33 protein-coding genes are annotated in these 46612 nt (G+C 71.2%); 18 read left to right on the top strand and 15 right to left on the bottom strand.

Annotated elements, in window-relative coordinates; genetic code table 11:
* The 7 genes from PPSIR1_RS30165 to PPSIR1_RS30135 all read left to right on the top strand — a co-directional run.
* A partial coding sequence (locus PPSIR1_RS30165) for a COG3014 family protein (protein ID WP_006975012.1) occupies positions 1–664 on the top strand: 664 nt, incomplete at its 5' end.
* 65 nt (positions 665–729) lie between these two features.
* Positions 730–1359 carry a hypothetical protein gene (locus PPSIR1_RS30160; RefSeq protein ID WP_006975011.1) on the top strand — a complete coding sequence of 210 codons (630 nt, stop codon included), beginning with the start codon at positions 730–732 and terminating at the stop codon, positions 1357–1359.
* A gap of 201 nt (positions 1360–1560) precedes the next feature.
* Positions 1561–3228: a DUF1592 domain-containing protein gene (locus tag PPSIR1_RS30155; protein WP_086001834.1), complete on the top strand. Its 1668-nt coding sequence runs from the start codon at positions 1561–1563 to the stop codon at positions 3226–3228.
* Positions 3229–3253: 25 nt separating this feature from the next.
* Entirely contained in the window at positions 3254–4789 is a 1536-nt protein-coding gene (locus tag PPSIR1_RS30150; protein ID WP_006975009.1) for a DUF1552 domain-containing protein, read from the top strand.
* Positions 4786–5955 carry a WD40/YVTN/BNR-like repeat-containing protein gene (locus PPSIR1_RS30145; RefSeq protein ID WP_006975008.1) on the top strand — a complete coding sequence of 390 codons (1170 nt, stop codon included), beginning with the start codon at positions 4786–4788 and terminating at the stop codon, positions 5953–5955. Before PPSIR1_RS30150 ends, PPSIR1_RS30145 begins: the two co-directional genes overlap by 4 nt.
* A 68-nt stretch (positions 5956–6023) precedes the next feature.
* The gene (locus PPSIR1_RS30140; protein ID WP_006975007.1) at positions 6024–9239 is read left to right on the top strand and encodes a PD-(D/E)XK nuclease family protein; all 3216 of its coding nucleotides are present in this window, start codon (positions 6024–6026) and stop codon (positions 9237–9239) included.
* Positions 9236–13246, top strand: a complete 4011-nt coding sequence (locus PPSIR1_RS30135) for a UvrD-helicase domain-containing protein (RefSeq protein WP_006975006.1) — start codon at positions 9236–9238, stop codon at positions 13244–13246. The genes PPSIR1_RS30140 and PPSIR1_RS30135 overlap by 4 nt, the downstream gene beginning before the upstream one ends.
* 886 nt (positions 13247–14132) lie before the next feature.
* Here PPSIR1_RS30135 and PPSIR1_RS30130 read toward each other — a convergent pair.
* The 4 genes from PPSIR1_RS30130 to PPSIR1_RS30115 form a co-directional block, all read right to left on the bottom strand.
* Positions 14133–15701 carry a tetratricopeptide repeat protein gene (locus PPSIR1_RS30130; RefSeq protein WP_006975005.1) on the bottom strand — a complete coding sequence of 523 codons (1569 nt, stop codon included), beginning with the start codon at positions 15699–15701 and terminating at the stop codon, positions 14133–14135.
* 201 nt (positions 15702–15902) lie between these two features.
* Positions 15903–17015, bottom strand: coding sequence for a lysylphosphatidylglycerol synthase transmembrane domain-containing protein (locus tag PPSIR1_RS30125; RefSeq protein WP_006975004.1), 1113 nt, complete (start codon positions 17013–17015; stop codon positions 15903–15905).
* A complete protein-coding gene (locus tag PPSIR1_RS30120) occupies positions 17012–17701 on the bottom strand; it encodes an alpha/beta hydrolase (protein WP_045117053.1) in 690 nt (229 codons plus the stop codon). Before PPSIR1_RS30120 ends, PPSIR1_RS30125 begins: the two co-directional genes overlap by 4 nt.
* 144 nt (positions 17702–17845) lie before the next feature.
* Positions 17846–19735 carry a DUF2254 family protein gene (locus PPSIR1_RS30115; RefSeq protein WP_198154647.1) on the bottom strand — a complete coding sequence of 630 codons (1890 nt, stop codon included), beginning with the start codon at positions 19733–19735 and terminating at the stop codon, positions 17846–17848.
* A gap of 49 nt (positions 19736–19784) precedes the next feature.
* Between PPSIR1_RS30115 and PPSIR1_RS30110 the strand changes: the two genes are divergently transcribed.
* The gene (locus tag PPSIR1_RS30110; protein WP_006975001.1) at positions 19785–20585 is read left to right on the top strand and encodes a type III pantothenate kinase; all 801 of its coding nucleotides are present in this window, start codon (positions 19785–19787) and stop codon (positions 20583–20585) included.
* 4 nt (positions 20586–20589) lie between these two features.
* Here the strand turns inward: PPSIR1_RS30110 and PPSIR1_RS30105 are convergent, their stop codons facing one another.
* Positions 20590–22185: a UDP-N-acetylmuramoyl-L-alanyl-D-glutamate--2,6-diaminopimelate ligase gene (locus PPSIR1_RS30105; protein ID WP_045117042.1), complete on the bottom strand. Its 1596-nt coding sequence runs from the start codon at positions 22183–22185 to the stop codon at positions 20590–20592.
* A 288-nt stretch (positions 22186–22473) separates the two neighbouring features.
* Between PPSIR1_RS30105 and PPSIR1_RS30100 the strand changes: the two genes are divergently transcribed.
* Positions 22474–23004, top strand: coding sequence for a hypothetical protein (locus PPSIR1_RS30100; RefSeq protein WP_006974999.1), 531 nt, complete (start codon positions 22474–22476; stop codon positions 23002–23004).
* Between the two features lie 279 nt (positions 23005–23283).
* On the opposite strand, the gene PPSIR1_RS30095 is transcribed toward PPSIR1_RS30100, so the two are convergent.
* Together PPSIR1_RS30095 and PPSIR1_RS30090 are read right to left on the bottom strand one after the other, a co-directional pair.
* Positions 23284–24366: an NAD-dependent epimerase/dehydratase family protein gene (locus PPSIR1_RS30095; protein ID WP_006974998.1), complete on the bottom strand. Its 1083-nt coding sequence runs from the start codon at positions 24364–24366 to the stop codon at positions 23284–23286.
* Between the two features lie 32 nt (positions 24367–24398).
* Positions 24399–26687, bottom strand: coding sequence for a GumC family protein (locus PPSIR1_RS30090; RefSeq protein WP_086001830.1), 2289 nt, complete (start codon positions 26685–26687; stop codon positions 24399–24401).
* Positions 26688–26910: 223 nt separating this feature from the next.
* Here PPSIR1_RS30090 and PPSIR1_RS30085 point away from each other — a divergent pair, with 223 nt between their 5' ends.
* Positions 26911–27321, top strand: coding sequence for a hypothetical protein (locus tag PPSIR1_RS30085; RefSeq protein ID WP_157596120.1), 411 nt, complete (start codon positions 26911–26913; stop codon positions 27319–27321).
* 82 nt (positions 27322–27403) lie between these two features.
* Here PPSIR1_RS30085 and PPSIR1_RS30080 read toward each other — a convergent pair whose 3' ends face one another.
* The 6 genes from PPSIR1_RS30080 to PPSIR1_RS30055 form a co-directional block, all read right to left on the bottom strand.
* Positions 27404–28150, bottom strand: coding sequence for an SDR family oxidoreductase (locus tag PPSIR1_RS30080; protein WP_006974995.1), 747 nt, complete (start codon positions 28148–28150; stop codon positions 27404–27406).
* Between the two features lie 95 nt (positions 28151–28245).
* On the bottom strand, positions 28246–28833 hold the full coding sequence (locus PPSIR1_RS30075; RefSeq protein WP_006974994.1) for a TetR/AcrR family transcriptional regulator: 588 nt from the start codon (positions 28831–28833) through the stop codon (positions 28246–28248).
* 87 nt (positions 28834–28920) lie between these two features.
* Positions 28921–29883: a CAP domain-containing protein gene (locus PPSIR1_RS50370; protein WP_232296568.1), complete on the bottom strand. Its 963-nt coding sequence runs from the start codon at positions 29881–29883 to the stop codon at positions 28921–28923.
* 235 nt (positions 29884–30118) lie between these two features.
* A complete protein-coding gene (gene queG / locus PPSIR1_RS30065) occupies positions 30119–31210 on the bottom strand; it encodes a tRNA epoxyqueuosine(34) reductase QueG (protein WP_006974992.1) in 1092 nt (363 codons plus the stop codon).
* 4 nt (positions 31211–31214) lie between these two features.
* Positions 31215–32357, bottom strand: coding sequence for an FHA domain-containing protein (locus PPSIR1_RS44260; RefSeq protein WP_006974991.1), 1143 nt, complete (start codon positions 32355–32357; stop codon positions 31215–31217).
* Positions 32358–32581: 224 nt separating this feature from the next.
* On the bottom strand, positions 32582–33520 hold the full coding sequence (locus PPSIR1_RS30055) for a divergent polysaccharide deacetylase family protein (protein WP_006974990.1): 939 nt from the start codon (positions 33518–33520) through the stop codon (positions 32582–32584).
* A gap of 83 nt (positions 33521–33603) precedes the next feature.
* On the opposite strand from PPSIR1_RS30055, the gene PPSIR1_RS30050 reads away from it, so the two are divergent.
* The 6 genes from PPSIR1_RS30050 (at position 33604) to PPSIR1_RS30025 (ending at position 42730) form a co-directional block, all read left to right on the top strand.
* Entirely contained in the window at positions 33604–35094 is a 1491-nt protein-coding gene (locus tag PPSIR1_RS30050; protein WP_157596119.1) for a S41 family peptidase, read from the top strand.
* Between the two features lie 120 nt (positions 35095–35214).
* Complete coding sequence (locus PPSIR1_RS44255) at positions 35215–36762, top strand: hypothetical protein (RefSeq protein ID WP_006974988.1); 1548 nt, start codon at positions 35215–35217, stop codon at positions 36760–36762.
* Entirely contained in the window at positions 36753–39473 is a 2721-nt protein-coding gene (locus tag PPSIR1_RS30040; RefSeq protein ID WP_006974987.1) for a hypothetical protein, read from the top strand. Before PPSIR1_RS44255 ends, PPSIR1_RS30040 begins: the two co-directional genes overlap by 10 nt.
* The gene (locus tag PPSIR1_RS30035; protein ID WP_045117041.1) at positions 39470–40891 is read left to right on the top strand and encodes a hypothetical protein; all 1422 of its coding nucleotides are present in this window, start codon (positions 39470–39472) and stop codon (positions 40889–40891) included. The genes PPSIR1_RS30040 and PPSIR1_RS30035 overlap by 4 nt, the downstream gene beginning before the upstream one ends.
* A gap of 22 nt (positions 40892–40913) precedes the next feature.
* A complete protein-coding gene (locus PPSIR1_RS30030) occupies positions 40914–42347 on the top strand; it encodes an aminopeptidase P family protein (RefSeq protein ID WP_006974985.1) in 1434 nt (477 codons plus the stop codon).
* The gene (locus PPSIR1_RS30025; protein ID WP_006974984.1) at positions 42344–42730 is read left to right on the top strand and encodes a hypothetical protein; all 387 of its coding nucleotides are present in this window, start codon (positions 42344–42346) and stop codon (positions 42728–42730) included. Before PPSIR1_RS30030 ends, PPSIR1_RS30025 begins: the two co-directional genes overlap by 4 nt.
* Positions 42731–42734: 4 nt before the next feature.
* On the opposite strand, the gene PPSIR1_RS30020 is transcribed toward PPSIR1_RS30025, so the two are convergent.
* Both PPSIR1_RS30020 and PPSIR1_RS44250 read right to left on the bottom strand, forming a co-directional pair.
* Positions 42735–43325: a hypothetical protein gene (locus PPSIR1_RS30020; protein WP_006974983.1), complete on the bottom strand. Its 591-nt coding sequence runs from the start codon at positions 43323–43325 to the stop codon at positions 42735–42737.
* 103 nt (positions 43326–43428) lie between these two features.
* Positions 43429–44139, bottom strand: coding sequence for a hypothetical protein (locus PPSIR1_RS44250; protein WP_198154646.1), 711 nt, complete (start codon positions 44137–44139; stop codon positions 43429–43431).
* A gap of 269 nt (positions 44140–44408) precedes the next feature.
* Here PPSIR1_RS44250 and PPSIR1_RS30010 point away from each other — a divergent pair, with 269 nt between their 5' ends.
* Entirely contained in the window at positions 44409–45722 is a 1314-nt protein-coding gene (locus PPSIR1_RS30010; protein WP_006974981.1) for a M23 family metallopeptidase, read from the top strand.
* A gap of 43 nt (positions 45723–45765) precedes the next feature.
* Positions 45766–46503 (top strand): class I SAM-dependent methyltransferase, encoded by a 738-nt coding sequence (locus PPSIR1_RS30005; protein WP_006974980.1) that lies wholly within the window; start codon positions 45766–45768, stop codon positions 46501–46503.
* Positions 46504–46612 lie beyond the last annotated feature (109 nt).

Genomic DNA, 46612 nt, shown 5'->3' with positions numbered 1-46612 from the left:
CGGCTCGACCGAGCCCAGCGCAGAAGGGGACGCCGCGCCTGCACCCGCCGAGCCCCTCGCCGAGCTCCTCGTGATCGTGAAGACCGGGCGGGTCCCCTACAAGATCCCCCAGCGCATCCCGATCGGCGCCGCCGTCGGCCTGGCCCACACCTACGTCACCGGCGACACCAGCGTGCTCGAGCACGGCGCCTTCAAGGTCGTCACCTACCCCGACCTCGAGCCCGCCGGCAACCTGTTCACCGAGGCCGGCTGGTCCGTGGACGGGGTCCCGGTCCAGATGGACCTGGTCAGCGACATGGGCTCGGAGATCGTGCGCGAGTTCGAGGAGATCAAGCCGCGGATCATCGGCTCGGCGATCACCCGCATGATCGTCCGGGCCGCCGCCGCCGAGGGTGCCCGCGCCGCCGGCAACGAAGCCAACAGCGCCGTCGGGTTGATCGGCGCCCTGGCCATCGAGGGCACCATGGTCGCCCTCGACAAGCCCGACACGCGCTCGTGGACCACCCTCCCCGATCGCGTGTTCATCGGGCGCGCGGCCGTCCCCGCTGGCGAGCACGAGCTCGAGATCACCGTGTTCGGTGAGCACGGGGCCGAGCACCGCCGGGTGACCGTGAATGTCGGTCAGGGGGGCTACGTCGTGCTCGACGTCACCACCTTGCGCTGAGCTTTCGGGGCCATCTTGGCCCATGTTTAATCTGGTTTAATCTGCTGAAATCGCTGGAGACCGCCATGACGCGCCACTTTGGATCCTCGCCCCTCGCCCGCCCCCTCCTCGCCCTCGCACCCCTCGCGCTGGGCGGCGCGCTGAGCCTGGGCCTCATGGTCGCGGCGCCCGGCGAGGCCCAGGCCGCCGTCCGCGGCGGCCCCAACGGCATCGAGTTCGAAGGCGCGCAAGATCGCCGGGGCGTCTACCTGGGCCCCGGCGTCTACTTTGGCTCCTCGTTCATGAAGGACACCATCGTCCCCGACGTGGGCCTGAGCTTCAGCTTCGGCGGCGGCGTGTCCAAGCGCTTCCTGCTCGGCGTCAACCTCCACGGCGCCAAGTACCTGGGCCGCCAAGAGGGCGCGAGCTCGTGGGTGTTCGGCGGCGACTTCGAGGCCCAGGCCTTCGCCTGGCGCGGCCTGTACATCCGGACCGGGCTCGGCGGCCAGGGCCTGCCGGCGGGTGATCCCAACAACACCCTGACCGTGGGCGTGGGCGGCAACGTGGGGGTCGGCTACGAGTTTTGGCTCAACGCCACCGCCGCCGCCTCCGTCGGCATCACCTACGACGGCCGCTACGTCACCGGCGCCGAAGAGCTCGTGCCCGACCGCGCCCGCCACAGCGGCATGGTCGGCATGCGCTTCACCTTCTACTAGCTCAGCCGACCAGCTCAGCACTCCTTGCGTAGCGCTACTCGTTGCGTAGTCGCGCCTTGGCGATCCAAAGACGGGAAGACAACGCGGTTGGCAGTTCGGCACGGGCTGACCACCGAGCTACCGTCAAAATATGTTTGCAGTGTAGTTGGGGCGACGAAGTCTCCATTTGGCACAGTCCATCGCGACCCCTAGAGTTCGTGCATGGATTTTCGCTGGTTGAAGACACGGTCGTGGATCGGTCTCGCCTGCTTCGCGCTGGCCTGTCCGTCCTCCGAGGGTGAGGACGAGCAGGGCGACGAGGCGGGCGAAGAGGCCGAGGAGGGCTCGAGCGAGGGCGAGGACGGCGGCGAAGAGGGCGGCGAGATGACCGAGCCCGGGGCCAAGCTGCCCGCCCGGCGGCTGAGCCACTTCGAGTATCAAAACACCCTCCGCGACCTCTTCCCGCACATCGAGGTCCCGCAGTTCGAGCTCCCGGCTGACCCGAGCTCGGACGGCTTCGACAACGACGGCGAGGCCCTCGTGCCCTCGACCTTGCTGATCGAGCGCTACGACGAGAACGCCCGGGCCCTCGCCGAGCTGGCGACCGAAGACCTGGCCGCGCTCATGGGCTGCGAGCCCATGGACGGAGAGAGCTGCGCCCAGAGCTTCGTCGACAGCTTCGGGCGCCGGGCCTTCCGCCGCCCGCTGACGGAGGACGAGCGCGTCGACTACATGGCCTTCTTCCACGAGGCCCCCGGCGACTCGGACATGCGCGCGGGCGCGGAGCTGACCCTGGCCTACTTCCTCCAGAGCCCGCAGTTCCTCTACCGCCTCGAGCTCCCCGGCGAGGACGAGGCGCTGCCCGAGCCCGGCGAGTTCGCCCCCGTGGGCGGCTACGAGCTGGCCTCGCGCCTGTCCTACTTCCTGTGGAGCTCGATGCCCGACGAGGAGCTGCTGACGGCCGCGGGCAACGGCGAGCTCTCGACCCCGGCGCAGCTCGAGGACCAGGCCCGGCGCATGCTCGACGATCCCAAGGCCCGCGACGCCTTCTTGCACTTCCACGAGCAGTGGTTCGACCTCGAGCGCGTCGACCAGGTCTCGAAGCTGCCCGAGCACAACTTCGACGACGCCACCCGAGCCGCCACCAAGGAAGAAGCGCGGCGCTTCGTCGAGCACGTGATCTTCGACGAGCAGGGCACGCTGACGGACCTGCTGACCTCCAACCGGACCTTCGTCAACGACCGCCTCGCCGAGATCTACGGCATCGCCCAGCCCGAGCCCGACACCTGGGTCGAGGTCGAGCTCGACCCCAGCCAGCGCGCGGGCTTCATGACCCAGACCGCCTTCTTGGCGGGCCACGGTCACCCCCTCAACCCCTCGCCGGTGCTGCGCGGCGTCTACACCCTCAAGGACGTGCTGTGCTGGCCGCTCGGCGCCCCGCCGCCCGTCGCCGAGGCGATGATGATCCCCGAGGCGCCGGAGGGGCAGACCAACCGCGAGGCCTACGAGGCCCTGACCGCGGCCCCGGAGTGCCAGGCCTGCCACAACATCATCAACCCGATCGGCTTCTCCTTCGAGCACTACGACACCCTCGGGCGCTGGCGCGACGAGGACAACGGCAACCCCATCGACGCCTCGGGCGAGTTCCAGGAGGCCCAGTTCAACGGCGCCCCCGAGATGATGAGCCAGCTCGCCGAGCGCGACGACGTGCACCGCTGCGTGGCCCGCAAGTGGCTGCGCTTCGCCTACGGCGGCGGCCGAGTGTTCGAGACCGAAGAGATCCTGGCCGAGACCGAGGCCGCGTTCGCGGCCGTCGACTACTCCATCACCGAGCTGATGGTCGCCATCGTCACCCACCCCCGCTTCGCCGAGTACGCGGCGCCCAACTGAGCCCGAGCCAAGAACGGAGTCGACCATGACCAAAAAAGCTTCCCCTCGGATCAAGCTCTCCCGCTCGCGCCGCGCCGCGCGTGCCCGCGCCCAGCACGTCCAGACCATGCGCCGCCGCCAGTTCCTCAAGGCGGCCGGCGTCGGCGGAGCCTCGCTGTTCCTGCCCAGCCTCGGCCAGCGCAGCCTCGCCGGCCCCGGCGACGGCCCGCCCTGCCGCCTGGTGGTGTTCTTCCACGAGCACGGCGTCTACTACGACAACTGGAAGATGCGCCTGCCCAACTCGCCGGAGTCGGACCAGGTCGACTTCGAGTTCGACCTCGGCAACCTCGGCGCCGAAGAATTCAGCCCGATCCTCGCCCCGCTCCACGCCCACCGCGACGACATGGTCGTGCTCGACGGCCTCGCCTACCTGACGGCGATGATCGACCCCTACGGGGACGGCCACGCCAAGGGCTGGATGACGGCGATGACCGGCAACATCGCCCGCGAGACCTACGACGACGTCAAGAGCCACGCGCTCACGCCCTCCTTCGATCAGATCATCAAGGAGATCGTCCGCGCCCAGGACTCGCAGCTGACGGACCTGGCCTCCCTCGAGTACGGGATCCGGCCGTGGGACGGGACCTTCCACCACATGAACTACGGCCTCGACCCCAACGGGGACGCGGTCAAGGTGCCCCACGTGGTCGACCCGGCCGCCGCCTTTGCGACCCTGTTCCCGGACACCGAGGGCGACCCCGTGGCTGCGGCGCGGACGACCGTGCTCGACCGCGCCGCCGAGCAGTACGAGCAGCTCATGCCCCAGCTGTCCTCCGAGGACCGGGCCAAGCTCGAGCTGCACCGCGACCTGGTCCGCGACCTCGAAGAGCGGGTCACCGCGCTCCAGAACCTCGAGTGCAACGAGCCCATCCTCGAGCCCTGGGACGGCGGCTGGGAGTGGACGCCGGAGATGTACAACTACCGGCTACCGGCCATGCTCGACCTGGCCGCGGCGGCGATCTCGTGCCGGGTCAGCCGGGTGGTCAGCTTCCAGACCGACGTCCCGCCCATCGAGCTGCTCGGCGGGACCGGGGACTACCACCACGACTACGCCCACCAGTCGGCCCCCGGCTCGGACCAGGACAAGGTCGACGTGGTCACGGCCCAGGGGGCCGCGCACGCCGAGCAGGTCGCGATGATGGTCGAGCGCCTCAAGGCGATCCCCGAAGAGGGCGGCACGGTGTTCGACAACACGATCGTGCTGTGGATCAGCGAGCTGGCCACGGGCGGCCACACCCACGACCAGGCGCCGGTGGTGATGCTCGCCGGGCAGAACACGCCCTTCGCCCGCGGTCGCTACCTCCGCTTCGCCCAGACCACCCCGCGCCCGGCCCCCCTCGACGGCGGCTGGTACCCCGAGGGCCTCGTCGGCCAGGCCTACAACCCGATGCTCGTGTCGATCATCCAGGCCATGGGCGGCGAGCAAAACTACTGCGGCCGCAAGAGCGTGACCGGCGTGTTCCCGGGCGGCGGCACCGTCGAGATCGGGCTGACGGGCACCATGGAGAGGCTCTACGGATGAGGAGGCCGAGCAGGGCGCTGCCCTTCGCGCTCGGCCTGAGCCTGACCCTCAGCCTGAACCTGAGCGCCTGCGGCGGCGGGGACGAGGACGGCGGGGACGAGGGCGACGGAGCCGAGGACGGCGACACCATCGGCCACGAGTCCGACACCGGTGACGACGAGTCCGGGGAGTCCGACAGCTCCGACGACGCGGACGACACCGGCGAGTCGACGACCGGCGAGCCCGACCCTGGCCCCGCGGGGATCTTCGTCGCCGTCGGCGACGGCGGCCGACGGGCGAGCTCCAACGACGCCCTCGAGTGGGCGGAGATCGTCGGCTCGGGGGTGTTCGACACCCAGGCCGAGATGGGCGAGGAGGACATCCTCCGCGCCGTCGCGGCGGGCGACGGAGCCGTGGTCGCCGTCGGAGGCGGCGGCGTCGACTGGACCGGCAACGCGATGGTCATGCGCAGCACCGACGGCGTGAACTGGGACGAGGACCTCGTCGCCGGCCAAGAGGGCGTCGACGGGCGCAAGCTCTACGCCGTGGGTTACGCCGACGGCAGCTTCGTGGCCGGCGGCGCCCAGGCCCACCTGATCGCCAGCAGCGACGGGGGCCAGACCTGGTCCTCGGCCTACGGCGAGCACCACAGCTACACCCCCGTCCACGGCGTCGCCGGGCACGGGCAGATCTTCGTCGCCGTGGGCGAGCACCGCGACGAGTACGACTCGCCCCGGGTCGCCTACGTGCACCGCAGCGACGACGGCGGGGCCAGCTTCGGCGCGCCCAGCTACTTCGGCGAAGACGGCGACTTCCTGCGCTCGGTGGCGTCCAACGGCGAGACCTTCGTCGCCGTGGGGCCTCGGGTCTGCCTGCGCAGCGCCGACGGCATCGACTGGCAAGACTGCGGGCTCTCGGCCCTGGAAGAGTTTGGCGCGGTCAGCTTCACCAACGACCGCTTCGTGGTCACCTACGAAGACGGGCTGAGCACCAGCAGCGACGGCGAGAGCTGGTCGCCCCACGTCGAGTCCCCGACCGGGGTCCCGGCGGCGATGGTCTACGGCAACGGGGTCTACGCGGGCCTGCGCTACTACGACCGCGGGACCTCCGAGGCCCTGAGCGAGTGGAGCTACGTGACCCACGGCAGCTTCCCGCTGCGCTCCCTGGCCTTCCTCCCCCTCGAGTAGATCTTCCCCTCGAGGTGGCAGACCCGCGGGCTTTCGGACCCGCGGGCTTTCGTTATGCTCGGCCGGGCATGCTCGGCCCCGAGGAGCTGACCGGTCGCCTCGCGACCGTGATCCGCGCGCACAGCCCCCGGCCCGTGCTCGTGCTCGTGCCCCACGGGGGCGCCGCGCGGTGGTTGCAGAGCCTGCTCGTCGAGGCCCTCGGCGTCGTCGTGGGCGCGCGCATCCTCGACCTCGACGCGCTGCTCCGCGAGTCCCACCGCGCCCTCGCGGGGGACGAGCTGCCGACCCTCGACGCCCTCGCCGAGGTCCGCCGGGCGCTGCTCGCCGATCCCGAGCGGCGCTACGCGGCGATCGCCGACCAGCCCAGCTACCAGCGCGAGGTGCTGCGGACCTTCGTGGCGATCGAGCGCAGCCTCGCCGCCGGGGCCGGGCTGCCGGCCAAACCCGAGGCCGGGCCCGACACGGGACCCGAGGCTGGGGGAGCCTGGGACCGCGCCCTGCTCGACGCCTTCGAGCGCTTTCGGGAGGCCGTCGCCAGCGAGGACGCCGAGTGGCGCGGCCGAGACCTGGGCCGCCTGCTCGCCGGGCACCCCCGCGTGCCGACCCTCCGCCCCGGCCGCAACGCCGCCAAGATCGCCATCGGCTTCGCCCCGCCGACGACCCCGCGGTGGCAAGAGGTCCTGCTCCGGACCCTCGGCTTCGAGCGCTGGACCCTGCCGACGCCCACGCACACCGCCGCCGATCGCCGTCGACCCCTGACGCTCCGGCTGGGCTGCGCCGGACCGGAGGCCGAGATCGCCGCGGTCGCCCGCTGGCTCCGGCGTGAGCCGAGAGCGGCCATCGTGCTCGCCCCGGCGGAGGCCATCCCCCGCTGGGTCGTGCGTCTGCGCCACCGCGACGTACCCGTGCGCGCCCACGTCGACCTGCCCGCGGCCCAAACCGCCGCCGCCCAGGCCGTGCGCGCGCTGCTTCGGATCCTCGGAGGCGGGGAACACCAGCGCGAGGACGCGGCGGTGGCCCGCGCGGACCTCGAGCGGGTGCTGTTTGGCCGCGCGCTCCACGTGTTCGGGCCCGTCGCCGAGGATCTGGGCATCGAATTCCCCGCGGACGTCCGCCCGGGCGACTTGCACCAGGCGTGGGCGAACCAGCGCGCGTCCGCGGTGCGCCTGAGCACCCTCGCCGCGCGCCTCGAGGCCCGCGCGTCGGCGTCCGAGGCCCGCGCGAGCACGGAGGAACGCGGTCAACGCTTCGGCTGGACCGCTGAAGAGCTCGAAACCCGCCGCGCGCGCGAGCGAGACGCCCACCGCCTGCTCGCTGGGGCGATCCACACGCTCGAGAGCCTCGCCGAGCTCGGCCGCACGGGTGATCTGAGCCCCGATCGAAGGGATCTGGCCGCCGGGCTGCGCCAATTGCTGATCGATTGGGGCGCGGGCAAGCGCGCGGCGGTGCTGGGCACCGACGGACCCGAGCTCGCGGCCGTGCGCGTGCTGCTCGACTACCTCTCCCGAGCCCGCGGTAGCTTCGCGCGGCTCAGCGCGGGCCTCGATCACGCCCTGAGCTTCGCCCGCGTGGGTCACTGGGAGCACGATCGGGCCGTCGACGGCCCGCCAGCGGTGTGGATCCTCGACTACGCGACCGCGTCGGCCCTGCGCCCGCTCCCGATCGGGGTCGAGGCCGTGGTGCTCACCGGCCTCGACGCCCACCCGCGCCCGCCGATCGCCCGCGGGCCCGCCTCCGAGGGGCTGCGCGAGAGCCTGGGCCTGACCCTGGACACCCAGCGCTTCCTGTCGCAGCTGCGCCACCTCGACGCCCTGGCCGAGACGCCGCGGACGGTGCTGGCGAGCTGGCGGTGGCGCGCGGGCTCGGGGGCTCGGCGTCCGCCCGGGGCGTGGATCGCCGGGCGCCAGCACGAGGGGTCGCCGGAGCGGCAGGTCGGCGTGGACGCGATCGCGCTGCCCCCTGAAGTGGAGGCCGGCGCGAAGCTGGCGCCCAGCGCGCCGATCGAACGCGCCCTGCTCGACTGGAGCGACGAGCCCGGCCTGGCCGAGCGCGTGCGCGCGACCGTCAGCCACGAAGCCCGCGCGCTCGGCCCGCACACCGGCGAGCTCGGCGTGGCCGTGCCCCCGACCCGGCCCTACTCGGCCAGCGCCCTCCAGCGCTTCGCCGAGCTGCCCTACCGCTACTTCATCGAGCGCGTCCTCGGCTTGCGCGAACCGGCCACCGGCGACGGGACCTCGGCCCTGCTCGCCCGGGAGCAAGGCGCCGTGCTCCACCGCGCCCTCGAGTCGGCCTTCGCCCCGCGCCTCGCCGCCGGCGACGTGAACGGGAACCCCTGGCTCAACCTCGCCGTCGCCGGTCCCGAGCTGCTCCAGGCCACCCTCGACGCCCTCGAAGAGGGCTACCGACGCCGGGCCGAGCACGGCCAGGCCGAGGCGATCTGGACCGGCGAGTACCAGCGCTGGGCCGTGGAGCTCGAGGCCTGGTGGCGCGCCTGGTACCAGCGGCTGTGCGCGGCCATGGGCACGGCCAAGCCCCTGCGCGGCAAGCCCGAAGCGATCGAGACCGTCCCCGGCATGGTGCTGTGCGGCGTCGAGTGGTCCCCCGGCGACGACGGCTCGGACGCGGACGCCCTCGCGCCCTTCGAGCTCGAGCTCGGCGAGGCCCGCCTGCCCCTGATCGCGGCCGTCGATCGCATCGAGGCCAACCCGCTGGTCCAGGAGCTGACGATCTGCGACTACAAGACCGGGCGGCCCCAGTGGCCCGCGTCGATCCTCGCGGAGCTGCGCGCGGGGACCCACCTGCAGCTGCCGCTCTACGGCCTGGCCGTCGACCAGGTCGCCCGCGCGACCCCACAGCGCCTGGGCCTGAGCGCCCCCGCGCCCGTGGGCTCGCTGCGCCTCGAGTACCTCCAGCGTCCGCCCCGACAGCCCTGGCAAGACCCCAACAAAGAGGTGCTCCCGGTGACCCGGGGCTTTCGCCTGCGCGCGCCCCTGGGCGTCGACGAGGACGGCCACACCCGCACCGTGGCCGAGGCCGCCGCGCGCTTCGCCCTCGCGTTCGCGCGCGCCATCGAGACCGGGCACTTCCCCCTCGTGTCGCGGATTCCAGCGCGGCGTTGGGGCGGCTCGCGCAGCGATCGCGTCGCCGAGCTCGCCCGCGTCGTCCCCGAAAAGCACGGGCGCGAGGACGGCCTGCCCCCGCCCTTGCGGCCCTTCGCCCACGCCGCCGAAACAGACGCCGAGCTGGCCGAGCCCCGGCCGCGCGACAGCGAGGTGGTCCGGTGAGCTTGGACCCGATCTACGATCCTGGGCGCTCCGTGGTCCTGGTCGCCGCCGCGGGTACGGGCAAGACCTGGCGCCTCGTCCGTCGCTACCTGCGGATCGTCTCGCGCTTCGCCGACCCCGAGGAGATCGTCGCGGTGACCTTCACCCGCGCCGCCGCGGCCGAGATGCGCGCCCGCGTATTCGCGGCGCTGACCCAGACCCGCGCGCCCTCGCCCGAGGACGACCCGGTGCTCGCCGAGCTCATCGAGGGCTGCTCCCTCGGCGAGCGCCTGGGCCTGACCGAGCGCGTCGCCGCGGCCCCGATTGGCACCCTGCACTCCCTGTGCGCCCGCCTGCTCGCCGAGTTCCCCGAGCTCAGCGGCGTGCCCCCGGACGCCCGCCCGCTCGAGCCCGCCGAGCAAGAGCTCGAGCTCGACGCCTTCGTGCGCGGGTGGATCGACGCGGCCATCGACGAGCTGCGCCACCCCGCCCACGAGCGCTGCGCCGAGCTCCTCGCCAGCCACCCCGTCGCCTTCGTGCGCAGCGAGCTGCGGGCCATGCTCGGCGATCCCCACGGCGCCAACGTGCTCGGCGACGCCGCCGACTCGGCCCCGCTCACGGGCCCGGCGACCCTCGGCGAGCGCTGGCCCGACCCCGCCGCCGTCCAGGCCGCGCGGCTGCGCTTCGTGGCCACCCAGTGGCTCGACTACCTGCGCGAGATGCATGGCCCGGTCGCCGTGCTGTTCCAGGCCTGCGCCACCCTCGAGCGCCCCAACGAGCGCCAGCGCGAGCTCCAGGCCAAGCTCGTCGCGGTCAGCCGCCACTTTGGCCTGCGCTTCGAGCAGCTCGACGCCGCGCGCTTGGTCCGGGTCGCCGAGGAGGTCCGCGCGCTGACCTCGACGCGGGCGTCCAAGAAGCTCGGCCCGCAGATCGGCGCGCTCTTGCAGCAGCTGCGCAACATCCACAACGTGGTCTCGAGCCGGCGCGAGCGGCCGATCTTGCCGGACCCCAAGCGGACCCTCGAGGCGGATCAGGCCGGTCACGCCGAGCACCTGAGCCGGTGGCTCGAGCTCGCGGACTTCGCCCAGCGCGACTGGGTCGCGAGCCTGCGTCGGCGCGGGGTGCTGCGCTACGACGACCTCGAGCGCTTCGCCGCCGACCTGCTCGCCGATCCCCGCGCCCAAGACCAGCTGCGCGGGCGCTACCGCCACCTGCTCGTCGACGAGTACCAGGACGTCAGCCCGATCCAAGCGCGCATCCTCGAGGCCCTCGTCGAGCTGTGCGGCCGCGCCGACGCGCCGGTGCGGGTCTTCTACGTCGGCGACCCCAAGCAGTCGATCTACCGCTTCCGCGGGGCCGACCCCGAGGTCTTCCAGCGCGCCGAGCGGACCGTCGACGACGGCCAGGCCGTGGTCCGGCTGGCCGAGAACCGACGCAGCTCGCCGAGCCTCGGCCGCTTCTTCGCCGAGCTCTTCCCGCCCCTGTTCGCCGGCGCCCTGCCCTGGGCCAACACCGCCGAGTTCGGTCGGCCCTTCGAGCTGGCCCGGCTGCGCGACGTCGAGGACCACGCGCGGGTGCCCTGGGACCAGGACGTGACGACCGTGCGCGCGGCCGATCGTCTCCCGGGCCTGGCCGTCGACTCGCTGCTGCGCATGCGACCCAGCGGGGAGCTCCCCGAGGACGCCGACCCGCTGACCCGGGAGACCGAGCGGGTCGCCGCCCACGTCTACGGCCTGCTGTGCGGGGCGACCCTCGGCGACGACAGCAGCGACGACCCGCCGACGATCCGCGCCCGCGACGTGGCCATCCTCGTGCCGCGCTGGCAGCTCGCCGAGCGCTACCGCGAAGCCCTCGACGCCCGGGGCATCCGCGCGGACCTGGCCGGCGGCCGCGGCCTGCTCGCCCTCCCCGAGGTCCGCGACCTCATCAACCTCGTGCGCTGCTTCGCCGACGAGCGCGACGCCCTCGCGGCCGTCGCCGTGCTCCGCGGGCCCTGCTTTGGCCTGTCCGACCTCGGCCTCTACGTGCTCGGTCGCTGGCCGGGCCTCGACCGTCGGGTCCAAGAGGCCGACCCCGACCTGCCCGAGTTCGCCGAGCTCGACGAGCTGTGGGAGCGCTGGGACGACGACGAAGACGACGGCGAGAGCTGGCCCCGGACGCCGCCCCGCCCCTACCGGCAGGTCCTCCGCCACGGCCGGCTGTTCCCCGAGCGCGCCCTCGCGGCCCTCGCCGAGGCCGGCGTGCTCGAGCCCGAGCGACGCGCCGCCCTCCAGGCCCAGCTCGAGCGCGACGCGGCTTCTCTCGAGGGCGGGCGCGATCGTTTCTGGGCCCTCGCTCGCCACGCGGGCGCCCGCAGCACCGCCGAGCTGCTCGCCGACCTGATCACCGCGTTTTGCCTCGAGGCCCACTGGCTCGCCAGCCCCCGCGGGCGCCGGGCCGTCGCCAACGCGTGGCGCTTCGTCGAGCACGTGCGCACCCTCGAGCCCGACGGACCGGACCTCCAGCGCCTCGTCAGCTGGCTCGACGCCGGGGCCCAGCCCGCCCCCGAGGGGCTGATCTCCCCCCACGCCGACGCCGTGACGATCACGACCTGGCACGGCTCCAAGGGCAAGGAGTGGCCCGTGGTCGTCGTCGCCGGCTTGGGCGAGTTCCGGCCCAGCCCGACCCGCGCGAGCTGGAGCGCCGAGCCCGTCCCGACCCTCGGCAGCCAGACCAAGCTCGCCGTGCCGCGGATCCGCCCGCCTCACCAGGGCTTCTCCGCCCGCTTCGACAGCCTCCACCCGGTCTGCGCCAACCTGACCACCCCGCTCGAGGCCGCCGAGGCCAAGCGCCTGCTCTACGTCGCCATGACCCGCGCCCGGGACCGCCTCGTGCTCTCGGGCGAGGCCGACCCGCGCACCCACGTCCACGTGGGCGATCGAGCGTGGCTGAGCCTCGAGCGCGGGACCTCCATGGATCCCCTCGTCGGCGAGCCCAAGCCCGCCTACCTGTGCCGCCGCCCCCTCGAGCTGCTCGTCGCGGGCCTCGACATCCCTGCACCGCACGCCGGACTCGGCGCGGTCGGGAGCGACACGCTCTTGCGCCCGCGGGCGGCCGCGTGGAGCCTCAGCTTTTTGCGGGTGATCGAGGACGCCGACCTGCGCGCGGGGCTCGAGCGCAGCCTGCCCGCCCCGCCGCCCGTACCCGAGCCCGCTGTCCCTCCGCCCCCTCCCAAGGCCCGCAAGCGCGGCCGCAAGCGCAAGGTCGACAAGCGCCAGCTCGGCCTGTTCGCCAGCATGGGCCTCGACCCCGAGCCGCCGCCGCCGCCCAAGCCTCGGCGCGGGCGCGTCGACGTCATGCGCTGGCGCGCGGGCCCTTCCCTCGCCAGCTGGCGACCCAGCGCGGGCCGCTCCCCCTGGCCGGTGAGCGAGCTCGACTGGGACATGCCCCTGCCCGCCCGGCGCCCGATCGTGCTCGAGGCCGACCCCGACCCCGACCCTGACACGAGCGAAGACCCGCGCGAGCTCGGTGAGCTGTTCCACGCGGCCATGGAGCGCTGGGACTTCCAGGGGGATCCACCGAACGCCGCCGCCCTCGGCGAGCTGGTCGGCGTCCACTTTGGCGCGCGCTCCCCAAAGCGCCGGACCCAGCTCGCGCGCTGGCTCGAGCGCACCCTCGCGCTGCTCCTCGATACGCCGCTGCATGCGGAGCTGTGCGCCGCGCGGGAGCGGGGCGAGCTCTTCCACGAGCTCGACGTCGACGCGCTGATCCCCAGCTTTGACGCGGAGCGGGCCGACAACCGCGTCCGGGGGCGCATCGACTTGCTGTGGCGGGACGACGAGGGGGCGTGGTGCCTGCTGGACTACAAGGTGACCAGCAAGGTGCGGTCGCGGGCGGAGATGGAGGAGCTGCAGTGGGAGTATGGGCCGCAGCTGTTGCTGTATCGGCGGGCGCTGCAGGGGTGGGTGCTCCGGGGGGAGAAGGTTCGGCTGGGGAGGTTTGGGTTGTGGTTGGCGCCGGCGGGGAAGGTGATGTGGTTGGAGGAGTGAGGTGCTGGTTGATGGGGTGCTGAAATCTGCTTTTGGGCTTCGACGGTGCAGTCGGACTGCGATGCGCTCGTGGCTCCGGCGGTGCAGTAGGACCGCGGTGCTCTCCAGGCTCCGACGGTGCTCCGCGGCCTATTCGGCGGGCTCCTCCCCACTCCTGCGCTCGAGCCGAGCCACGCTTGGCTGCTCTTCCAGGGCTGTACGCGGCTCGGTGCTCGTCGCAGGGACCCCTCCCGCCGAGCGGCCTGCTGTATATGCGCCAAAAAGATGCCGGGCTAACCCAGAAGCGGTCCGAGACGGCCGGTTGCATCCCCACCAACCTCCGCAACCAGAAAACGTCCCAGCAACCATGGTCTTCATCCCCGCCAAAACATTTCTTCTCGCCGCCCCGTGACCGGAGCCGCAGCGAGCGAAGCGAGCGTGAGGTGGATGAATCGCGCGCAGCGAAGCGAGCACGATTCATCGTCGGGGCGGACGCTGTCGAGGGCCTCCCGATAGAACCTCATGGGGAAAACCAGCCTGTTCTCAAATCCGGGAAGCCTGCAGCAGTGCTTGGACAACCCCACCGCATGCAGCACGGGTTCAACAAACCCCGCCGCATGCAGCACGGGTTCAACCAACCCAGGAAGCACGCCACAGTACTCACCAACCCAACAAGCACCCCGCAGTCCTCACCAACCCAACAAGCACCCCGCTGAGCTCACCAACCCAACAAGCACCCCGCAGTCCTCACCAACCCAACAAGCACCCCGCTGAGCTCACCACCCAACAAGCACCCCGCAGTCCTCACCAACCCCCGAAGCGTGAAGCAGCGCCCAAAATTACTTTGGCGGAGACGAAGACCGCAGCCTTCACCCCCGCCAAAGAAGCGCCTATATCAAACGCAGGACTACTTGGGCGCCTCGACCCACACCTTGCCCTGGTTCGGCATGTACGTGACCTTGAGCTGCTTCATCAGCGGCAGGTTCACGTACCCCCCGAGCTCGAAGCCCGCCGAAGCGCGGACACCCGCGAGCCCAGGCTCGCCCGGCTCGTCGAGGTAGACGAGCCCGCCCACGCCAGACACGGACGCGTCGCCAAAGTTGACGGTGTCGACGAAGACCATCTTGCGGCCGCCCTCGACGTCCTCGGGGTTCTCGATGTCCCGGGGGAGGTGGTCGCTCTTGAGGTAGGCCTTGGAGGTCGTGCTGACGGCGCTGGGGTGGATGCCGCCGAGCCAGGCCCAGATGTCGTGCTCGGAGCCGTCGATGCGGACCGGCGTGATCGGCACGTGGATGTACCACTGGTCGAGGAAGAGCAGCGGCAGCTCGGCGGCGCCGGCCGGGGCGGCCTCGGGGGCGGCCTTGGTCAGGGTCAGCGACGAGGCCGGGAAGTCGGCGACGACGGAGCCGAGGCGGTGGAGGACCTGGTGGCCGAGGACGATGCCGGGCTTGTCGGGCAAGTTGGCGCCGGCGAAGGCGTTGAGGTCATCGACGACCGCGGGCACGTTCTTGATCTTCATGCCCTTGAACTCGACCTCGGGCACGAGCACGACGTCGTACTCGCCGAGGTTGAACAGCTTGACCTTGCCCAGGCTCTCGAGGCCGAGGCTGGCGACGAGCTCGGCGTCGACGTGGGACTCGATCTGCAGCTCGGAGAGCATGGCCGTGGACGGCTCGCCGCCGACGACGGCGAAGGAGAACTTGAGCCCGGTCCACTGGTGGATGTCGAGGTCCGAGGTGCCGGTGTCGCCCTCGATGGCGATGAGCTCGCCCTTGCCCTGGAAGGCGCGGAGGTAGTCGGCGTAGCCGCGGATCGCCTCGGCCGCGACCCCGTCGGCGGCGCTGCTGAGGAACACCTCGTCGGCCACGGCCGGGCCGGCGTCGACGTCGACGGCGAGGTAGTGGGCCCACAGCTGGCCGATGCGCGAGTCGAGGCCGACGGGCGCCTTGCAGACCTTGGCCTGGGTGTCGCACCAGCCGGCCACGTCCTCGCAGTCCTCGAGGGCCTCGCAGGGCTTGGCCTGGAAGTCGTCGTTCTCGGCCGCGATGGCGGGGGCGAGGATGTCGAGGGACTCCTGCAGCGCACCGGCGGCGCGCAGGTTGCGGGCCAGGGCCACGGTGGCGCCGTAGCTCTTGGGGTTGAGCTCGACGGCCTTGCGCAGGGCCTCGGTGGACGCGGCGTAGTCCCCCGCGCGCCACTTGGCGGCGCCGATGACCAGGTAGGCGTCGGAGTTCTCGGGGTTGGCCTCGAGGGCCTCCTCGCCCCGCTCGAGCGCGGACATGTAGCGACCGCTGCGCAGGTCCTCGTTGGCGAGGGTGATCAGCTCGTTGACCTTGGCCGCGGCGGCGGCCTTGCGCTGCTCGTCCTCGATCTGCTCTTTGGTCTTGCCCGCCGGCACCTTGGTGCCGTCCTCGGTCTTGGCGCAGCCGACCATCAGGGCGGGCGAGGTCAGCAACAGCCCGAGGCCCAGACCCACGGTCAGGGACGAGGAGCTGCGGGGGGAAAAGACGCTACGGACGCTACGCATTCGTTCTCCGGGGCCGCTGGTGCGGCGGCGAGGAGGATACCCGCCAGCCGCTCGGGTCGGCAAACGGCAATGCGAGACCTTGCTTACGCACCGCGGACTCGCGGCGACGCCGCTGCCCTTCGGGGGCCGATCTCGGCGTGAGCCGGGCGACTACGCGCTCTCGGCCCGATCCCCCGAGCCTGTTTCAGGGCCCGAAGCGCCGTCCCGCCGGGCCCGGGCGAGCATCAGGGCCCCGGGCAGGGCGAGGACGCAGGCGCCGAACAGCTGCAGCAGGTACATGAAGGCCGCGAAGGTCGAGGCGGCGTCGACCTGGGCCGCGGTGGTCATCAGGCCCATGGCCACGGCCATGCCGACCTGAAAACTGCCGGCCTGGGCCGGGCCCCCGGGGACCTGGATGCTCAGGCCGACGATCGCAACCACCGCGGCGGCCTCGGCCATGCCCAGGTCCAGGCCGCAGGCGAGCAGCACCAGCCACAGCTGAAAGACGGTCAGGCCCCAGTAGATCACCGACCAGGCCAAAAAGGGCGCGCCGCGGCGCCAGTCGAAGAGCACGGAGATCGTCGACGCGACCCGCCCGGCCGCGGCCGCCGCTCGCTCCCCGAGGCGCCCGGGCACCGTGCGACGGATCAGCCCCTCGAGCCAGTCGGGCCGTGCGGCACCTCCCAAGAGCACGCCCAGGCCCAGCAGGAAGGTCAGCGCCATGATCCGCCCGCTCCCGCGGATGCCCGCCATGACGTCCGGCTCGGCGCCGATCAAGTCGGCGAACGCGAGGCCCACGAACAGCATGCCGACCACGACCAAGCCGTCGATGACCCGCTCGACGGCGATGGCCGAGAGCGACTCGGTGAAGCCCACGCCCGGCTCGTTGGCGCGGGTGATCAGCAGGGGGCGGGTCAGCTCGCCGAGGCGAAAGGGCAGCAAGATCACCGCCGGGAAGCTGACCAGGCCGCTCCCGTGCAGCACCCGCCAATCGAGGCGCCGCTGGGCCCCGCCGCTGTGCTCGCGGACCACGGGATCGAGGGCAAAGCGCAGCCGCGCCGCGCGAAAGGCCGCGTAGGGCAGCTGCACGAAGCAAGCCGCGAACAGCAGCCAGGGCCGGGGCAAGACCACCTGCCTGGGCCACAGGTCGATCATGCCAAAGCGCGAGACCAACACCAGCAACACGACGGCGGCGACCAGCGAGCCGAGCCACAGCGCGACGCGGCGGCCGAGGCTGAGCTCGCGGCGCTTGGGCTCGGGCGGCGCCTGAGAGCCCTCGCTCACCCGAGCACCCCGTGGAGCCAGCGGGCGATCACCCCGAGCTCCTCGGGACACACCGCGTGCTCCATGGCGTAGTCGTGCCAGGCGATGGGCCGGGCCGGGTCGAGGGCCGCGACCTGGTCGTGGGCGGCCTTGCCCAGCCACACCGGGACCACCGGGTCGTTGCGGCCGTGGCAAAACAGCATCGAGGTCTGGGCGTTGGCCTCGCTGCGATCGCTGGCCACGCTCTCGCCCATGAGCAGGTAGGCGCTGAGCACCGCGACGCCGGCGAGGCGCTCTGGGTGACGCAGGCCGACGTGCAGGGCCATGGCCCCGCCCTGGGAAAAACCAACCAGCGCGATCTTCTCGCTGGGGATCCCGCGAGCGCGCTCGGCCTGGATCAGCGCCTCGATCTGCGCCTGCGAGCGGCGGATGTCGTCCTCGGACTCGCGCACCCCCGTGAAGTCGAGCTTGAGGATGTCGTACCAGGCCCGCATGACGTAGCCGCCGTTGATGGTCACCGGCCGGACCTGGGCGTGGGGCAGGACGAAGCGGACCTTGGGCAGGCCGAGCATGGGCGGGATGGGCTCGAAGTCGTGGCCGTCCGCGCCCAGACCGTGCAGCCAAATCACGCTCGCGCGAGCGCCGGCCGCGGCGTCCTCGGGCCCGATCTCGATGCGCTCGAGCAGCTCGGTCTCGGTCTGGGACATGGCCACCTGTCTACCTCATTTTTCCCGAGGAGGTCTTCACCCCGCCAAACGACGCCCCCCGCCCGGCGACCCCACGCCGACTCGACGGTACGAACGCCATTGCCCACCGGCCCCCCGAGTCCGAGCTGCCCGTGGGGGGCAAAGTCAGACCCCGTCGGAGCTGCCTCGCGCCATGCCGGGAGGCTCCACGCCGCCGCGACGAGCGACGGCTGCGGCCTCGCGGCTGAGCTCCGGGAACCAGGAGAAGAAGATCGGCAGCTGCCCCTTTTGCTCCTCGCTGAGGTAGTCGAAGTTCGAGCCGCGGTCGTTGACCTCCCAAAACTCCCGGTCGCGCAGGGCCGCGAGCTCGGCCCAGATCTTGCGCATGCGCGTGGCGGGCTCGCGGTGCATGTCCCGCTGAATTTGCCGCGCGAGGTTCTCGGCGCCGTGCAGCATGTAGGTGGTCGCCAGCTTGACCTGGGCCTTGCGCACGCCCTTGAGGGTGTGGTCCGAGCTCTCGGTGTTGTCGTCGATGCGCAAGAAGGTGGCCAGCAGGTCGTCGTGGAACTGCGTCCCGGTGTGGAAGGCCTTGGCGCACAGCGCCCCGACGTCGTGGGCGATGACCTCGGTGATGAAGGTCATGCCCCGGCCAAAGGCGATGCCCGAGTAGTAGCGCATGCGCCGGGCGATCTCGACGCCGCGCTTTTCGAGCTCGCTGAGGTCGCCCGCGGGCTTGCCCGCCGAGACCGTCAGCGTCGAGGTCATGCTCATCGGCTGGTCCAGGATCAGGTCGGCGGGGTCCGTGTCGATGTGCTCGATGACGAACTCGCCCAGCTGCCGATACTGGTGGAGGATGTTGTAGCAAGTGCGGACGTCGTTGGCGTTGATGGTCGCCCGCAGGTAGGTGTTGAAGAACTTGATCGCCAGGTCCAGCGCCGGCAGGTCGCCGTGGCGCGCCGCGGCCTCACCCAGGCGCCGGGTGTTGATCGCGATCAAGTAGCAGAGGTCCCGCATGCGCTCGAGGCCCTCGCCGTAGAGCATCTGGTACTGGCGGAGGATCTTCCACTCGAGCCAGGTGCCGCGCCCGCGCAGGTCGTTGATGGCCTCGTCGGACAGGCTGACGAAGTCCGGGCTCTGGCGGTTCCAGTCGGGGATCGAGTGCCAGCTCTGGATCATCCCGGCCTTGGTGCCGCCGTAGTAGATGGCGAAGTTGCACAGCGCGTTCGTCGCGCTCGACGCGATGTTCTTGTCCTTTTGCTGGACCGCGTTGAGGCCGATGTTGGCGAGGTGCTCGACGGCCTGGGTGGCCTCGCGCTGGCGCTGCTGGATGCTCCACACCCGGCCGCGGTAGGGCGTCGACGCGACCAGGCCGTCGGTGGTGATCCGCGAGATGATCGAGTCCGGCTCCAGGAAGTTGAACACGAACACGAAGTAGGGGAACAGCAGCAGCAAGCTCGCCGTCAGCGCGAGCATGGACAGGACCACGCCGATCTGCGGCAGGTAGCCCAGCTCCCCGTTCTCGCCGACCGCCCCGTCGACGGAGAAGTTCACCCACAGCACGTAGACCGTGCAGACGATGAAAAAGCCCAGGGTCAGGCGGTTGGCCCGGGCGCGCATGAACAGCGAGGTCACGATCGGCGTGAACCGGGTCGCGGCCAGCTGCACGATGATGCTCGAGACCGTCAGCGCCAGGCCCAAGACCGCGGCCATCACCTCGCCGAGGCTGCCGAGGGTGTTGCGCGCCTGCTCGGCGTCCTGGTGGAGCAGGCTCTCCAGCAGGGTCTCGCGGTTGTCCGTCTCCAAGAAGATGGAGTCGAGGCCAAAGGAGAACACCAGGCAGACCAAGACGATGCCGCCGACGAAGGCGAAGGGCAGCAGCCAGTTCGTCAGCTTGACGGTGATGTTGTCCTGGTGCGTGCCCGTCGAGGACGCGGCGACGACGCGGGCGACCGAGCGGGTCGCGTCCGAGCGGGTCGCGCCCGAGCCCGTCTTGGGCACGCGCACGGGGGCCCGAGCCCCGCTGGGCTCCCGCGTCGGTTGTTCACCCTCGGTCACGGCCCTGGACGGTAGCAGATGCTGCGGCCCAGCGGGTATCGTCCCGCCCATGCTCCTGGCCATCGACGTCGGCAACTCCAACACCTCGATCGGCGTGTTCGAGGGGGAGCAGCTGCGCTGCGAACTGCGCCTGGGCACGCGGCGGGCGTGGACTCGCGACGAGTTTGCGATCACCCTCGAGCGGGCCCTCGCGCTGCGCGGCTACGGCTTCGCCGCGATCGCCGACGCCGTGCTCGCGTGCGTCGTGCCGCCCGTTCAGGGTCCGATCATCGCGGCGCTGGAGCGCTACGTCGGTGTGAACAGTTTGGTCGTCGGACCAGGCCTCGACATCGGCATGCCCGTGCTCTACGAGCCGCCCAAGGACGTCGGGGCCGATCGCCTGGTCGCGGCGATCGCCGCCCACCAACGCTATGCTCGCGGTCGGGGTGAGGGCGGGGAGAACACCGCGATCATCGTGGTCGACTTTGGCACCGCGACGACCTTTGACGTCGTGTCTCCCACCCCGGAGTACCTCGGCGGCGTGATCGCCCCGGGCGTGGGCATCAGCGCCGACGCCCTGTTCCAGCGCGCGGCCAAGCTGCCCCGGGTCGACGTCGCCAAGCCGGGCGGCGTGGTCGGGCGCAACACCGTCGACGCGATCCAGTCCGGCCTCTTCTACGGCTACGTCGGCCTGGTCGAGGGCATGCTCCACCGCATCCGCGCCGAGCTGCAGTGGCCGGCCCACGCCGTCGCCACGGGCGGACTCGCCCGCAAGGTCGCCCACGAGACCGAGGCCGTCGACCACGTCGACGACAACCTCATGCTCGAGGGCCTGCGGATGATCCACGAGCGCAACGCCAACAGCACCTGACCGGTCAGGCGTCCGCCCGCGCGCGCAGTGCTGCGAGGGCGTGCTCGCGGTCGTCGAAGTGGATCTTGGTCTCGCCGATCACCTGGTAGTCCTCGTGGCCCTTGCCGGCGATGAGCACGACGTCCTCGGCCGCGGCCTCGGCGATGGCCGACGCGATCGCCCGGGCCCGATCGACCTCGCGGACCAGCTCGGCCCCGCCCGCGTCCGGCCCGAGCGCGCCCGCGATCATCTGGTCGACGATGCTCGCCGGGTCCTCCGTGCGCGGGTTGTCCGAGGTCGCCCAAAAGCGCTGGGCCCCGCGGCTGGCGACCTCGCCCATGAGCGGGCGCTTGCTCGGGTCGCGGTCGCCCCCGCAGCCGAGCACGACGACGGTCCGCCCGCCCCGAGCCCGGCGCGCGTGCTCGAGGGCCTCGAGCGAGCGCGCGACCGCGTCCGGGGTGTGGGCGTAGTCGACGTAGACCGCCGGGCCCGCGACGCCCGGGAGCGCGACGGCCTCGAGCCGACCGGGCGCGCCGGTGGCCGCGCGCAGAGCGTCCGCGATCGTGTCCAGACCAAAGTCCAGGCCCAGGGCCAGCGCGACCGTGACCATCAAGTTGTCGAGGTTGAAGGCGCCGACCAGCGGCGAGCGCAGGTCCAGCGCGCCCGCGGGCGTGGCCACGCGCACCGCCGTCCCCTCCCCCGGCTGAAGCGGCAGCTGGGCCTCGACCCGCAGCTGCGCCTTCGCCCCTGCCCCCGCCGCGCTCCGGGCCGTTCGCCAGCGCCGCTCGACCCCCGCGGCCTCGGCCGCGGCCAGGAAGGCCTCGCTCGCCCGACCCTGCTCGAGGGGCGCGACCGCGAGGCCGTCGACGTGCAGGTGTCGCCGGGCCAGCTCGCACTTGGCCTCGAGGTAGGCGGCCATGTCCGGGTGAAAGTCGAGGTGATCCTGAGAGAAGCTGGTCAGCGCGACGGCGCGGTAGCGCAGGGGCTTCGCCCGGCCCTGCGCCAGCGCGTGCGAGGACACCTCCATCACGCCGCAGCGCGCCCCTCGATCGTGGGCCTCGGCGAGCAAGGCCTGGAGCTCGACGGGGAAGGGCGTGGTGAAGCCGGCATGGACCTCGCGGTCGACGAGCCAGTTCCCCGTCGTGCCCAGGCGCAGGTGCGGCCGGCCGCCCCGGGGATGCGACGCGATCGCGCCGAGCAGGTGCGCCGTCGTGGTCTTGCCGTTGGTCCCGGTGATGCCCGCGAGGCTCAGGGCCTCCCCGGGCCAGCCGTGCCACGCCGCCGCCAGCACCGGCAGGTGCTCCCCGAGCCCGCGCAAAACCAGGCGCGGCGTGTGAGCGAGGTCCGGATCGGCCTCGACCGCCGCCGAGAAGTGAGCCTCGTCGACCACCAAGAGCCCCGCTCCGGCCGCTCTTGCCTGGGGCAAAAAACGATGCCCGTCGTGAGTCGCCCCCGGGATCGCCACGAAGGCGTCGCCCCCGTCGACGCGTCGAGAATCGTCGATCAATCGAGGCAAGGCCTGGCTCGGCGCGGCGTCGCGCAGGTGCGCCCGCGCCCCTTCGGGCAGCCTGGCGCCGAGGTCGGCGAGGAGATCAGCGAGAGTCGGAGGTCGGCGCGGCACGATGCTGGGGGGGACGCTAACACCCGCCAGGAGCTTCCCGAAGCCCTCCAGGCCAAGCGGCCAGGGCGACCTCGCCAGGCTTTTTGGACCGCAGCGTGGGGAAGCCGCTTCCGGTTCGAGGTCCGTTTCGGGACCCCGGCCGACGTCGTCGATTCACGATGCCTGACTGATTCATCGTCCAATGGTTTTTTCGTCTGGGTCGATCTCGGGACCGCTGCTGGCCGGCTCCGGGGCGCGACCGACCGTTGACGAGTTCCGGGGACATGTCGCAACAATCACCACAGTCCCATGTTTTCCAAGCTCCGCCCCCTGATCCTCGCCGCCCCCCTCTTCGCGCTCGCCGGCTGCTCGATCCAGCCCGGCGACTACATCGTGTTCCGCGTCGCCTTCGACGCGCCGGAGAACCAGTCCGACTGCCTCAACGGCAACGACCCCAACCCCAACACCGTCGATGACTCCACGGACCTGACCACCGCCTCGTCCATCGCCATCTTCGCCTTCGACGACGACTACTTCCTCGAGTACGGCGAGGGCCTGTCCCTCCAGGGTGTGCGCGACGGCAGCGACTACAGCTTCGACGGCACCACCGTCGACGTCGAGGTCCTCAACCCCGACGACGACACCTACACGACGAACACCGTCGACATCGAGGTCGACCTGATCATCAACGGCAAGAACATCAACGGCATCGCGACCACGCGGACGACCAACACCTGCACCGGCGCCAGCTGCCCGGAGGACTACGACACGACGTGCACGTCGACGCAGCGCTTCCGCGGCTCCGAGATCAAGGACGCCGACCTCGAGCGGCCCGTGTAGCCTGCTTTGCCCCCCGCAGCCGCCTGGGGCCGGGGTCGCTCCGTCGCTCCGCTCCTCCTCTGCTTTGCCCCCGCCGGGGCCGAGGACCGGGGTCGCTCCGTCGCTCCGCTCCTCCTCTTTGGCTGTAAGGCAATGAGGTTCGTGCCCCCTCAGACCGCATTCGGTCGCCCCCTGAAGGGGGCGCTATCTGGCGGGGATGAGGGGGCATCCCCTTTGGTTTGGCGGGGATGAGGGGATGAAGACCGCTGTTGGCCTTTTGTTCCGTTCCCTCGACTCTTTCTAACCCGCCAGGAATTCCATCGTCGCGCGCAGCGACGTGTCCAGCGGCATCGCCGGCTCGTAGCCGAGCAGCTCCCGGGCCCGGCTGACGTCCGCGCGGCTGTGCCGGATGTCGCCGGCTCGGAAGTCCTCGTGGCGCGGCTGCATGGCCCGGCAGTCCACGCCGCGGTCGGCCATGCCGTCGCGCAGCAGCTCGAACAGCTCGAGCAGCGTGAGCCGCCCGCCGAGGCCCACGTTGAACACCCCCTCGCTCGGGTCCCCCGGCATGGCGCGCGCGTCTGCGTCGGCGCGCTCGTGCCAGGTCGAGGCCAGCAGGTTGGCCTGGACGACGTCCTCGACGGGGCAAAAGTCCCGGGTCGTGAGCCCGTCTCCGAAGATCACGGGCTGCTCCCCGCGGGCGAGGGTGTCGATCCACTTGGGGATGACGGCCGCGTAGGCGCCGTTGGGGTCCTGGCGCGGGCCGACGATGTTGAAGTAGCGCAGGCCGACGACGGACATGCCGTGGGTGGTCGACCAGGTCTGGCCGAGGACCTCGGCGATGCGCTTTTGGCCGGCGTAGGGCGAGAGCGGGCGGCCGATGATGGCCTCGCTCTGGGCCCCGGTCTCGGGGGCGCCGGGGCAGTCGCCGTAGACGGCGGAGGAGGTGGCATGGACCACGCTCTTGGCCCCGCACGCGCGGGCGGCCTCGAGCAGGTTGAACATGCCGTCGACGTTGACCGAGTGCGCGGTCTCGGGCTCGGCGAGGGTGCGCGGGACGGAGGCGACGGCGGCGTGGTGGAGCACGTGCTCGACGCCGTCGAAGCGGGCGCAGGCCTGGCGCAGGGCCTCGGGATCGCGGACGTCGAGCTCGCGAAACTCGAAGTGGGCCTCGACCTCGCACGCCCCGCGGCCGACGGCTCCGCGCACGAGGGCGTCGAGGTTGTCGCGCTTGCCGGTGTCGAAGTTGTCGACGCCGACGACCCGCTGCCCGAGGGCGAGGAGGTGCTCGGCGAGGTGCGAGCCGATGAAGCCGGCGACCCCGGTGATCAGCCAGGTGCGGGGGCGCTCGCGCAGGCTCTGGTGCACGGACTCGATGGTGGACATGGTCAGCCTTCTCTCAGCGAAGCCTGGGGCAGCTAGGAGGCTTCGGGCGCCTCGTCGTGGGCGCGGTAGGTGTAGTACTCGGAGCCGTAGCGGCGGCCCTCCTCCCGGGCGTCGAGCTCGTTGAGGACCACGCCGAGGAGGTTGGTGTCGCCCTGGCGCAGGATCGTCAGCGCGCGCTGGATGTCGGTGCGCGTGGTCGCGCGGCAGCGGGCGACGAGCACGACGCCGTCGACCTGGGGCGCGAGGATGAGCGGGTCGGTGACCGGGAGGGCGGGCGGCGAGTCGATGATCACGACGTCGAAGCGCTCGCGCAGCTGGGCCATGACCCGGCGGCAGGCGGGGGACTCGAGCAGCTCGGCGGGGCTCTCGGGCAGGGCGCCGCAGGTCAGCACGGTCAGCCGCTCGGGCGCGCCCTCGAGCTCGGTCTGCAGGGCCTCGCCGAGCTCGTGGCGACCGGCGAGCACGGTCGCGAGGCCGTAGTCCTCCTTGCCGACGGCCTGGGGGAAGACCTGGTGCAGCCGGGGGCGGCGCATGTCGGCGTCGACCAGGCACACCTTCTTGTTGGCCTGGCAGTAGCTCAGCGCCATGTTCATCGCCGTCGAGCTCTTGCCCTCCGAGGACGCCGGCGAGGTCACCAGCAGGGCGATGGACGAGCCCTGCCCCGAGATCATGAAGGCCAGCGAGGTCCGGATGCTGCGGCAGCGCTCGGCCATGAGCGACTGCGGATAGAGGTGGGTGTAGAGGTCGCGGCGGCGTCGCTGGGCGCGGACGTTGCCCACGCCCAGGGCCGGGTCCGCGGGCAAGCCCGGGAGCTGGCCGAGGGTCGGGAGGCCGAAGCCCGAGAGCGCGCGCTCGAGGTCGATGGTGCTGCGGATCCGGTGGTCGCGCAGGTCGATGACCACGGCCGCGACGCTGCCCAGGGCCAGGCCGGCGAACACGGCGACGGCGAGCAGCACGAGCTTGCGCGGGCGGACCGGGACGACCGGGCGCGTGGCCTCGTCGAGGATCTCGACCGGCGGGACCTCGACGCGGTTGCTGACCTCGATCTCGTCGGTCCGGCTGCGCAGCTTGGCGTAGGTGTCGGCGGCGTTGGTCGCCTCGCGCTCGAGGGTGCGGAAGGCCGGCTCGAGGCGGCCGAGCTCGAGGGCCTTCTCGCGCTCGCGCTCGAGCGCGGCCTCGAGCTTGGTCTCGGTCTCCTTGGCGGCCTTGTAGCGGGCCTCGAGGGTGCGGACCAAGCCCAGGGACTCGTCCTCGATGCGCGTCTCGATGGTGTCGAGGCGCAGCTTGGACTTCTTCCACCGCGGGTGCCGCTCGCCGTAGCGCACGTCGATGTCGTTGAACGCGGTCTCGGCGTCGAGGCGCTCGGCGAGCATGCGGTCGAAGATGATCCGCTCGCCGGTGCTCAGCAGCGAGGCCCCGGCCAGGCTGCCCTCGGACTGGAGCTTCTTGCCCTGCTTGTAGGTCGCCTCGATGGCGATGCGGTCGGCCTGGGCGGCCTTGGCCGCCGAGGACAGCGTGGAGATGTTCTGGGCGATGAGGTTCTGGCGATCCTCGAGGGAGATCGAGGTGATCTTGTTCTCCCGCTTGAAGCGCTCGAGGGCCTTCTCGGCGTCCTCGAGGGTGGTGTTCGCCGTGACCAGCTCGCTCTCGAGGTCCGACTTGGCCCTGGTCCCCGTGTCCGAGCGCTGGCGCGTGATGTGCTCGAGGTAAGCGTGGACCACCGCGTTGGCGATGTCCTCGGCGAGCTCGGGGTCGGGGTACTCGGCCGAGATCGCCATGACCCGGGAGGCGCGGACCTTCTCGACCTGGACCATGCCCTGCAAGCGCGCGACCGGGTCGGTCTGCTCCTCGGCCTGGGCCCGCTGCTCGGCGTCGCGGATCGCGTCCGTGCCCAGGAAGGTCGGGTCGTCGGCCAGGCCCAGCTCGGCCAGGGCCGCCTTGGCGACCTTGCGGCTGAGGATGATCTCGCGCTGGGTCTCGAAGTACTGCTGGTAGCCGAGGCGGTCGTTGCCCTCTTCCTCGTTGACGCCCACGACCTTGTCGAGGACCTGCGGGCCGCCAGGGTTGACCACCAAGGTCGCGGTCGCGCGCCAGTAGGGGCGCAGCAGGGACACCGCGAGGATGCCGATGGCGACGGCGAGCATGGTCGTGACCACGACCACCAGCCAGCGCCGGCCGAGGATCGCCAGCAGGCGCAAGAGCGCGTCGAGGGCATCGGTCGCCCCCGCCTCCCCCGAATCGCCCCCGACCGCTCCCCCAGTCGAGTAGCCCGGCGTGTGCCGGCGAGCGCCCATACCGGGCTCGGGGGGAGGCTGATGCATCGTCGATGGAGCTTAGGAGGGCTCGGTGTTCATGTCCAAAGCTCGGCCAATCCTTCGCCTTGGATGATTCCGGGGCCCGATCGACTGCTCACCGGGGCAGTGACGCCGCCTCGTTCACGTGTGACCTGGCTCGCAGTCTTGGCGGTGGTCAACCGCAAAACAGGGATTTGACGCAGACAGACCGACATTCCCGTACAATCGGCACTGGCAGCCAACTATGGAGGTGCGCGAACTCGACGATCGGACGCTCATCGAGCACGAAAACGGGTACGCCGAGATCCGCGAGTTGGCCCCAGGGGTGTTCGTGACCCGCTACTACGGCGCCGCGCCGGTCCAGCTGGTCGCCCCCATCGCCGCCCGCTTCGACCAGCGCATCGTCGAGGGCTACCGCATCAGCATGTCGATCGACGCCACGGATCTGGCCTTCTTCGAGGCCGAGTTCCGCCGCCAGTGGACCGAGTGGATGGGCCGCAACAAGGCCCACCTCGACGACGTGCACCTGCTGTTCAGCTCGCGCCTGGTCATGATGGGTGCTGCGCTGGTCAACGCGACCATCGGGCCCAAGATCAAGAGCTTCGCGGAGCGCTCGGAGTTCGACGCCGCGATCACGGCGGCCGTCCTCGACCGGGCCTGAGCCGGGCGAGAACGGCCGCTCAACTCCGGAGCCCCGGGCTGTCGGCCACGCGCCCCCAGTCCCGAGACCCCGGCGGGGCAGGCTAGAGCTCGGTCATGCCGCCGTCGACGACGTACTCCGAGCCGGTCACGAAGCTCGCGTCCTCCGACAGCAGGAAGGCCGCCACGGCGGCGACCTCGTCCGAGGTGCCGAAGCGCGCCAGGGGCACCTGACTCAGGATCTGCTGGGCGAAGCCGTCGATCATCTCCTGGGACATGCCCGTGCGGTTGAAAAAGCCGGTCCCGATCGGGCCCGGGCTCACCGCGTTGACGCGGATCTGCCGGGGCGCGAACTCCCGGGCGAGCACGCGGGTCAGGGTCCGCAGCGCCCCCTTGGTCGACGCGTAGATCGACGCCCCGCCCATGCCCACGGTCCGGGCCACCGAGGTGTTGAACACGATCGCGCCGCCATCTTGGAGCTTGGGCGCGAGGGCCTTGGCTTGGAGCAGCGGCCCGCGGACGTTGACGTCGTACTGCGCCGCGAACTCCTCGGCCGTCACGTCGGACAGGGGCTGGAAGCGCCCAAAGCCCGCGTTGAGGAAGGCCGCGTCGACGCGGCCGCCCAGGTGCTCGTCGACGGCCCTGGCCAGCGCGTCCACGCTGCCCGCGTCGCCCGCGTCGTTGGCGATGGCGACCACGCCCTCGAGGGCGTGGGCGGCCGCGATGCGCGCTTCGTTGGTGCCCGTCACCAGCACGGAGCCGCCCTCTTTGACGACGCGCTGGGCCGTCGCCAGCCCGATGCCGCTCGTTCCGCCCGTGATGACGACCTTTTTGCCTTCGAATCGATTCATGGTTCTCGTCTCCGCTCGCCCTTACGGGCATTCTTGAGTGATCGTTTCCAAATGCTTCGTGCTGAGACGCACGCGAGGGCGCTCGCCCCCGTGAGCTAGTTGGGGATCCGCAGCCGCCCGAGGAAGTCGTCCACGGCGAGCCTGGCCGTGTCGACGTCCAAGCGCTGCTTTTTGCCCTCGACCTGGATCCCGTTGATCAACAGGCGCAGCTGGAGGGCGAGAGAGTCTGGACTTCCAGGGGTGAACTCCCCGGCGGCCTGGCCCCGCTCGATCAGGCCCCGGAGCAGGCGCTGCATTCGGCCGTCGTGGTGGCCCAGGGCCGTGCGGACCGCGTCGTCGTGGGGGGCGAGCTCGACCGCGCAGTTGACCGCGAAGCAGCCCGCGCGCGAGCAGCCCTGGGTCGAGTCGATGATCCCGTAGAGCAGGCGCTGGAGCACCTCGCCCGGGCCGCTGGCGCCCACGAGGTGCATGGTGATGCCCTCGTAGCCCTCCTCGAGGTAGCGGGTCAGGGCGCGCAGGAACAGGCTGCGCTTGTCGCCGAAGGCCTTGTAGATGCTGCCCGCCTTGATGCCCATGGCGCGCTCGAGGTCGGCGACCGAGGTCGACTCGTAGCCTCGGTCCCAAAAGACGGTCAGCGCTCGGTCGAGCACCTCGTCTTCGTCGAAGCTGCGTGGCCTGCCCACGAGCTCACCCTAGGCCCGGGGCTCCGCCCGCGCTAGCAGTTTTTTAGCGACCGTTCAACAACCTCCCCACCCAAGTGGGGGCCGCTCTCAACCGCCGAAGGTCTGGGTCCAGTAGTGGCCGTAGGGCGAGCCCGGGACGTTGGCGTAGCCGACCCCGGTCTCCGAGAAGTTGCCGTTGAGCATGTTCGCGCAGTGACCGTCGCTGTCGAGCCAACCCTGGACCGCCTGCTGGGGGCTGCCGTAGCCCGCCGCGATGTTCTCGCCCCAGGTGTTGCCGCTGTAGCCGGCCTGATCCAGGCGCCAGCCGGGGCCCTGGCCCTGGAGGTTGTCGTGGCTGAAGTAGCCCTGGTCGCCCATGTCGTCGGAGTGGACCCGCGAGGCGCAGGTCAGCGCGGGCTCCCAGGTCAGCGGGCCCGAGGGACCAAAGCTGCCCTCGCTGCCGCAGTTGCCGCCCTGCGCCCGGGCCTGGTTGACGAGCTCGATGACCTCGAGCTCCCAGGCCACCCACGCCGGATCCCAGTCGTCCACGGGGTTGCAGTAGCTGTTGTTGGGCATGTCGCCGCCCATGTTGTTGCCGGTCGTGGTCTCGCCGCCGCCGCCAGTCGTCTCGCCACCGCCGGTGGTCTCACCGCCGCCGGTCGTCTCACCGCCGCCGCCGGTGGTCTCGCCGCCGCCGCCCGTGGTCTCGCCGCCGCCACCGGTCGTCTCGCCGCCGCCCGTGGTCTCGCCGCCGCCGCCGGTCGTCTCACCGCCGCCGCTGGTCGACTCGCCGCCACCGCCCGTGGTCTCGCCGCCGCCACCGGTCGTCTCGCCGCCGCCCGAGTCGCTGCCACCCGAGTCGCTGCCACCCGAACCGCCGTCCGAGTCTCCCGACTCTCCAGATTCGCCGCCGTCGTCATCGTCGTCGCCGTAGGTATCGCCCTCGTCACCGAAGCCGCTCCCGTAGTCGGGATCGACCCCGGTGTAGCAGCCGCTCACGCCCCACACGGCGAGCACGCCCGCGAGCGAGAGGAGACGGAGGGACGGGGGGGTCACGCGAGACTTGGACATGGCGGCTTCCAACGCATCTCTTTTTTATCCTGTGATTAATGTTGATTCAATTTTTAGTTGCCACAATTACCTGCCACATTCACACCGTATATGATCCCACAAGCATGACTGTCGAAGGTGCAGTCTCGACTACTCGATCGACGTCCGCTCGGCTTCAGCTTGTGCTGAACGTTGCCCGGATTGCAGAAAAAAATCGAAAGAGTGCCGCCCGCTCCGAGGCCCCGCCGGGGGTGACTCAGGACCCGCGGCGGCGGAGCGCTCGCTCGGCGAGGGTCCGGAGCGCTTCGTTGTCGCCGTCGAGGACGGCCTCGATGGCCTCGCGCTCGCGGGGATCGAGGGGACCCTCGCCGTTGCCCAGGGCGATCAGGGCGTTGCGCTGCATCGATCGCTTGGGGATGCGATTGAGAGCAGTGCCCTTGACGAATTGCCGATACTGGTTGCTGCCGATGGTCGCCAGGCGAGGCAGGTCGGGCTCCCGCGGGCGGCCCAGCGGGCGCGGCAGCTCGGCGCCAGGAGGCAGCCGCGAGCCCCGAGTGGTCGAGCGGTTGTAGGGGCAGACCTCCTGGCACACGTCGCAGCCAGCGACGCGCTGGCCCATGTCCTTGGCCAGGTCCTCGGGGATCGGGGCGCGGTGCTCGATGGTCAGGTAGGCGACGCAGCGCCGCGGGTCGAGGGAGCCGGGCGCTGCGAAGGCGTCGGTGGGGCAGGCGTCCAGGCAGGCCCGGCAGCTCCCGCACGCGTCCCAGGGCAGCGCGTCTCCAGCAGGCTCGGCCCAGCGCGCGCCGAGGTCCGTCCCCGCCCAGTCCGCGTCGGTCAGCAGCACGCCGATGAGCACGTAGCTGCCCAGGCCCGGGGCGATCAGGCAGCCGCTCTTGCCGATGAAGCCCAGACCCGCGAGCACGGCCGCGCTGCGCTCGAGCACGGGCTTGGTGTCGACGCAGACCAAGGTCTCGCAAGGGCCCACGCGCTCGACCAGGGCCCGGCCCAGGCCCTCGAGGCGCCGGTGCACCTCGGTGTGATAGTCCGCCCACTGGGCGTAGCGCGCGACGGGTCCCGGCTCGCCGGCGTAAGGCACCAGGCCCACGAGGGCCGTGCCGCGCCGGGCGTCCAGATCGAGCATCTGCCCCGGGTCGCCGCGGAGGTCCCGAGTGCGCTCCATGAACGCCATCTCCCCGGCCCAGCCCGCGTCGAGGTAGGCCTCGAGGGCCGCCCGCGCGGGCTCGAAGCCCGGGTGGTCGAGGCGCACGGCCCCGAGCGCGGCGAAGCCCAGCGCCCGCGCCGAGTCGCGCAAGATCGCCAGATCCTCGTCGAGGAGCCGCGCGCTCACGAGCTCAGAAGGTGATCCCGTGGGCTTCGCAGACCTTCTCGAGGTCTTTTTGCTTCGAGCCCGAGAGCTTCTTGTGCGCCGACTTGGCCTTGGACTTGCTGCCCATCTTGCAGGCCGAGGTGCCCATGATGCTCATCGCCGCGGCGCCCTTGCCCCCGTCGTAGGCCTGCTTGGCGAGGGCGTAGGCCTTTTTGTTGTTGCCGCCCATCATGGCCTTGCGCGCCTCGTTGAGGGCCTGGTCCGGGGACAAGCTGGGATCGACGGGGGTGCTCGGCGCCTTCTTCTTGGGCGCCTTTTTCTTCTTGGTGGGCGTGGGCGCGGGGTCTTCGACCTCGGGCACGACCTCGTCGCTCGCAGGCTCACCGGTCTCGGCCACCGGCTCGGGCTCGCCACCAGAGTCGACCTCGGGGATGACCTCGCCGGTGTCCGCGCCCGCGTCGGCTGCAGGAGCCGCGCCCGCGTCTGCGCCTGCACCCGCGTCGGCGGGCGGCGTCGCGCCTGCGTCGGCAGCCGGGGCCGCGCCTGCGTCTGCGCCCGCGTCGGCCGAGCTCGCGGTCGTGCTCTCGTCGGTCGTGTCGCCGCTGCCGCGCCCCATCATGAACGCGCCGATGCCGACGACGCCGAGGAGCAAGAGCACCACGCCGACGATCAGTCCGGTCTTGTTGCCGCCCTCGTCTTCGTCCTCGGTCTCCGGGTGGATGACCGGCATGGACGGCTGGGTGACCGCCGAGGGCGACGACGAGCTGCCCAGCGCGCCCATGGGCGCGAGATCCTCGACGGACATCGAGGGCAGGTCGACCGCGCCCATGCCATCGTTGGCGGCGCCGCGTCGGTTGAGGTCGACGGTCGTCGGGTCGGCGTTGGTGAGCGTGAGGTGGTAGTCGCCGATCTGGATCAGATCGCTCTCGCGCAACAACGCGGGCTCCGCGATCGGGACCCCGTTGACCTTGACCCCGTTGTAGGAGCCGAGATCTTCGATGAGCCAACCTTCGTCGTGGAACTGGAGCTTGGCATGGCTCCGCGACACGTTCTGCTCAGTGAGCTGAATCGTGTTGTGCTCCTTGCGACCGATCGTCACCTCCTCGTCGTCGAGGGGGACTACCGTCGTCGAGCCATCGAGATCTTCGATGATGAGCCTGACGGCCACCGTCTGAAGAGGCTAGAGATTGGGACCCGAAACTGTCAAGGCGCCTCTGTCGGTTGAAGTACGCTAGGCCCCTGAGAGCCCGTGGGATGCCTTCTAGGACATCTGGAGACACTGTACATCGGGACCGGGACCGCGGCTGGCGGTGCGCGCAGCCGCCGTCGCACCGCCATCGACCGCCCGTCGCCGAGGGTCATCCCAGCTTTCGGCGCCCTGGACTTGACGACTCAGAGATCGCCACGTAGCAGCTGCGACACCGGGTAGATCCCCACGCCCTGGGTGTGCAGCTGGGGCAGCTCCTCGCGGAGCACCTCGACCACATCCATGGACGGGTGGGCGATCGCAACCGTCGGCTGGTCGCGGGCGAACTCGGCCGCCTCGAACAGCGAGCGGCGGATCGCCGCCTTGCCCGGCTCGTGATCGAGGAACACCTTGCGCGAGATCGTCGGGACCCCGGCGCGCCGGGCTTCGATGGCCGCGACGGTCTCGGGGTTCGTGCGCGAGTCGAGGAAGTAGAGCTCGCGCTCGCGCAGCACGGGCATCAGCGCCGCCATCGCCCGGTTGTCCGCGGTCAGCTTCGAGCCCATGTGGTTGTTGACGCCGACGGCGTGGGGCACGTTCCCGAGCGCCGCGAGCACCTTGACGCGCAGGCTCGCGGGCGAGTCGCCGGCGCGCAGGAACTCCTCGCCGAGCTCCTCGCCCTCGCTCATGTGCCGGGCGTCGAGGGGCTCCATGGGCAGGTGCAGCAGGATCTCCCGGGGCCGGCGGTGATCGGCGCGCAGGCGATCTTGAACGCCGGCGGTGTAGACCGAGTTGGGCAGCACCGAGAAGCTCAGCGGGTAGCGCAGGGCCAGGAGCTTGTCGAAGGCGTCGAGCTCGCGGCCGACGTCGTCGATGACGATGGCGAGGTGGCCGTTGGCCTGGTCCCAGGGGATGCGGTGATCGCCCTCGTCGCGCTGCCACTCCTCGGCGTCGCGGACGGCCCACTGGGCCATGCGCGCGCGGATCTCCTTGTCTTTGGGGTCGACGGCGGCCGGCTCCGGGGGCGGACCCGTGAGCAGGAAGGCCGCGCAGGCCAGGGCGATCCAGGTCATCAACAGCGCGACGGCGACGCCCCCGACGCGGAGGGCACTGCGTTGCTTCGCCCGAGTCGACTCGGAGTTCATGGTCCGGCGAGTAGCACGGGGTGTGCGCGGCCGCTCCTTTTTTGCAAATGCGCCCGATGGGCGGCGACCCGTATGCTTCGTCCATGCGCGAATCACTCCTCGTTGGAGCTATGTGCCTGGGTCTCGGCGTGTGCCTCGGCGCGGGCATGTCGACGGTCCACGCCTCGGAGCCCGAGGCGAACACCGAGGCGGAGGCGGTGACGATCCGCCCGAGCGTCGAGCCCATCGGCGAGACCCCGGCCGAGCACTCGCGCTACCGCAAGCTCGACCGCTTCACCCGGGCCCTCGCGCTGATCGAGCGGTACTACGTCCGCCCCTGCGACGGCGAGGCGCTCATCGACGGCGCCCTCCATGGCCTCGTCGCCGACCTCGATCCGCACACGATCTACCTGGCCCCGGAGGACGCCAAGCTGCTGCTCGAGGACACCGAAGGCCGCTTCGGCGGCGTCGGCTTGATCGTGACCCTGCGCCGGGAGGCGATCACCCCGGGCGCCGACGAGGACACCGAGGGCGACCCCGGCGCGGACGCAGAAGACGAGAAAAACAAGGAAGAAACCGAGGACACCCAGCGCCGCCTCGTGCTGCACATCGACGACGTCATCCCCGGCGGACCGGCCGAGGCCGCGGGCCTGGTCATGGGCGATCGCATCCTCGCCATCGAGGGCGAGACCATCGCCGAGTTCAGCAACCTTCAAGACGCCGTCAAGGTCATGCGCGGCCCGGCCGGCACGCCCGTGCGCTTCACCGTCGTGCACGAGGACGAGGCCCCCAAGACCCTGACCGTCAACCGGGCGATCGTCGATCCCCCCGCCGTGCAGGTCCGCTGGCTCGGCGAGGGCATGGGCGTGCTGCGCCTGCGCGACTTTCAAGATCACAGCGCCCGGGAGGTCCGCGCGGGCCTCGACACCCTCGAGGCCGAGGCCAAGGCCGCCGGCGAGCGCCTCGACGGCGTGATCCTCGATCTGCGCGACAACGGGGGCGGGCTCCTCGACCAGGCCATCGCGATCGCCGACATCTTCATCCCCAAGGGCGTCATCGTGCGCACCCGGGGTCGGCAGGGCGCGCTGCTCGACGAGGCCCGCGCCCAGGGCCCGCGGACCGTGCGCGACCTGCCGCTGGTCGTGTTGATCAACAAGGGCTCGGCCTCGGCCTCGGAGATCGTCGCGGGCGCGCTCCAAGATCACCGCCGGGCGCTGATCATCGGCGAGCGCAGCTACGGCAAGGGCTCGGTCCAGTCTCCCTTCCGGCTCGGCGGTGGGGCCCTGCTCAAGCTCACGACGGCCCTCTACTACACGCCAGATGATCGTCTGATACAGGCCAGCGGCATCGAGCCCGACGTCAAGGTGGGCCCCGTCCGCGCGACCCTGGTCGACAGCCGGCCCACGCTCCGGCCCGAGCGCGCCCACCCCCAGCACCTCAAGCCCGAGGATTTCGGCCGCGAGCCCGTGCCCAGCGACGATCACGTCAGCCCCGCGCGGGTCGAGGCAGGCAGCGACGCCCAGCTGCTCGCGGCCATCGATCACCTCCAGGGTTGGGTCAAGGTCGCGCCGGCCAAGCGCCCGCGCAAGCGCTGATCCTCCGGCCGAAGATCCCTTCGCGACGCGTCGCGTCACATCGCGACTCGGGCCAATCGACGCCCGAGTTGAAAACATTGGTAGCCTTGGCGCACTCCCTCTGGCGAGGATCCATTCGACGTGTCGAGCGCTGAGACTTCCGAGAACGACGAGCAGACCGAGGCCCCCTCCCCCGCGAAGTCGGAGGACGCCCCCGAGTCGAAAGACCCTTCTCCGGCAATCGACGCTGAAGAAGGCGAGGCCGATCGCGGTGATGCCGCGGCCGCTGACGACGGGGAGGCCGAGGCTGCCCCCGAAGCGGACGCGGCTCCCGAAGAGAGCGCGGCTCCCGAAGAGGACGCGGCTCCCGAAGAGGACGCGGCTCCCGAAGAGGACGCGGCTCCCGAAGCTCCCGAAGCGGAGGCCGCCCCGAGCCGCGCCGGGCTCTACATGGGCCTCGCGGGCCTCGGCGTCGTCGGGGTCATCTCCGTCGCGTTCATGCTGACCCGCCCCGACCCGGTCTCGCTCAGCGCCCAGACCGAGGGCGTCACCGCCTGCCTCGAGATGGCCCTGACCGAGAAGAAAGAGGCCGGCTCCGGGCTGAGCCTCGAGACCGACACCCTGCTCAAGAACGTCGGCCTCGACCAGCAAAACGCGGTCACCACCGTCGACGACGTCAGCATCCGCAGCCAGATCGTCGACAGCTGCCGCGCCGCCTACACCAGCCAAAGCCGCATCACCGTCACCGTCGAGGACGACAAGCAGCAGCTGGTCCCCAACGCCACGGTGCAGATCGGCGGCTCGGGCGGGGGCGAGTGCGTGACCACCTCGCGGGGCAGCTGCGAGCTCGAGGTCGGCCTGTTCCCGGGCTCGGCCGACGCGGCCAAGACCCTGCGCGCCGACTCGGACGGGCGCTTCGCCAAGTTCGAGCTGGCCAACGCCGACCTCAGCGCGGGCGTGACCTTGACCCTGGGCGCCGCGACCAAGCGCTGCGCGATCACCTTCACCGACGACGGCGGCTCGCGGGTCACGGACCTGCGCGAGGTCAGCGTGACCGTCGGCGAGGAGCGCCCCGAGGTGAGCATCGACGGGGGCGAGGCGAGCTTCGAGTGCGAGGGCCTCGAGGGCGACATGCAAGTCGGCGCGCTCACGCCCAAGCAAGAGCAGCTGTCGTGGACGGCTCCCCTGGCCCCCACGACGACGCTGAGCTGGGCCACGGGGCGCGCGACCACCTGCGAGGTCACCTTCCTCGAGGGCAGCTCGCCCGTCGCCGACCTGCGCGAGGTCCGGGTCGTGTTCCCCGGCGCGCCCCCGGTCAGCGCCAACGAGCGGCCCAGCTCCAAGGGCACCTTCGAGTTCCGCTGCCCCACCGGCGACCAGCTCAGCGGCGGCGGCAAGTACATGACCCAGCGCGAGGACGGCACGCGCAAGACCTTCGAGTTCGAGACCTTCGAGTTCGTCGCCGAGCTGCCCTGGGCCGAGGAGGTCGAGGCCGACGCGGGCGGAGGGACGGGCGGCGGAGGCTCGGGCGGCAACCCCAACAAGGCCTGCCCGAGCTCCGTGGTCCAGGCCCTCGCCGGCAACGCGAGCAACTGCGGCAAGACCATCCAGGTCACCCGAGGCAAGGCCGGCGGCGTGTCCGTGCCCGGCTACTCGGGCTCGTGCAAGGCCAAGGTCACATGCGACTGAACAGCTTCAGCCCCGCGCGCCTGCTCGCGCTGGTGTTCTTCCTGGGCGTGGTGCTCACGGGCGGGCGGGCGCGCGCGGCCGAGCCCCCCGGCGAAGCGGGGTCGGGCGGCGACTCGCTCCCGAGCATGAGCGAGGGGGCCTTCTCGGACGCGGGCCGCTGCGCCCGGTCCATGGCCCTCGACAACCTCGAGCCCGACGCGCGCCTGCTCCTCCAGGGCCTGCTGTGCCCGGGCGGCGGCCTGCCCCGACCGAGCGCGGCCGAGCTCGACGGGGCCCTGCGCACGCTGGTGACGAGCAGCGACTGGACCTCGAAGCTGGCCCTCGACGCGACCCGGGCCCTGGGCAGCCTGGCCCAGGACGACGCCTCGATCCGCGCCCGCCGGGTGCTCGAGACCGTCGTGTCCGAGCCGGCGTGCAGCGACGTCCAGCGCTTCCTCGACGATCAGGTCGAGCGCGCCCTCGAGGGTCAGCTGGTGCTCCCGCCCCGCGACGCGATCGTCAACGCCAACCGGCGCTGCCTCGCCGCCCTCGACCCGGCGGACCTCGAGGCCCTCGATGACGTGGCCCTGCTCGGCTACTACGGCAACCCCGACGACGCCTACGAGGCGGTCGTCGCCGAGCCCAGCCCGGCCTACGTGCCGCCGGTGATCTACGAGAGCCAGGGCCCCGACGGGGACGCCGACGACGGCCCCCGCGGCCTGGCCCAGCTGCTGCCGATCCCCGTGGGCTCCGCGGCCGTGCTCTTCGTCTACGAGTCCGGCCAGTCCCTGCCCTGGCGCCGCGACGTCGCCCCGGGCACGGGCCGCGACTTCGCGCAGATCCCCAAGGGCGATCCGCAGTGCCTCAAGGTCGAGTTCGCCACGCCCGTGGACGACCTGGCCTGGGAGGTGGTCGTCGACGGCGTGTCCTTCCCCGTCGACGCCCAGCCCGAGGGCGGGGGCGCCTACGCCATCGGCCGCCTGGATCTGGTCGACGTGCCCGCCGGCAGCCACGAGGTCCACTTCATCCACCACGGGCGCGACTGGGGCAGCGAGGTCGTCGAGACCACCGGCACCCGCAAGCGCTGCGCCCTCGTCGAGGCCGACGTGCGCGGGCTCGGGGCGGGCTACGGCCTGACCCGCCTGGTCATGGACGAGCGCTGCACCGAGCGCGGCCTCGTGCCCGCCCAGGTCCGCAAGCTCGTCGAGCGCTACTTCGACGACCACGGCTACGAGCTGCGCCAGCTCGACGTCATCGTCGAGATCCTGGCGAGCTTCTCGGACATCGAGTCCAACCTCAGCGTCGACCCGGCGGCCGAGAACATCGGCTCGAACAAGCTCGACGCGAGCACGGACAAGCAGCTGTCGACCTTCGCCGCCGAGCTCATGCGCCAGGGCGTCGCCAAGCTCCTGACCCTCTCGGTCAGCTGCGCCGAGGACGGCGAGGACATGGTCGTCGTCGGCCAGACCATCGACCTGCAGCGCTTCTCCGAGCGCCAGCGCTCCCGCGCCGCGGGCGTCGACCTGTCCGAGATCCTCGAGGTCCGCACGGGCATCGTCGAGGATCGCCGGAGCCGGCGTCAGGGCTTCGAGGAGGTCCTCGGCGGCCTCCTGGGCCGGCCCACGGTGCACATCGTCCCGCCGCCCAAGCGCGTCGACTTCCACAACGACCTCGACGTCCAGTACCACATGCAGCGCGGCAAGCAGGGCGAGGTGCAGTTCGAGTTCGGCGTCGCCCGGGTCGAGCGGCCCAACGTCTGCGCCCACGCCGAGGACCTCGCGACCCTGGCCGCCTTCGACAACAGCGCGCTGCGCCGAGACATCGACGGCCTGGTCCAAAGCGGCATGGTCAAGCAGCAGCTGTGGCTGCTCGACGCCGACGACGCCAACCTGACCCTGACCACGGACGTGCCCTTCGGCGGGCCCGGCGAGTACCTGGTGTGGCTGCGCGAGGTCGGCGGGGACGCCGTGGCCGCGACCTGCTTCTCCGTCGACAGCCGCGACGCGATGATCTACGGGCAGTTCGGCGGGCTCACGGCCTCGCGCCCGGGTCCGCTGCGGGCCCAGCAGATGTTCTACTTCCGCGTCGACCTGGGCTTCCTCTACGCCCTCGGTCAGCGCAAGCTCGGGCGCTTCGGCGGCCAGCTGGGCTACACCAACGTCAGCTACGACAGCGCCGCGCCGCTGTCCTGGGACGACCTGAGCGAGGCGACCCTGGGCGGCTTTGCGACCAACGGCCAGTACCACATGCACTGGACCCGGCACTCGTTCAGCTTCGCGGGCGTGGCCGGCTTCGACGTGCCCCTGGGCGTGTGCGGCTACGAGTTCCCCAAGCCAGACAAGCTCGGGCCGACGCGCTTCGAGCGACGGGGGCGACGCTGCGCCCAGCCCTTCTTCCGCCGCTTCAACCTCCACGGCCGGCTGATCGTCGGGGGCAGCTTCGGCTTCCACGACATCTCGCAGATCCCCAGCGGCTTCGGCTCGCTGAGCACCCGCGAGAGCGGCTCTCGGGTCGTCAGCGACATCGACTTCGACGTCGGCCTGCAGCTCGGCCTCGAGGCCCGGCTCACGGCCAAGACCGCCGTCTACACCTTCTACAAACTACTGGTCACCGACGTCGACTCGTGCTGCTCGTCCACGAGCGACATCGAGGCGAGCTCGACGGTGGGCAACGACTTTGGCGCCCTGAGCCTCGTGGGGGTCGGCGTCGCCTGGATGAGGAGCCTGCAATGACAACCAAGCAAAACCGTGCGCGCTGGTCGATGACCGCGGCCTGGACCGCCGCGCTCGCCGTGGGCGCGCTGCTCGGCAGCCTCAACTGCAGCGCCCAGACCCAAAGGGACTGCCAGGACCTGTGCGTGGCCCTGCGCGACTGCGGCATGCTGCCCTCGCCCCTGGGCACCCCCGACAACTACGGCCTGATCAAGTACGACGCCACGGAGAACTGCATCGCCCGGTGCACCGCGAGCTCGGGCTCGAGCGTCAGCCAGCTGACCACCTGCGCCACGGACGTCTCCGTGCCCACGGACCTGCACCTGGCGTGGTGCACCGACGGGGTGTGCACGGTGCTCGAAGGCTGCCTCGAGGACGTGTTCGGCGAGCAGAGCGAAGACTTCGAGATCGAAGACACCGGGGGCAACGGCGCCCAGAACAACAGCGCCGCGCGCATCGCCGGCACCGGCTCGGTGACCATCGACATCGCCTACAGCAACAGCGTCGACGACCTCCTCGACAGCGTGCTGGCCCAGTGCGACGCGCCCACCGAGGCTCGCTCGGCCGTGGTCTCCCAGACCCCCTTCGACGTCGAGGAATTCTGCGGCCACATCCCGCTTCAGCAGGTTCGGCTGAGCCTGATCAACGCCACCTACTCGCAGGTCCTCGCCGAGGGCTCGTGCACCGAGGTGCTCGGCGCCACGGTCAACGCCAGCAACCTGCCGGTCGGGCGCTACCAGATCACCTTGACCTACGGCGCGGGCAACAAGGGCTGCCACGTGCTCTACGGCGAGCCGGTCATCATCCAGGCCGGCGACTCGCTGTGCGAGCGTGCCGAGTGCTCGGGCATTCTTCCGCTGCCCATCCCCTCGGACACCCTCGTCACCCCCGGTGCCTCTTGCCCCTTCTACACCGCCGAGGAGCTCACGGAGCTCCAAGCGCTCGCGGGGGAAATGGGCGCCAGCAACAGCGATATCGAGAAGGAAGCAAGTACTCGGCGAAATCCGAAGGCGCACTACGGCTACGCCTGCGAGAACAATCCAGACTCGTGCTTCTCTGAAGAGGTCGAAGACAGCGAGAGCACCGAGAGCACCACGGGGGACGAAGAGGAAGACATCATCGCCATCGACGAGGACTGCGATGGCCTGATCGGCTGCGACGATCCGGACTGCTCGCGCTTTTGTGTCGAGACGGGCAACTGCTCGGACGGCCTCGACAACGACGGCGACGGCCGGACCGACTGCGCCGATGACGACTGCGCCGACGAGGCGGCGTGCGAGAACGGCGAGACGACGGGGGGCACCACCGACGGCGGCACCGACACCACTGGCACCGATACGACGGACACCACTGACGGCGGCACGGAAACCACCGACGACGGCACCACCGACACGACCGACACCACGGACACCACGGACACCACGGACACCACCGGCTGAGCCCCTGATACACTCCGCGGCCATGAGCCACGGCCTGCCCTCCCAGCCCGCAGAGTCCTTCAAGGCCCGCCGCCGCGCCCTCGCCTCGCGCCTGGGCTCGGAGCGCGCGGCGCTCGTCTTCTCCGGGGTCGCGCGCCCGCGCAACTACCCCGACAACATCTACCCCTTCCGCCCGGACAGCCACTTTCTCTACCTGACCGGCGCGTGGATCGAGCGCGCGGCGATCCTCGTCGACGGCGACAAGGACGTGCTGTTCATGCCCCCCGCCGACCCCGGCGACCTGATCTGGCACGGGCCCACGCCGGGCTGGGCGGAGTTCAAGGCGGGCTGCGGCGTCGACGAGATCCGCGACATCGCCGAGCTCGAGGGCTACGTGCGCGAGCGCGGGGCGAACACCCTGGCGACCCTCCCGGCCTGCGACGCGGTCACCCGCTACGGCCAGGGCAGCATGCTCGGGCGCAGCTGGGCGGCCCCAGGCACCGGCGTGGACCTCGACGCCGCCGACGGGGCCCTCGCCGACGCGATGATCGGTCTGCGCCTGATCCACGACGCCTCCGCCCTCGAGATGCTGCGCGGCGCGGCCGCGGCCACCGTCGAGGCCCACCTCGCCGGCATGGCCGCGACCCGCCCGGGCCTGCGCGAGTCCGACGTGCGCGCGGCCATGGAGCGCCCGATCCTCGCCCGCGACATGAGCACGGCCTACGGCAGCATCGTGACCGTGCACGGCGAGATCCTCCACTCGCACAGCTACGACCACCGCGTCGAAGACGGCGACCTGCTGCTCGCCGACGTCGGGGCCGACAACGGCGGCTGGGCCGGGGACGTGACCCGCACCTGGCCCGCCAACGGCAAATTCTCGCCGACCCAGCGGACCATGTACGAGCTCGTGCTCGCCTCCCAAGAGGCCGCCATCGCCATGCTCCGCCCCGGCGTGCGCTACCGCGACGTGCACCTCGCCGCCGGCCGGGTCATCGCCCAGGGCCTCGTCGACGAGGGCATCTTGCGCGGGGACGTCGACAACCTGATGGAGCGCGGCGCCCAGGGCCTGTTCTTCGTCCACGGCCTCGGCCACGTCATCGGCCTCGACGTGCACGACATGGAGGACCTCGGCGACCGGGCCGGCTACGCCCCCGGGCGCACCCGCGCGAGCCAGTTTGGCCTGTGCTTCCTCCGCCTCGACCGCGACCTCGAGGCCGGCATGGCCGTGACCATCGAGCCGGGCTTCTATCAGATCCCCGCGCTGCTGGCCGAGGGCTCCGAGCTCACCGCCCCCTTCGACGCCGACGGCACCCTCGACCGCGCGGCCCTGGCCAAGTTCGCCGACGTCCGCGGCATCCGCATCGAGGACGACGTGCTGATCACCGCCGAGGGTTCGGAGGTGCTGACCGCCGCCGCGCCCAAGCAGCCCGAGGCCGTCGAGGCCCTGGTCGGGACCGCCGCGGGGGCCTCGGCGTGAGCCGCATCCTGCCCGCCTCGCTCCTGCTCGCCCTCGCCCTCGCCTGCGTGGACGCGCCCGAGCCAGCCGAGGGCGCCGGCGGCCCCGAAGCGGTGAAGATCGACGCCGACGAGGCCAAGGCCATGAAGGACGCCCGCGCGGAGCAGCAGGCCAGCAAGGACCCCCCGCCCGAGCGCGTGTGCGCCCACATCCTCGACCTCGCCACGGCCCACTCCGAGGCCCGCGGCACGCCCATGGGCGAGACGGAGAAGACCAACCTCGAGTCCCGCTGCCTGAGCGAGGCCGAGAACATGGCGCTCGACCCCTATCAAAAGCGGGCCGACTGCGTGATGCAGATCGGCCACTTCGCCGAGCTGCCGAGCTGCGAACCCGGCAACGATTAGCCGCTCACAGGCCGTCGCCGTAAAGGCAAAGCAGCGGGCCGGCGACGTCGGAGCACACCGCCGGGTCCGGACATACCGAGAAGAACTCCCCGCAGGTCGGGATGCACGCCTTGGTCCCGCTCTCGAGCTCGGAGCAGGTGATCTGTGCGGGGACATAGGCGCTCCCCCGCGGGCAGAACTCGTCAGCGATGCACTCGTGCAGGCACCACGAGAAGTCGGCGTCGCCGTCTTGGTCGATGTCGATGATCACCTCCTCACCCATGGTCCCGGGGCAGCCGTCGAGGGGACAGTAGGGATCGTCCGGGTCGCACTCGAAGCTCTCGCCCGTCTCCCAGGGGTCGCCCTCTTCGGTCTCCTCTCCCGCCGTCTCGCCGAAGGTCGACCTCCCGGTCTCCCCGACCTCATCGGCCATGCCCGTGTCCGTGTCCGTGCTGGAGTCCGTATCCTCGCCGGCCTCGTCGCTGCCCGAGCCCGCGCTCGAGGTCAGCGGATCGGGATCGGCGATCTCGACCGTGCATGCGCTCAGGGGTGCGAGCCCGAGGAGGGAGAGGCTCGCCAGGGTCCAGAAGTGTCGGTGCTTCGTCCGTGCAGACATGCCCCGGTCGATGACCGGGATCGGGAGAAGATCACGGTCAACCGACGCAGCCAGCCGAGTGCACGGAGCTACACGCTCCCCACTCAGTCAGGCGAAGATCCGATCACGCGTCGCGGCGACGCAGGCCGAAGAACCCAAAGAGCGCGAGCAGGCCCACCCCACCGAGGGTCCCGCCGAGGCCGGCCTCCTCGGCCGAGATCACCGCGCAGCCCTTCTTGCCCGGCGAGGCCGGCTCGGGGCCGTCTTCGGTAGCGGTGGTCACTTCGCCCTCGCCCTGAACCAGCGGCACGTCCACCGGCGTCGCCGCGTCCCCGCCCTCGTCGGCGCCCGCGGGCTCCGAGGGCGTGGGCGGAGCGGAGAGGCTGTCCTTGCTCGCCTCGAGGGCCTCGAGGTCCGCGCCCGCCTGGTCGAGGGGCATGGTCCGCGAGCACAGGTTGTCGCGCAGCTGCCCGTCGTCGTGGATCCTGGCGTAGATCAACCACTCCGAGCCCGCCTCGTCGTAGTCCCGACCACACGCGGCGCTGTCGTGGGCGGTGATCACCCGGACCTGCGGATCGAGGTTGCCCTTGAGGGTCTGCGCGACCTCGAAGGTGAACACCTTGTTGGGGAAGTCGGGCGTCCCGGAGTCGGCCTCCGCGACGGACACGAGCTTGGCCGAGAACACGGCGTCGGCCCCACGCGCGGCCTCGACGGGCTCCGGCGCGCGCATGCACGAGCAGGCCTGAGCGATCGCCGGGGTGAACGCGAGCGCGGCACCGACGAGGGACAGGCTCAGGGTCAGGGCGACAAAGAGGCGAGGCGAGGTCGGACGCATCGGGGCCGAGGGTACCCCCAGCTCGGGGCTCCCCATTCGCGTCCCTCCGCTACGTCGCTCGCCTGGCTCGAGGTGCTCGCGGCTCCCACCTTGGGAAGCACGCAAGCGAACAAAACAAATAAAAACACACGGGCGAAATGGGATCACCTAAATCACCCCATCGACTCAATTTAGCGTTATGGAGGCCCTAAAGACGGAAAGAATGGTTTGAGCGCTCACAGTCCCTGCGCTCGTGAACCATACACGTCCACGATCGACACCGATTAAACGTGGGGTCCTCGTTACGTCTGGCTCGCCTTGGCTCGTACCTGATCGCCGCCGTCCTCGCCGGCTCTACCCTCGCTTGCTACGTCGGCGTCGACATCCCCGAGGGGGAAGCCTTCGCCGACGAGACGGGTGCCGACGAGCTCGGCTTCGACGAGGACGAGGGCACCGACACCACCACGGGCGAGGACGAGTCGAGCGAGGGCGAGACCGACACCGAGGCTGAGACTGAGACCGAGACCGAGACCGACGAAGGCGGAGAGCCCACCCCCGAGCCCGCCGGCGGATGCCAGGGCTTCCCGCTGATCTGGCCGACCACCAACTCCGCCCAGCTCCAGACCGTCGTCCACGCCGCCTTCGGCCCGCGCATGCTCAACGACCACTACGACTGGCACCGCGGCATCGACCTGCCCGGCGACCCCGACGACGACGGCTTCCACGACCCCGTCCACGCCGCCGCCGACGGCCGCATCTACGCCATCGGCAACCTGCCCGGAGACGACGAGGGCGCCCTCGCGGGCTACGGCAGCACGGCCGGCAACGCGATCGTCCTCGAGCACGCGCCTGGCCAGCTCCACACGGTCTACATGCACCTCGACGCGCTCCCGCTCTCGCACTTCCTGGCGCGCCTCGGACCCGACGCGCCGATCACCGAGATCGACCTGCGCGAGTACTTCTTCCTCAACGGCCCCGACACCCACGCGGGCAACCGCGGCATGCCCCGCGCCACCCTCAAGTCCAGCGGCGAGGCCATCGTCCACCCCCCGCACGTCGCCCAGCACGACTTCATCGGCTTCATCGGCGACAGCGGGGCCACCTACGAGCACCTGCACTTCGAGGTCCGCGACGGCGGCGTGCTCCAAGACCACGCCCGCAACCCCTACGCCTACCTGCCCCACATCGACGCCCTCGAGCACGACGCCAGCTTGGTCAGCGAGGGCGAGGGCCTGCGCGCCGAGATCGAGCTCAGCCGCGAGCCCGGGGCCCTCGGCGACGTCACCGGCCCGGCGCAGCAGCTCGACGTCGAGAGCCTGAGCCTGCAGCTGCTCGACGAAGACGACGCCTTGCTCGACGAGCGGCGCCTCGAGTTCGGGACCCTCGGCGTGCTCCTCGACGAGCCCGACACCCCCAGCTTCGAGCTCGACGGCCTGATCTCGACCCTCGACCCCGCTCCCTTCGCCAGCGAGATGGCGACCTGGCACCTCGAGGTCCACTTCGAAGCCCTCGAGCAAGCCTTCATGCCCCCGCCAGGCTCGCGCTGGGTGCTCGAGGTCGCCGACTCGTGCGGCAACAAAGTCACCGTCGAGCACCAGCTGTGAGCCCCTCACTTGCGGACGCACATCGGGCGGTCACGCTGAACCCGTGCGTCGCCTCCTCGCCCTGACGGTCCTGCTCGGCTGCGCGCCCGCCCCCGAAGCGAGCGCCGACCCGACGCCGACCCCAGCGCCGTCCGCCCCCGTCGACGCGCCCGAGCCCAAACCCAACCCCGAGCGAGAGCCCGGCACCTTCGAGGGCCGCACCCTCGCCCAGACCATGAGCTACCTCGGCGCGAGCTGGCTGACCCGGGACAACCGCGACGACGAGGAGAACACCACCTTGCTGCACGAGCAGCTCGCCCTCGCCCCCGGACAGAGCGCCTGCGACCTCGGAGCCGGCAACGGCTACCACAGCCTGTTGATGGCCGCCGCCGTCGGCGAGTCCGGCCAGGTCATCGCCTCCGACCTCCAGCCCCAGATGCTCGAGCGCTTGCAAGCACGAGCCGACGCCGCGGGCATCACCAACGTCCGCACCGTCCTCGCCAAGCCCGGCGACCCCGCCCTCCCCCCAAACACCTGCGACCTCATCCTGCTCGTCGACGTCTACCACGAGCTCGCCGACCCCGAGCGCGTCCTCGCGGCCATGCGCGCGGCCTTGACCGAAGACGGCCGCATCGCCCTGGTCGAGTACCGCGAAGAAGACCCAGACGTCCCGATCAAGCCCCTACACAAGATGTCCAAGGCCCAGATCCTCCGCGAGTACCTCCCCCGAGGCTTCGCCCTGGACAGCCAGTTCGACGGCCTCCCCTGGCAACACCTCATGTTCTTCACCGCGAGCGACTAAAGCCCTCATCCCACGGAGTCGAAGCCCGCCCGTTCGAGTCGGAGCCACCAACCTCCGCAACACGACGGGCACAACAGGGGCAAGGGGGTCGGATCCCCCAGCGCAAGGA

This window comes from Plesiocystis pacifica SIR-1 (assembly GCF_000170895.1).
GTDB lineage: Bacteria > Myxococcota_A > Polyangia > Nannocystales > Nannocystaceae > Plesiocystis > Plesiocystis pacifica.
This window is presented reverse-complemented; position numbering and strand designations above follow the sequence as displayed.

Bases quoted from the DNA above. Each gene is read 5' to 3' on its own strand.
- PPSIR1_RS30150 (WP_006975009.1), top strand. From the start codon at position 3,254: ATGACCAAAAAAGCTTCCCCTCGGATCAAGCTCTCCCGCTCGCGCCGC.
- PPSIR1_RS30080 (WP_006974995.1), bottom strand. From the start codon at position 28,150: ATGAATCGATTCGAAGGCAAAAAGGTCGTCATCACGGGCGGAACGAGC.
- PPSIR1_RS30160 (WP_006975011.1), top strand. From the start codon at position 730: ATGACGCGCCACTTTGGATCCTCGCCCCTCGCCCGCCCCCTCCTCGCC.
- PPSIR1_RS30050 (WP_157596119.1), top strand. From the start codon at position 33,604: ATGCGCGAATCACTCCTCGTTGGAGCTATGTGCCTGGGTCTCGGCGTG.
- PPSIR1_RS30140 (WP_006975007.1), top strand. From the start codon at position 6,024: ATGCTCGGCCCCGAGGAGCTGACCGGTCGCCTCGCGACCGTGATCCGC.
- PPSIR1_RS30055 (WP_006974990.1), bottom strand. From the start codon at position 33,520: ATGAACTCCGAGTCGACTCGGGCGAAGCAACGCAGTGCCCTCCGCGTC.
- PPSIR1_RS30095 (WP_006974998.1), bottom strand. From the start codon at position 24,366: ATGTCCACCATCGAGTCCGTGCACCAGAGCCTGCGCGAGCGCCCCCGC.
- PPSIR1_RS50370 (WP_232296568.1), bottom strand. From the start codon at position 29,883: ATGTCCAAGTCTCGCGTGACCCCCCCGTCCCTCCGTCTCCTCTCGCTC.
- PPSIR1_RS30120 (WP_045117053.1), bottom strand. From the start codon at position 17,701: ATGTCCCAGACCGAGACCGAGCTGCTCGAGCGCATCGAGATCGGGCCC.
- PPSIR1_RS30145 (WP_006975008.1), top strand. From the start codon at position 4,786: ATGAGGAGGCCGAGCAGGGCGCTGCCCTTCGCGCTCGGCCTGAGCCTG.
- PPSIR1_RS30030 (WP_006974985.1), top strand. From the start codon at position 40,914: ATGAGCCACGGCCTGCCCTCCCAGCCCGCAGAGTCCTTCAAGGCCCGC.
- PPSIR1_RS30090 (WP_086001830.1), bottom strand. From the start codon at position 26,687: ATGCATCAGCCTCCCCCCGAGCCCGGTATGGGCGCTCGCCGGCACACG.
- PPSIR1_RS44250 (WP_198154646.1), bottom strand. From the start codon at position 44,139: ATGCGTCCGACCTCGCCTCGCCTCTTTGTCGCCCTGACCCTGAGCCTG.
- PPSIR1_RS30040 (WP_006974987.1), top strand. From the start codon at position 36,753: ATGCGACTGAACAGCTTCAGCCCCGCGCGCCTGCTCGCGCTGGTGTTC.
- PPSIR1_RS30020 (WP_006974983.1), bottom strand. From the start codon at position 43,325: ATGTCTGCACGGACGAAGCACCGACACTTCTGGACCCTGGCGAGCCTC.
- PPSIR1_RS30035 (WP_045117041.1), top strand. From the start codon at position 39,470: ATGACAACCAAGCAAAACCGTGCGCGCTGGTCGATGACCGCGGCCTGG.
- PPSIR1_RS30100 (WP_006974999.1), top strand. From the start codon at position 22,474: ATGTTTTCCAAGCTCCGCCCCCTGATCCTCGCCGCCCCCCTCTTCGCG.
- PPSIR1_RS30155 (WP_086001834.1), top strand. From the start codon at position 1,561: ATGGATTTTCGCTGGTTGAAGACACGGTCGTGGATCGGTCTCGCCTGC.
- PPSIR1_RS30110 (WP_006975001.1), top strand. From the start codon at position 19,785: ATGCTCCTGGCCATCGACGTCGGCAACTCCAACACCTCGATCGGCGTG.